This window comes from Flavobacterium sp. RSSA_27 (genome assembly GCF_051547125.1).
GTDB lineage: Bacteria > Bacteroidota > Bacteroidia > Flavobacteriales > Flavobacteriaceae > Flavobacterium.
Map to the genome: position 1 here is coordinate 57672 of NZ_JBPTTN010000009.1, position 57671 is coordinate 115342.

The following is a 57671-nucleotide window of genomic DNA, read 5'->3' on the forward strand; positions in this document are numbered from 1 at the left end:
TATTACGTTCGTAATAAGTTGCATCAATATTCAATCGATTATTAAAAAAGGCCATTTCAGTTCCAAAAGCAATCTCTTTTGTAAACTCAGGCGTAAGCGCTGCATTACCTGCTGTGTTAGAAAGAGAAAAACCAGCATTCCCATTAAAAGGGAAAACAATTTGTGGACCAAAACCATCAGAAGCATTAGCTTGTGCGAAGTATGTATCTGTCGCATAAGCAGGAGCACCTTTTCCTACCTCACCTGCACTAGCTCTAAATTTAATTAAGCTAATTTTATCACCAAATTTAAGAGAAGGAAATGCCTCCGTCAAAACAAAACTTCCAGAGATCCCTCCATAAGGAATCGAATTGTTTTCCGCCGACAAAGTAGAAGACCAGTCATTTCTGCCTTTAACATTGACAGACAAGAAATTTTTATACTCCAATGTAACATCTGCAAAAACTCCAAACAATTTTGTATTGACAACAGAAGATGAAGGAGCATAAGTCACAGCATTAGATAAATTTGCAAATCCAGGAATCACTAAATTAAGACCTGTAACTTGCGAAGCAAAACTATAGTTGTTATTGAATTCATTACCAACAGACGCTGACAAAGTGAAATCGCTAAACTTTTTAGTAGCATTTAATGTTAAATACTGGTTCAAGTTATGAACGTTAGTTGCATTCTCTACTAAACCACCAATTAAAGTTGAACCTTGAACAAAACCAGCACCTCTGTTTCCAACCTCGTCAAAACCAACACTATTCAAGTTATAAAAATCTGAACCAATTTTAAAGTCAGCATTCAACCAAGAAGTAAAATCATACCTTGCATTAAAATTAGCCAAAATTCTATTTACTCTATCATTGTAAAGATTGTTCTTAATAGTCCAATAAGGGTTATCCTCTCCACCAGCATATAACTGCTGACCTTGAGCATTTTCAAATGGTAAACCACTTAAATTATATGATCTTGGCGTAAAATATCCTCTAAATAAAGGATTCGATAAATTGTTACCTTGCAAAGTTCTTTGTGAAGAAGTATTGGTGTACGTAATATTTGCACCTACATTCAACTTATCTGATACTTGAGTATTCCCAGAAAAAGTAATGTTATTACGAGATAACTTATTATTATCTAACACATACGTTTCCTCCGTATTACCAAGTGCAAGTCTAAAACTTGACTTCTCAGAACCTCCAGAAAAACTTAAGTTATTTTGGACATTATAGGCAGATTTAAAAATATCTTTAACATTATTTTTATAAGCCTTCAATACCTCAGGTTGACCAAATGAATTGATAATTGTTTGACCAGCAATTTTTGGACCCCATGAAGCTGCAACCATAGCGCCAGGTCTATTAGGAATAACTACACCTATTTGAGCTGGTGTTAATGTACCATTTAAACCTTGAGCATACTCATTTTGATAATCTGGTAAACGATTCACTGTTCCTACATTGTAACTTGAATTAAATGTTATAGTCGATCTCTCCCCTTTTTTACCTTTTTTAGTCGTAATTAGGATAACTCCTGAAGCACCTCGTGAACCATAAAGTGCTGTAGAAGCTGCATCCTTTAACACAACAAGACTTTCAATATCTTCAGGATTGATATCGATCGCACGATTTGATGGTGATGCACCTCTTTGCAATGCAGCACCTCCACCGCTGTTATCAATTGGCACACCATCTACAACATATAAAGGCTGGTTACTTCCTGTAAAAGTTGAAAAACCTCTTATGATGATACTTGATCCAGTAAATGCTCCTCCAGATCCTGATACACGTAAACCAGCAACTTTACCAGCAATCTGATTTGTTACGTTTGTAGCCCTTGCTGCAGTAAGTTCAGTTGCTTCGATTTTTGGTGTAGAGTACCCCAAAGATTTTTTATCTCTCTTAATTCCAAAAGAGGTCACAACAACTTCTTCCAGTTTTTGTCCACCACCACTTTTCATTACAGCATTAACCACTGATGAAGCACCAACAGTCATCTTAACAGTATTCATTCCTAAAAAAGAAAACACAAGCACATCACCTTGTTTTGCTTTAATAGAATAAGTACCATCAAAACCAGTTTGTGTTCCAGTTTTAGTACCACTGATCACCACATTAACACCTGGAACAGCACCTGTTTCGTCTGTAACAGTACCTGAAACTGTTTTCTCTTGCGCGAAAACAAATTGCATTGACAGCGCCAATAGCAAAGAAAAAATCCATTTGAATTTTGATCTCATATTATTATTGTTTGATTTAGTTATGCCACAAAAATCATAATAAAAGCTTAATAAAAAAAAGTATTTTGTTAAAAATTAAATTTATATCAATAATTTTATGCAGATACAAAAAAGTCTTGTATGAATTATAAACAAAAAGATAACTATTTTAAAGATATATATACGCTAATTTCACAAAACAAAAACAATAAATATAATAATGTCTTAATATTTTTAAAAAATTAAAACCAAACAAATAAATGATTTTTTAACACATTTAACACATATACTAAAGTAAGCTTCTTGTATATTCAATTAGAAAAAAGGGAAAAAAACGAAAAGACCATTTCTTAACGAAATGGTCTTTAAAAATTAAAATAAAAAGAAATTTTTATTTTACTTCTTTTATCGCACTAGCATTCAACCAACCCTCAGTACCATCGGTAAGTTGCACTTTTCGCCATTGCTCTAAATTTTCCAATACATAAACTTTGGCGCCTTCGTGAAGCATTATAACAGCTGGGCTGGAATTCTGCGGCTCGCTTTTGACTTCTGTCATAGCTGCGAAAAGGATGGCTGGTCGATCATTTTTAAAATGACTTTGCTCAAAATAACCTGCAAAAACACTTATCAAAACGAAAAGTAGTCCAAAAAACATCCCAAAGAAAAAAACACGTTTCGCAACTGAAGATGGTGTAAAATAGTACCCTAAAAAAAGGAATAGCACAACAACAGCAAAACCAATCGAAATCCAGGCCCAAGTATCGTAATGAAAGAAAGAAGTAAAATCGTGTACCAGTTTCTCGAAACCTACTTTGGGAACGACTTTAATCTCGTCTATGGTTCTTTTTTGGGCAAACTTCAGATTGTTTAGAATTTCTGAATCATTGGGCTTTAAAACCAAAGCTTTTTCATAATTATAAATCGCTGGCGCTACCTGATTGAGTTTGTAATAACAATTACCCAAATTGAAATACAAATCGGCCGATTCTTTTTTCTCTGTTTGCACCACCGATTCATAGGCCTGAATGGCTTGCTCGTATTGCCCTTTTTTATACAATGCATTTCCCGCTTCAAAACCATTTTGAGCAGTTACAACACTGGTTATAAATAATAATAAATAAACTATATTTTTCATATGTTGCTTTAATTTTAAACACAAAGATCACAAAAGAAGCGCTAAGAACACTATTATAAAGTGCACATTCAATTATTCTTGTTTACACTTCTATGCTTTGTGGTTTAGACAATTTGTTTTTCTAATCCCGAAATAATTTCGACGGCTTTATCAAAATCTTGCTGAATCGAGGCGCTAGAAGAAGGCGCATAACGCGCAATCTCACAATTTTCTGTTAAGGCAATAAAATCGTTTACAGCTTCAGGATTGGCTTTTCTTGACAACAACAATTCTTGAATGTTATCCTTACTCATTTCTGAGGTTTCGATGTGCAATTTTGCTTTTAAGAAATTATGCATCGCTTTTTCGAGTGCCACATAGAACAATTCTTTGTTCGCAATTTGTTTTTTGGCCTCCGATAAATATTTCTTGGCCAACTTATTGTTCATTTTGATTCGGTTACCAAAGACATCGCTATCTATGGCTTCTTTTTTCTTTTTGAAAATCACAATCAAAGGGATTAATCCAAAAGGTAGCAATAACAATGCATAAAAACTATTAGATCCTAAGAAATCCTTTGCATGAACCTCTTCAAAATCTGTTTTAAGTTTGATGAATTTGAATTGCTCCACATTACTGATTTTATTTTTATCCGTACTTGCTACTGCAGTACTATCTGTAGCCGTCGGACCATCCAAAACAGTCACTACAATTTCTGGTGAAGTAATCGTTTTATAGCTGCCCGAATTCAAATCAAAATAAGAGAACTGCATTGGTTTAATAGGATAGGTTCCTTTGAACTGCGGAATAATGGTATAACTGTCTGAAATCTTACCTGCCATTCCAGAAAGTGGCGTATTTACGGATTCCGTATGAACTGGGTCATACATTTCTAAGGCGTTTGGAACCACAGGTTTAGGCAAGGTAAATAATTTAAGATTTCCTTTTCCAGCGGCGCTAACTACCAATTCTAAACTTTCGCCATTGTGAAGCGTTGTTTTGCTTGGTGTAACTTTAAAATCAAAACTTCCCACAGCACCTGAAAAATCTCCTGGTTTACCCGATTCTGGCAATCCTTTTACCGCAATAGTTTTTGATCCTGCAGAAACTCTTTTACTAGTTTCTCGAATCATCATTTGACCAAAAATATCTCTTCTGTTGGTCGGCAACTGTACATCTATATCGAGTGATAGCGGTTCGATTTCGAGTTTTCCTGATTTTTGAGGATATAAAACGGTTTTCCTTAGCACTACATAACGGAAACGCTCTCCTTTGAACATTCCCTCTTCGGCTACCAATTGTTTGATATCAATATTTTGACTCCAAAAATCATTGTATTTTGGCTTACTTAGCTCCCGCCAATTTGAAATTCCAATATTGTAGCTGAAATACAATTTATAAACCACAGTAATGGGCTCATTGATGTAGGGATTGGTTTTAGAAACATCGGCTACCAAATACAAATTATTATCTGTAGAAATTGGGCTGTCATTTTCCTCTTGATTTTGCTGCACTGCATTGGTTACCGTAATCTTTACAGGAGACGTTTTGTATACCTGCCCATTGAACTCAATGGCAGCTTGCTTAATCACCAAAGCTCCTTTTCGAGTAGGTAACAAAAAATAAGAATACACTTTTTCAAAAGAACTTCTTCCGTTGACCCACGATTGACTTACTTGTTGGCTAGGTCCGGCAATAATTCGGAAGCCATCGAACGAAGGTTGAATAAAATTATCACCATCTACATTCATAATAAAATCAACACGAAGGCGTTCGTTTAGTGCCAAAGTGTTTTTACTCACTCGTGTCTCGAACTGAACTTGAGCCAGAAGTGGGTTAGCAATTATAAAAAGTGCAACTGCAATAAATTTTTTCATTTTAAAATGCGGTTTTTGAATTACCAATCTTTTTCGGTTTGAACTGGTTTTCCTTGGCCTTGTTTGGCCTTTACTTTATCTTGAATTTTCTTTTCTTCGTTGTTTACAGCATCCAAAAGATTTTCTAAACGATCTTTCGAAATTCCACCAGGTTTGGGTTTGGGTTGCCCTTGTTGGTCTTGATTTTTGCTGTTTTTCTGCTCGTTTTGTTTAGGATCTTGTTTTTTGTCCTGATCGCCTTTATCGTCTTTTTTGTCTTTGTCCTTATCTCCGTCTTTCTTGTCGTCCTTCTTATCTTTATCTTTGTCCTTGTCTTTTTTATTATCCTTATCGTTTTTCGGCGGATTGTCTTTTAGCATTTTTTTGGCCAAGGCATAATTGTAACGCGTTTCCTCGTCTTCAGGATTGCAGCGCAAGGCATTTTTGTAGGCTTCAACGGCTTCGGCATAATTTTTATCTTTCATAAAAGTATTCCCCAAGTTGTGCAATATCTTGTGCTTTTGCGATTTTACTTTGGCTTTGCGTAGTGCTTCGACATAAGCATACATGGCTTCAGTATTTTGATTTTGCTTGTAAATGGCATTACCTAAATTGTAGGGAGCCACCGTTCGGTTAGGGAATTTAGATTGTGAAATTCTATAATTTGCCTCCGCTTCTACAAACTTTTTTTCTGAAAACTCTTCATTGGCTTTTGGCAAAGCTTTGTCTTTTTGCTGAGCAAATAAGCCCCCTAGCCCCAAAAGGGAAAACAAGAAAAGGAATAGGATATATTTTTTAATCATTTGTAATTTTGTATTTTATCACTTTCAAGTACATTTAACAACTTCACATTGAGAGGTTAAAAAATTTATTTCTCGTTAAACAAATTCAATTTTTTTACCCAACTTGTTTTGCGCTCTAATAGAAATACATCTACCAAAAGCAACAGAAAACCAATGGCTAAAAACCATTGAAATTGAGATTGATACTCTGCCATTTCAGTTGCTTCAAATTCAGTTTTTTGGATTTTATCCAAAGTGTTTTTTACGAATTCTAATACTTCTTTGGTATTCGCGCCGTTTACATAATTACCATTCGTCGCTTTTGCGATGCTTTTCAAGCTTTCTGGATTCAATTTTGTGATTACGACTTGATTGTCTTTGTCTCTTTTGTAACTTTCAATCACACCGTTACGACGCAAAGGAATCGTACCACCCTTCTCCGTACCAACACCAATCGTGATGATTTTCATACCCATTTTATTGGCTTCTTCGGCGGCGCTTTCGGCTCCTTCTGAATGGTCTTCTCCATCCGAAATCATAATCATCAACTTGCTAGTTTTGCTTTTCTCGTCAAAATAAGTAGCCGATAATTGAATCGCTTCGTCTAAAGAAGTTCCTTGAGATGAAACAATGTCGGTATTCATACTTTGCAAAAACATCTTCGCCACACCGTAATCTGAGGTGATTGGCAATACTGGAAAAGCACTTCCTGCATAAGCCACAATGCCAATGCGGTCACTGCCGAGTTGGTTGATGATTTGAGAGACGATTTGCTTGCTTTTTTCTAAACGACTGGGCGCGATATCCTCTGCCAGCATACTTTTAGAAACATCGACCGCGAAAACAATATCAATACCTTCGCGCTTCACCGTTTCCATTTTGGTTCCAATTTTAGGATTTACCAAACCTAAAATCAAGGATGCAAAAGCCAATACTAAAACAATTAGTTTCAATACCGATTTAAAACTAGAGCTATCTGGACTCAACTTTTGCACCATTTCAACCGAACCAAATTCGCGTTGTTTTTTTCTTTTCCAATACAAATTGTACAAGAAAACCACTACCAAAAGAGGCAATAAGATGAGTAGGTATAAATATTTTTTTTCGTCTAATTCCATTTTTATTTAACCACTAAGGGCACTAAGTTTTCACTAAGCTCACAAGTTAAATTGCAAACTGATATATTATTTTCTTTGTTTTAACTTTAAATAAAACTTCTGTATACTGTATTTCTCAAACCAACTTCAATGAGGAGCAATAGTCCCGCTAACAAAACAAATGGTCTAAACTTTTCGTCATAATCATAGAACTTCAACTCTTCTATTTCTGTCGTTTCGAGTTTATTGATTTCGTTATAAATCTGTGCTAATTTGTCGTTGCTCGTCGCTCTAAAATATTTACCATCCGTTTTTCGGGCAATATTTTTCATCAATTGCTCGTCAATTTCTACTTTCATCATTTGGAACAAAAAGCCTCCGTTCGGTGCGATAGCATAAGGAAACATTGCCATTCCATTTGTTCCAATTCCGATAGTGTAGACTTTGATTCCGTATTGTCTGGCAATATCTGAAGCGGTTTCTGGCTCAATAAAACCAGCATTATTTACTCCGTCTGTCAATAGAATAATGACTTTACTTTTGGCTTTGCTGTCTTTCAAACGGTTTACGGCTGTCGCCAATCCCATACCTATTCCAGTTCCGTCTTGCAAAACGTTGTCGTATTTTATGCTTTTGATGGCTTCTTGAACAATCGCTTTATCACTAGTCACAGGAGTTTTAGTATACGATTCGGCAGCATACACTACCAATCCAATTCGGTCATTGGGTCTTTCGTCTACGAAACTCGCCGCCACACGTTTTAAAGCTTCCATACGGTTGGGCTTTAAATCTTTGGCCAACATACTTCCTGAAACGTCAATTGCCATAACAATATCAATTCCTTTGGTGGTTTTGGTTCTATTGCTTACATCGACTGTTCTTGGTCTAGCCAATGCAATAATCAACAAGGCCAAGGCCAAAATTCTAAACACGCTCAAATACGGTTTCAACAACACCCAAAATGATTTTTTGCCTTGAAAACCGGCTGTAGAACTCACTTTAAGCGAGGCTACTTGCTGGTTCTTTTTCCAAAACAACCAAGCAATAACCACTGGTAGTAACAAGAACAACCAAAAAAACTCAGGATTTAAAAAAGTGATTTTTTCCATTAATTTCTTGTTAGTTTTAATTCAACAGAATTCAAAATACGTTCTGCTATTTTTATAGCGTACTCATCTCCTTCTTCGTGTAAAATCATAATTTGTTGCAATCCGCCATTTTGACTAAACAATAATATCTCATAATACAATTTCGTACTGCTATTGGATTGATCATCAACTTTAGAGAATGTTCCGTAACCTTTAATACCTTTTAGTCCTTCAGGAGTTTCAAAATCCTCTTGTTTAACAAGCATATTTTGAGCGCCTTGTAATTCCATCATTTTTATAGAACTTTCGAGGGCTTTTGACAAATCGAGGGCATTTTCTTGTTTGAAACTATAAGTAGACACCATCAAATAAAAATCTCCTAAAAAGCTTCCATAACCAAAGGATTGCATATCTTTAATTAATGCCAAACCTTCTTTTGGTAATGCTTTTTTCAAATCGACACGCGTTAATACTTCTGGAGTTTCAATGATTACACCTGGATTTCCGTATTGACTTTTCACCCATTCGCCTTCCAATAATTCTTTGGTTTGATGTCCAATAATAGAGTGTACGGTGTACATAAATCCTTTGGTCACTACAAAAAACAAGAATACTCCAACTACAATTCCTACCCCCACACCAACATAAGTTCTGATTTTGGCTCTGCGTTCTTTTTCTAATTGCAGTTGCAACTGTTTTTGTTTTTGAGCTTCGTTCAACACATTTTCCTCTTCCGATTCTACTATAACAGGTATTGCATTATCAAGGGTTAAAATCGCTTTTTGAATTTTGTTTCTATCCTCGGTAATTTCGAAATCTAGAGGTTTTGATTTAGCAAATTTTACCAAATCCGCTTGTTTCAAAACACGTTCTAAGTTGTCTATTGTTTCTTGTGACAACTTCATTTTCTTTTTCTGAGAAGCCGCTTTTAATCCCGCAACTAATTCCGCTGTGGTGCTTTCCATCGCTGGAATGGCTATGGCTTCTTCGATATAATTTCTAGCAATATCGGTCAATTCACTATAATATGCTTTCACATCGCCTTTTTGCCAAAGCTCTTTTTGCTCCAAGGTATTCAATAAACTGGTGGCTTTTTCAATAGGCGTTTTGTAAACAACAACTTCTGGTGCCACTGGTTTTTTACGAATTTTGAAATACCAATAGGCTACTGCCCCAATGATAACAAGAGCTATCAAGAGGTACAACCACCAATTGCCCCAAGAATTTTGTGCTTTGATAATACCTTTGATATCGTACATTTTTTGTTTCAAAGTATCGACAGCAACATCGGCTACTTCGACTTTAATAGAATCCGAGAAAAAGGGCTTTTTATCGATTAAAATTTTAACCGAAGGAATAGTATATTTTCCAGAATCAAACTGAGTCAAACCGTATTTTTTAATCAACTCCAATTGGTCATTATTTTTAACGGTGTCAATTGGATAAGATTCTATTACTTCTAATGGCCCTACATTTTTTAGGTTAGGAAAAGTAACCTTAGAAGTGGCCTTTACGGTGGTTTTCAGTGTCAATTTAAACTCGGCACCAATTTTATTTTTGGTGGTGTCTATAGACGTCAGTACTTGTTTTTGCTGAGCAAAAAGAGAAGTCGATAGAACAATAAATAATAGGTAAAGTTTAATTTTCATTGGTTTTTAACTTTAACCCTTTCAGAGTTTAAAACTCTGAAAGGGTTAGTTTAACGAGATTTAAAGTAACTTAATAATTTGGTCACATAACTTTCATCGACTCTTGTATTAACTACTCCTGAGCCTGACTTACGAAAAGATTCTTTGAAATAATTTACTTTATCTTGATAATATTTTTCATAATTCATTCGTACCGTTTTAGAACTCGTATCAATCAATTGAGTTCGTCCTGTTTCGGCATCGAGCATCGTCACCATTCCTAAATTGGGCATTTTTTCTTCTCGAATATCGTACACTCGTATTCCAGTAATATCGTGCTTTTTGGAAGCAATCTTCAGGGTTTGCTCGTAGTTTTCACACATAAAATCAGAAATCATAAACACAATCGCTTTCTTTTTTTGAGTGCTTGATAGAAATTTCAAGGCTTGAGCGATATCCGTTTTATGGCTTTTAGGCTCAAATTCGATGAGTTCACGTATCAGACGCAAAACGTGAGAACGTCCTTTTTTGGGTGGAATGTACAATTCTATTTCGTCAGAAAACAAAATCAAACCTATTTTGTCATTGTTTTGAGTAGCCGAAAAAGCCATAGTTGCGGCAATTTCAATCACAATTTCTTTTTTGAACTGAGTGGTAGAACCAAAATTTTCAGAGCCCGAAATATCGACCATTAACATCATGGTCAATTCGCGTTCTTCTTCAAAAACTTTTACGTGGGCTTCGTTGTAACGTGCTGTTACATTCCAATCGATTGCGCGAATATCGTCACCATATTGGTATTGACGCACTTCGCTAAACGTCATTCCGCGGCCTTTGAAAGAGGTATGATACTCACCAGAGAAGATATGATCACTCAATCGTCTGGTTTTGATTTCTATTTTTCGTACTTTTTTTAAAAGCTCTTTTGTATCCATTTCTTATTAGTGTTCAGTAATCAGTTAGAAAGTGAACAGTAAAAGTTCAAATTCTAAAAGCCTTTCTGCATTTATAAGTGTTCCATTAAAAGTATTGATTGTAAAGTGAATACTAAAAACCTGAACACTGAGCACTTATTTTAAGGTACTTCGATTTCGTTTACGATTTTGTTGATGATGTCTACCGAAGTTACGTTTTCTGCTTCGGCTTCGTAGGTTACACCGATACGGTGACGCAATACATCGTGAACCACTGCACGAACATCTTCTGGAATTACATAACCACGACGTTTGATAAACGCATAACATTTAGCAGCATTGGCCAAGTTAATACTTCCACGAGGGGAAGCTCCAAAACCAATCAAAGGTTTTAAGTCAGCTAGTTTATATTTCTCAGGGTAACGCGTTGCGAAAATAATATCCAAAATATATTTTTCTATTTTTTCGTCCATATACACTTCGCGAACTGCTTCTTGCGCACGCAAAATTTGTTCTACTGAGACTACTGGATTTACTTTTTCGTAGCTTCCTTTTAAATTTTGACGAATTACATAACGTTCGTCTTCCATTTTAGGATAATCAATTACTGTTTTAAGCATAAAACGGTCCACTTGAGCTTCTGGTAACTGATACGTTCCTTCTTGCTCAATTGGGTTTTGTGTGGCTAACACCAAAAAGGGTTTGTCTAATTTGAAGGTAGTATCACCAATGGTTACTTGCTTTTCCTGCATCGCTTCTAGCAAAGCTGATTGTACTTTGGCAGGCGCACGGTTGATCTCATCGGCAAGCACAAAATTGGCAAAAATAGGTCCTTTTTTGATAGAGAATTCATTTTGCTTGATGTTATAAATCATTGTTCCAATAACATCGGCAGGCAATAAATCTGGGGTAAATTGTATTCTGCTAAAAGAACCTTGAACGGCTTGTGATAGGGTGTTGATGGCTAATGTTTTGGCTAATCCTGGCACTCCTTCTAATAGTATGTGTCCTTGACCTAAAAGCCCGATTAGCAATCGCTCTACCATATGTTTTTGTCCCACAATAACTTTGTTCATTTCCATTGTAAGCAAATCTATAAAAGCACTCTCCCTTTCTATTTTCTCATTAATTGCTCTAATGTCTAAAGTTGTTGTATTTTCTTCCATTGTTTTGTTTTTATACTCTTTGATATTTGTCGGTTGTTTTGATGGTGCAAATTGAATTTTTTTTTAGACGTTTGGTGTTAAAAAATGGTTAAAAGTTCGACAGATTCTAGAATTTTAAGTAAGTATTATGATGCTATCTATTAAATTTTAAGAACTTTGGAAAAATTACTTTATTTAAAAAGTTAAATTACACTTTAATCACATTTTAAGCATGACAAAATCTTCATTATCCCCTATTATTGCTGGTGCGATGAATTGGGGCGTTTGGGACAAAAATCTCAAAACAAAAGAGATGGAAAATCTGATTCACATCTGTTTTGAAAACAAAATAACCACTTTTGATCACGCCGATATTTACGGTGGTTATACCACCGAAGCACAGTTTGGAAAAGCACTTTCGAATTCAAAAATTAAAAGAGAGCAATTGCAATTGATTTCGAAATGTGGCATTCAAATGCTGGCTGAAAAAAGAAACAACACCATTAAGCATTATGATTATTCGAAAGACTATATTATTTGGTCTGTAGAAAACTCTTTGAAAAACCTAAAGACAGACTATCTTGATGTCCTTTTATTGCACCGCCCAAGTCCGTTGATGCAAGCCGACGAAATAGCTGAAGCTGTTGTAAAGTTAAAATCTGAGGGAAAAATTATTGATTTTGGGGTGTCGAATTTTACGAGTTCACAAACCGAGTTGATTCGACAAAAAACTCCGATTTCGTTTAATCAAATCCATTTTTCGGCTACAGATTATCAACCGATGCTTGACGGCAGCTTGGATTATATGCAATTGCACCAAATTCGTCCGTTGTCTTGGAATCCGCTAGGAAGTGTTTTTCGTCAAGAAAATATGCAAACTTTCCGCTTGCGTAAATTATTGGCGACGCTGGTTTCTAAATATGAAATTGGTGCCGACACGATTTTATTGGCTTGGATTTTAAAACACCCTGCTCATATTATTCCGATTGCTGGAACGGTAAATGTGGCTCGTATTCAAGCGTTGATGAAAGCTACTGAATTACAATTGTCGCAGGAAGATTGGTTTGCGATTTGGACAGAAAGTATGGGTAACGAAGTTCCTTAATTGTAACTATTGAAAATGTCTCCAAAAAGGTAATTTGTTGCCTTTTAACCCCGATAGGAGCGGCATCCTTTTTTTATAAACCTGACAGGTGTTAAAAACCTGTCAGGTTTATAAAAAAAGATATAGCGGATAGCGGGACTTTGCCTCCTGATAATTCCCTATGTTTCTGTTCCTAAAAATTTTTAAACCCTTATCCAATTACATTTTATGATAAAAACTGCCTTAATCACTGGTGCTACCAGCGGTATCGGAAAAGCAACCGCAACATTACTGGCTCAAAACAACTTTAAAATTGTGCTTTGTGGCCGAAGAAAAGACCGATTAGAAGCCTTGGAAAAAGAACTGAGTGCCTATACTGCTGTTCACCATTTGTGTTTTGATGTTCGCGATAAAAAAGCGGTTTTTGAAAGCATTGCGTCTTTGCCCGAAGCCTTTGCAGACATTGACATTTTGGTAAATAATGCTGGAAATGCGCACGGTCTTGATTCCATACAAAATGGTGACATAGACGATTGGGACGCTATGATCGATATCAATGTCAAAGGATTGCTGTATGTTTCTAAGGCGATTATTCCAAAAATGATTGCTAAAGAATCCGGACATATCATTAACATTGGTTCGATTGCGGGGAAGGAAGTGTACCCGAATGGCAATGTGTATTGCGCTTCAAAATATGCGGTAGATGCGCTCAATCAGAGTATGCGAATCGATTTGAATCCTTACGGAATCCGCGTGGGTGGCATTCATCCCGGAATGGTTGAAACGGAGTTTAGCGAAGTGCGTTTTAAAGGCGATAGCGAACGCGCTGCCAATGTTTACAAAGGTTTAACACCTTTACGACCTGAAGATATTGCGGATATTATTCACTTTGTGGTGACACGACCTTATCACGTCAACATCGCTGACTTGATTGTGTATCCAACGGCTCAGGCTTCGCCAACTATTGTAAAAAGGAAGTAACCTTTTATCACCACATAGAAACATAGAATTCATAGTTTTAAAAAGTAAGCAATAGCCGTTTTATTGGTCACATATAGAGTTTAAAACTATGCACTTTCAGTGCATCTCGCTTTAGCTTTAAAAAAATTATACACCGCAGATTCCCAAATTTTAAAAGATTACTACTAATTGTAATAATTTGCGAATCTGCGGTAAATTATATTCCAACCTTGAATACTTTATAGTCTATCAAAAGAAATCTATGGAATTTCAGCCTATAGTGGTTTAGTTTTCACATAGCGCTTCTATTGTGAGAAATAGTGCTATTTCTTTTTTTCTATGTGGTTTGGTTTTTTATTTTTTTTAGAAGCTAGATAGTTCTTTTTCTTTATTTTACTGTCAAAAAAGTGTACTTTTAGGAACCCAAAGTCCATAAAAGACAACCTTAGTTATGATTAATAAACGCTTGCTTATTAAGAATCTATTGGCTCATAATGATGAGAGCAGTTTTTATGACAAAAAAAGACAATTGAATTTGCATTCTAGGGAAGGGAAAGCGAAATTTTTAAAACACATTTGCGCGTTGTCCAACTCCAATCCTACCAACAATTCATACATAGTCGTAGGTGTTGAAGACCAAGACAATGCCATCGTAGGCGATGATTTTTTTGACGATAGTAGGATTCAGAATTTGGTGAATGCCTTTCTCGAAAATCCGCCTCAGATTCAGTATGAAAATGTACCATTCCCTAATTTACCCAAAGACAAAGTAATAGGATTAGTAACCATTAAACCCAATCCGAAGACCTCATTCTTCAAAAAAGGAATTCATACGATACTTGCCAATACGGTTTTTATAAGAAGAGGCAGCAACACCCTCCCGGTAGAAGGCGAAATAGAACGCAATTATCAAAATACCGCAACAGTCATTGGAATAGAAAACAATTCTCGCAATAGTATTGCCTATACCTTAGATGGTGTGATTGATTTCATGAATTTTCGGCACAAAGACATGTCGCCCAAATATAAAGTTTTCAAGGAATTGTTCGTGATATGTTGGGCGGGAATAGCCAAACATTACAAAGGCAAAACCTATTTATCTCGAGTAGATATTGAACTTATTAACGAGCAAATCAAACTCTTTTATTCGGCTCAAGATGTGGTAGAAATTACTTATAACGAGGATTCGTTTACTATAACTGAATATGTTCCTTTAGGATTGAATGACAAAACGAGTTACTATCCTTTAGAACAGCAAACCATTGTATTTCATGACAACGGGTACTACAAAATAGACCGAAAATTTTTGTTTGAACCACCCGAATTCAATACCAAAATGTTGTATCACATCTACAATGCCAACGGCGCTTTACTTAACAAACTCGAAAAAGGGCAATTACTTAACGACAGGGAATTAAAAGACTTAGAAAATCTACCTTCTACTTTGATGATTTGCTTCCTCAACGGATTTGAGGAAGCCAAACAAAAATTAATTGATGCCAAAACGGTGCTTAAACCTTTTCCACATGTCTATTTATCATTCAAAGAAGCGCTAAGAATTTTGAGGAAAATGAAGTATGATGGTCCTTTGGCTGCTGAATAAAATCTTTTGTATAAACTAGAAGAATAAGCAAAAATTAGCGTGTCACTTCTTCAATCAAATAAAAAATAGATGAAAACGACATTCCGCTGGATTTTTCTAAACCAATTTCACAAGTTCTACTAGTTGAATAGCCACTGTTACAATTACTTGGAATTTGATTTTTAATATCTCTCAATCCGTGTTCATTCAATTCTGGAATTAAAAACCCTCTATCTCCAGCAAAGCCACAACAATTGCTATCGATCATCGTCACTTGATCTGCACAATACTGCGCCAAAGCCAATAATTGCTCCATTTTTCCAATTTTTTTAACGGAACAAACAGGGAAAATAGCTACTGATTCTTTTTTCTTTTTAACGGTCAATTTTGGCATCACATAGTCCAACATAAATTCAATTGGGTCAACAATTTTCAAATTGCTGGTGAACTCTTCTTTTGAATGATAAAAACAAGGACTCATGTCGTACAAAATAGGGTATTTTCCTTGTGCTGAAGCTTGAAGTAATTCGGCCTCTAAAAGTGTCGATTGCTGATGATTGGCCTCGGCAAATCCTTTACTAGAGAAAGGCATTCCGCAACATTGGTCATTGATATTGTTTGGGTATATGATTGAATAACCGGCACGCACTAATAATTGATGCGTTAGCTCGGTTAGTTGTAAATCATCTTTACTTTGAAATTCGTTTTTTCCCATTCCTCTATTAATACAAGAAGGAAAATAAACCACTTTTAAATCTGAAATTGCTTCCATATTATTTCGCTTGATTAACATTAATTTTTTTAGCTCCTTTTGGCATTTGTGGCATCCATTTAGGCACTGCTCCACCTGAAATTTTATGAATTCCACTAGATAAAGCTAACATGATTTTGGTTCCAAAAATGGCATGGAAAAAAGAAACTACTTTTAATCCACCACGCATCATTGCTGTAGTTCCAGCCATGTGTGAACCAATATAAGCGGCTACTTTTTTATTAGAATCTGTCACTTCATTGGCACGCCATGTTTTAACAAATTTACCTGTATCAATATGAACAGGACAGGCCAATGCACAAAGTCCATCTGTAGCACAAGTTTCGTCTAATTGATACGAAACATCTTTTCGAATTGCTGCTAAACGAGCTGGATCTTCATTGGTAGCTTCCAATCGACTAATTTCTCTAGCAATAACGATACGTTGTCTGGGTGATATGGTCAAACCTTCAGCCACACAATGGGGTTCACAAAACCCACATTCCATACATTTATCTACAATTTCATGAGCTTCTGGTAAGGGTTTTAAATTTTTAAGGTGAGCTTTAGGATCGGGATTAATTAACACATCGGGATTGATCTTATTATTTGGATCAAAAATGTTTTTAATGCGCTTCATAATCGTATAGGCATCTTTCCCCCATTCTTTCTCTACAAATGGTGCCATGTTTCTACCCGTACCATGCTCTGCTTTTAAAGAACCACCATATTGATCTACTACTAAAGTGGCCAATTCGTCCATTAATTTTTCATAACGATCGAGTTCAGCTTGATTGGAAAAATCTTGTGAAAACACGAAGTGTAAATTCCCTTCTAATGCATGTCCAAACAAAACTGCGTCATGGTATTCGTATTTTTTAAACAACTCTTTCAAAGCGATACAAGCATCGGCCAATTGGGGCAAAGGAAAGGATACATCTTCAATAATCACCGTTGTACCTGTTTTTCTTAAACCACCAACAGTAGGCAACAATCCTTTTCTTGCTTTCCAATTGAAATAATATTTTTTTGGATCTGAAGTAAATTCATAATCGGTATAAGTCGGAATTGAAATAATTTGATCTTTTATTTGTTGTTGTTTTTGCAACAATTGCTCTCGATCATTATCTCTACATTCAACTAACAGGGCACAAGCCTCTTCGTGTAACGTCTTAAAATAATCCGGTGCTTCGGGATCGTTTTCAACCGAACGAATGGAATCGCGATCGAGTAATTCGACAGCGGCAACAGGGCTTGATTTTAACAATATAGTAGCGTTACAAGCATCTTTTATTGAGTTGAAAATCAACAAAGAACATGATTTGTATTTTTCATCAATAACTGTCTTAAAGGTAACATTTGAGATAAAAGCCAAAGTCCCTTCAGATCCCACCATTAAATGCTTGATAATATCGATTGGGTTCTCATAATCAACCAAGGCATTAATACTATAACCTGTAGTGTTTTTAATTTTAAACTTATGATGAATACGATCGTGTAAGGTTGGATCTGCTTTAATTGTATCTCGTAATTGCTCAATTTCTTGAATTAAATGAGCGTGAGTGGTATAAAAGGAGGCCACGCTATCAGGATCTGCTGTGTCTAAAATTGTACCATCAGAAAGTACAATTCTAATATCGGCTATAGTTTGATAGGAATTTTGAGCCGTTCCACAACACATACCGCTCGCATTATTAGCTACAATACCGCCAATCATGGCTGCTCCTATTGAAGCGGGATCTGGTCCAATTTTTAAACCATGAGGTGCTAAAAAGTTATTGGCTTTGGCACCCACAATTCCGGGTTCCAGTCTAATTTTGGTTTGGTTGTCTAATATTTCATAGTTTTTCCAACCGTGTGTTGCAACAACTAAAACAGAATCTGTTATAGCTTGACCAGACAAACTAGTTCCGGCCGCTCTAAAAGTTAGAGCAATATCTAAAGATTTGGCATGTTTAATAATAGCAACCACTTCGGCTTCAGAATGGGCCAAAATCACAATTTTTGGAATTAATCTGTAAAAACTTGCATCAGTACCATAGGCTAACGTTTGCAAAGGGTTGGTAATAATACGTTTAGGATCTATAGTAGAGGAAACTAAATCAATTAATTTTTGATAAGAAGAACTAAGCATAATGATTTCTTTAAATTCTTATTTATTTTTTATTTGCCAAAAAAGTAGACCATTAAACCTGCTATAATAATATAAAATAGAGCATAAGGTAATGCTTTTTTCAAAATATCCCCTTCTTGTCCTTGTTGATTACAAGCAGAAGTGGCAATTGCGATACTTTGAGGAGAGATTATTTTTCCACCAGTAGCTCCAACAGTATTGGCGGCTGCAAACCAACTTGGTTCAGAGCCTATTTGTGTGGCTACATGCGCTTGTAATTTTCCAAATAAGATATTAGAGGAGGTATCACTTCCGGTTAAGAAAGCTCCCAAACATCCAATTGCTGGTGCAAATAATGGGTAAAGAGTTCCTGTTGCAGCGGCCAATGCCAATCCTAGAACAGGAATCATTCCAGATAAATCCATAATGGTTGACATGACAATCAAACTTATTACGGTAATATAGGTTTTTTTCAATTGTAGTATCGATTTCCATAATACCGACAATAATTCATTAACTTTTGCTCCCTGAATTAGTCCTCCTATAAATGAACCCAATAGCAACAAAACTCCTGCATCTGTCAACCAAAAAATGGCCACTTTTTTGGTTTGCCCAGCAATTTCCATTGCAATTGGAGTGCTGCTTATGGATTGTAAAAATTCACGAACACTACTAAACAATTGACTAGTACCAATAATAAAAAAAAGGATTAATCCATAAACCGACCATGATTTAAGTATTTCTGAAGTTGATAGTGTAGATTCCTCTTCCGTCTCTTTCTTTTTAGCAACTTTAGCCCAAAGAATAATGACTACAATTGAAGCAATACTTCCTAAAATTGCAGGTGTTTCAACACCAATATAAAGAACCGAGGTATATTGCACAATACTTGAAACTAATCCAACTACCAAACTTAAAAGTATGTTTTTCACTAATGCTTTGCGAGATCCGTCTGCCAAGGTTACAATGATAAATGGAATGATCACCATTAATGGAAAAAGCTGAAATACCGTTTGACCTCCTAAATGCACCAAATCGGTAGCGCCAATTTCAATGGCAACTGCTTTTACAGGAACACCAACCGCTCCAAAAGCAGTAGGTACACTATTGGCCAATAAACTCACTAATGCTGAAAACATGGGTTTGTATCCTAAGCCAATTAAAATTGCTGCAGGGATGGCTACAGCGGTACCAAATCCAGCCATACCTTCTAAAAGACCACCAAATCCCCAAGTCAATAATAGCACCTGAATACTTTTATCGGATGAAATATTTGAAAATTGTTGTTTGATAACCTCCATTTTCTTAGTATAAACCAAGACATTATAACTATAAATAGCCATAATAATAATTAAGATAATCGGAAAAATAGCTTTTAATGTGCCGTAAATAGTTGACATCCCAATGTTGGGCAAAGTAAAATCAAATCCAAAATAAGCTATTAAAATGGTAGCACACAAGGTAATTAATGCACTTTTATCACCTGAAATTTTGAGAACACCAAGTAATAATATAAGTAGTAAAACAGGAGTTAGGGCTAAAAACGTCTGAAGATAATCCATACAATTGAAAAATTTAAGTTAAAAACTAAATAATAAATAATTTAGGACTGCAAAATTACAGTTTAACTACTAAGTCAAAGTTAAAAATAAACTAATTAAATCGATTTCGTATTGTGAAATTAATATTAAAAATCTTAAAATTAGTTAAAAAAATTAATTTTTCAAATCTTTAATCACTTTAAAGGCTACATCTACTTCATCTTCGCTCACCAAAATGGTAAACTCATTCGAAGTTGAAATCACCTCATTGATGATGATCCCTTCCCAAGCCAATCGCTGAAAAATGAAGTAATAAATACCGGGAACCACAATGTTTTCTTTGGGTAATTTAACGGTTATCGAAGCTAAGTTTTCGAGTTTCTGAATTAATTTCTCATTCGAAAAATGTTTATCTACCAAGTGATTTACGCTATTACTCACTACAATATTAATCTCATTGACACCACGAGAAGAGGTGTAAAAAATATCTGAAAAGCTATTGATGTCCGAGATTAAATCGGCTTGTTTATTCAAAACAGAATCCGAAACGGCAAAAGTATAATCGGTCAACTCGGATCGAACGGTAATCTCGCCAATGTTTTTAATGACTTTATTGATTTTATGATTCAGCTTGAAATCCAATTCCTCGGTCAACCGTTTCAAAGCCATCACTACAGCGCCTTGTTTTACTTCTTTACCAAATTCACTTTCTAATTCGGACATAATATTCCGAGACAAAGAAGTCAAATTGATAATTCCCAAGGAAAGAGCATTCAATAAAAAGGGTTTGGTTTTGATGTAATTTTCGACAATTGAAGAAACGGTTTTCATAACTAATTCATTTTTTAAATTTTTAGATAAAGAATAAAATTAACAGACAAAATGTGTTAAAATTCTTTACAAATATAATTAAAAAACAATTTGTTACAAATATAACATTGAGAAGTTTGAATTAAAAATGAAAAAAGGCATCAGTAAGATGCTCAATTACAAAGGAATCCTTTTCTTTTTGAATCGCAATGATGTCAAATCGTACATTTACATCGATTTCGTTTAGGGTCACATAAGCATCTACCGCTTTTACCAATAATTGGATTTTTTTGGGTTTTACGAAGTCTTGTGGCAATCCAAACTCGATAGAAGACCGTGTTTTGACCTCAACCACGGCCAAAACAGCCTCTTTTTGAGCCAAAATATCAATCTCCGCCTTCTGAAAAATCCAGTTCGTTGCTAAAATCGTGTACCCTTCTTTTTTCAGAAAATCAACCGCTAGCTCCTCACCTAGTTTTCCTAATTCGTTATGTGCTGCCATATTTTAATTCAAAATCCTTTTGAAATTTTAAACATATAAGTCATATTAGTTTTTTAAATTCACCATATAATAATTGTAAACTTATATGACTCCTATGTTTCAACCCAAAAACTATTCAAAAACCACAGTAGTCCCTGTAGCCGTGACTTCAAGTGTGATGGTGTTTCCCAAAATCAACGCGCGATTGTCCTTGATATGCCCCGCCGGAAAATTATACACCACAGGAATGTTATAGGATTTGGTTACATCTTCAATAATTTCAAGCGCATTTTTGCCCCAAGGGATATCGTTGTCCTTCATTTTGGTCATACCACCTACGATAATTCCCTTTATGCTTTCCAAACAACCGTTGCGTTTCAAATTCATCATCATACGGTCGATGTGGTACAAATACTCATCTAAATCTTCGATAAAAAGAATTTTATCCGAACAATCAATAGCAGAAGGCGAACCAAACAAACTATACAAAATCGATAAATTCCCTCCTACCAGTTCTCCTTTGGCTTTGCCGAAACGATTCATGGGAGTAGGTTCAATAGTGTAGGCTAAAGGTTGTCCAAACAAGGCTTTGTACAAAGTAGCAATCGATTCAGGAGCGGTTCTAGGAATACTCACAGGCATTGTTCCGTGTATGGTTTTGTAGCCCAACGTATTCAAATGATTGTGCAAAACCGTAACATCGCTAAAGCCTACAATCCATTTAGGATGCTTTTTGAAAGTTGAAAAATCCAATAAATCAATCATTCTCACCGTTCCGTAGCCGCCACGCGCACACCAAATCGCTTTAATATTAGGATTGTCCATTTGCTTTTGAAAATCGGCAGCACGTTGCGCATCGGTTCCCGCCAATTGATTTAGGTCTAAACCAATGGTGCTTCCAATCACCACTTCGAGTCCCCAACTGTGTAGCAAATCGATAGTAGGTTGTAAATTATCCTCGATATTTTTTCGAGCGGTAGCCACTATGGCAACGGTATCTCCTTTTTGAAGTACGGGTGGTGTAATCATCTTTTTTTGAGCTTGACTGTTAGTAATCGAGCATACAAAAACAAAAAACAAAGCTAGCCATAAAAAATGACCTTTGCTATTGGCTTTTGCTTGTCGATTGGTAATACTGTTTAAGTTGGATTTCAATAGTTTCAAAACTAAGTTATAAAAACAAATATAGGCAAATCCTAAAATATGCAGCGGTTTCTAACGGAAATACCTTAACTTTACTTGTAGCGATTTTAGTATAATAAATATGAGATATAAATGGTTGATTTTTGGTCTCTTGCTTGTTTTGGGGACATCTCCTCTATTTTCCCAAACCAAAAAATTCAAAATACATACGGTTGCGTTTTACAATTTTGAGAACCTTTTTGACACCATCAACGACCCCGATACTTTTGACGAAGAATGGACACCCGATGGTTTGCAACGCTGGACGAAAGCAAAATACCAAACCAAGCTCCAGCATTTGGCACAAGTCCTTTCAGAAATTGGTACGCCCGAAAACAAAGAATTGCCCACTTTTATCGGTGGTTGTGAAATCGAAAACCGAGCCGTACTCGAAGATTTGATTCAACAATCTCAACTACAAGAGGCCGAATATGGTATCATTCACTTTGATTCGCCCGACAAGCGCGGCATTGATGTGGCTTTGTTATACCGAAAAAAATGGTTTAGACCAACAAACTTCAGTGCGATTCCCTTGTATTTGAATGCTACTCCTGAGTCTGAAAAAACCAATACTGCTGCATCATTGGCTGAAAAAACAGAAGATGATGTTCCCGTTCTAGCACCAACCAAAAGAATTTACACTCGAGACCAATTGCTCGTTAGTGGCTATTTGGAAGGAGAAGAAATCCATCTCCTTATCAATCACTGGCCTTCTCGTTCGGGTGGCGAGCAAAAAACAAGCGCCTACCGAGAAGCCGCAGGAAAACTGAACAAGAAAATTATCGATTCGCTACAACAGCTCAATGTTAATGCAAAAATCATTACGATGGGTGACCTAAACGATGGCCCTCATAACAAGAGCATAAAAGTGGCTTTGGGTGCCAAAGGAAAGAAAACAGCGGTAGCTCCATACGAAATCTTCAATCCTTTTGAAGCTTTGTTGAGCAAAGGATTCGGAACCATCGCACACCAAGATGCTTGGGATGTTTTTGACCAAATTATGCTTACAGGCACTTGGCTCAGTTCGGATTATTCGACTTGGCAGTATTGGAAAGCAGGCATTTTCCAGCGGAATTACCTAATTCAAACTCAAGGAAAATTCAAAGGCTATCCACTCAGGCATTCCCTAACCGAAGTTGGGTACAGCGACCATTTTCCTGTGTATGTCTATTTGATTAGAGAAGGGAAATAGAGACTCGATAATTTTCGCCACGAATTCACTAATAATAACGAATAACAATGTGTTTTAATGGCACAAATTATTAAGATTGATGAAATTCGAGACATTCGGTTTCAATTTCGATTTGCATTTGTGACAATTGGTGCAATTGGTGGCTAACTTTTTTATAAGCGCATTCCGTTAAGTAGGAGGAGAAACCGTTTTTGATAGTATCATTTGATAGTATCATTTTCCTTATCTTAGCCTTTCCAATTTTAGTACAAAAACAATGGCCATAGCAAAACCCTTCAACCTCAACCAATGGATTCAAGTTAACCGTGAGTTATTAAAACCACCCGTTGGCAACAAGAATCTTTATGTTGATTCTGGCGATTATATCGTGATGATTGTGGCGGGTCCGAATGCCCGAAAAGATTACCACTACAACGAAACGGAAGAGCTTTTTTACCAACTCGAAGGCAGTATAAAAGTCATCATTCAAGAAGAAGGACAGCGCAAAGAAATGGAACTGCACGCAGGAGATCTATATTTGCATCCCGCTAAAATTCCGCACTCGCCTGTACGTTCCGAAGGTTCTATTGGACTAGTGATTGAACGCAAAAGAGCCGGTTTGGGCTTTACCGATGGTTTGCTTTGGCATTGTGAGTCTTGTAATCATAAACTGTACGAAGTCTATTTTGAACTCCACAACATTGAAAAAGATTTTCTGCCTCATTTTCAACATTTCTATAGTTCTGAAGCGTTGCGTACTTGTCAAAATTGTGGCACCCTGATGGATACCGACCCAAGATTTATGGGAAAGAAATAAGCATTGAACTAAATTTTTAAAACATATAAGTCATAGGAGTTTGTTCTTTGTGAGCTTTGCAATTTTTAACCGCAAGGTTCGCAAAGAAAAAACGCAAGGCACACAAGGTTTTGCACTTTTTGGTTAAATTGAAAAGAATTATATAGAATTACACAGACCGACAAAAATTAAAAAAAAAGAAACTTTGCATCCATTGCGATTAATAATTCAAACACAGATTGCACAGATTTCCACAGATTAAAACACAAAATAACTTTGCGTACTTTGCGTAAACCCTTGTGAACTTTGCGGTTAAGCTTTTTTACCAAACAGCACGGATTTAAACGCAACTTAAATGTCCTTTAATGCCTTCTATGGTTCAAAAAAATAGAAACTAAAATGTCTTATATGTTTCATTTTTTTCAATAGTAAACTACAACTCCATACGCACACCTTGTTCAGGAAAAACAAAAGTCAATCCCAAATCGTTTGGAGCCGCTAATTGTTGCTTTATTTTTTGGATGGAAGCAGTAGGAGGTTTCAAATGGGTGATGATGATTTTGCACTTTTGCAAGGCTTCTTTGCCAGTGAGTGCTGCTAAAACCTGCATTTCTTTCATCAAATGTTTTGGTGTTAAATGTCCGAATAGGAACGCATCGTGTTGTTCGTTAGGAAACGAAACTTCTATCAAAATACCTTTCAACTCTTGCTTTTGAATCAATGGCGCGATGGCCTTCCAAAGGTCGGCTAGGTTTGTGGTTTTTTCTACCGCATCAGGTCCTGTGTCGCCTAAATACAAGATTGCATTGTTGTCTTTTTTGATTAAAAATGCTGTGCTTTCGTAAGGATTTACATGACTCAACGGAAACGCTTGCACCGACATCGAAGTATTCGAAATGGGTAGGGTTTTCCCAAAAGAAAGGGTTTCGAAATGGTATTTTTTTAAGGGTTTTCCAATGCCTGAATCCCCAAAATTCGCCCAAGTCTGGTCGTTAAAATAATGGTTTTGCATCATTTTCATAGCCGGAGCTATGGCGTAAACGGTTTTGGTCGAGTCGGCGGGTGAATTGATTATCAAACCCGACACGTGGTCCAAATGCGCGTGTGAAATACAATAGCCTTTGATGTATTGTCGCAAAACAGTACTTGAAGGTACGGAGAAAGTACCTTTTTCAATTGCTTTTTCAATACCGGAATGAATGGTTCCAGCATCTAAACAAACGTATTCCTTTGTTCCGATAGGAGCCACTAAATAGGCAGATAAATTACGCTCATCGATTCCGCCATAAACTCCCAAAGGCACCACTTCAAAAACGGGTTTTGTTTTTTGTCCAAACGAAACTATCGTGGACACTAAAAACAACAGCACCCATCCAAAAATTTTTTTCATCTTTTCTGCATTGAAAATTAATGGTTAAAAGTACAGCTTCTACTGAAAAGGACTGTTTTTTTTAAATCAAATCTGCCTTAATTTTGCGATTTAGGTTACTTTTACGGCAATTCATAAGTTCTCTTATGTAGAGAAAGTATCAGGGCATTCGCTTTTAAAAAAAGTTAGCCACGAATTACACCAATTGACACTAATTGTCATCGAAACTGAAATTGAATGTCACGAATTCCAGCAACATTAATAATTCGTGTCATTAAAACACTTTAATTCGTGATTCATTAGTGAATTCGTGGTGGATATTTTTAAAAGCGAATGCCCTGAGAAAGTCTTGATTTTTTGGTGTTTACTAATTTTACTAAGAAGACTTCTTTGAAATTTGCATCTAAATACTATCTTTACGAAAAAATATAACAATTTTAACTAAAAAAGTTACAATGACAACAATAGCAACTCAATTCGGAATGAACGAAGCCCTAGCGCAACTAGGTATTAAAGCAGTAAATGAAGGAACTTCTACTGGAACGCAGCATTTTGCGAGCGGTTCATTATTAGAAAGTTACTCTCCTGTAGACGGACAATTAATTGCCTCAGTAACTACAAGTTCAGCTGCGGATTATGAAAAAGTGATGCAAACTGCGACAGCTGCTTTCAAAACATTTCGATTGATGCCAGCGCCACAACGTGGAGAAATTGTACGTCAGTTTGGAGAAAAATTACGCAAAAACAAAGAAGCTTTAGGGAAATTAGTTTCTTATGAAATGGGGAAATCGTTGCAAGAAGGCTACGGCGAAGTTCAGGAAATGATTGATATTTGTGACTTTGCAGTAGGATTGTCCCGTCAGTTACACGGATTGACGATGCACTCTGAGCGTCCGGGGCACAGAATGTATGAGCAATACCATTCGCTTGGCGTAGTAGGTATTATTTCTGCCTTCAACTTTCCAGTAGCGGTTTGGGCTTGGAATACGGCTTTGGCTTGGATTTGTGGCGATGTGTGTGTTTGGAAACCTTCTGAGAAAACGCCTCTTTGCGGTGTAGCTTGTCAAAATATTATTGCCGAAGTGTTAAAAGAAAACAACCTTCCAGAAGGAATTTCTTGTTTGATTAACGGCGATTACACTATTGGTGAATTGTTAACCAAAGATACTCGTGTTCCCTTAATTTCGGCTACAGGTTCTACTAGAATGGGAAAAATTGTAGCACAAACGGTTGCTGGTCGTTTAGGAAAATCGCTTTTAGAATTGGGCGGCAACAATGCGATAATTGTGACTCCTGATGCAGATATCAAAATGACGGTAATTGGCGCTGTTTTTGGCGCTGTTGGAACCGCAGGACAACGTTGTACCTCAACCCGTAGATTAATCATCCACGAAAGTATCTATGACAAAGTAAAAGACGCTATTGTGGCTGCTTACGGGCAATTGAGAATTGGAAATCCTTTGGATGAAAAAAACCACGTGGGACCACTTATTGACAAACAAGCTGTTGAGATGTATAATCAAGCGTTGAACAAAGTAGTAGCCGAAGGCGGTAAAATCTTAGTAGAAGGTGGCGTCCTCACGGGTGAAGGCTATGAGAGCGGTTGTTATGTAAAACCAGCTATTGCTGAAGCTCAAAACAATTTCGAAATTGTACAACACGAAACCTTTGCTCCTGTATTGTATTTGATGAAATACAGTGGCGATGTTGAAAATGCAATCGAGTTACAAAATGGTGTGGCACAAGGTTTATCCTCTGCTATTATGACCAATAATTTGCGTGAAGCAGAACGTTTCTTATCTGTAGCAGGATCGGATTGTGGCATTGCCAATGTGAATATTGGAACTTCTGGAGCTGAAATTGGTGGTGCTTTTGGTGGAGAAAAAGAAACTGGTGGCGGAAGAGAATCAGGATCTGACGCTTGGAAAGTGTACATGCGTCGCCAAACGAATACCATCAATTATACGACCAATTTACCTTTGGCACAAGGAATAAAATTTGATTTGTAATACCGGTTTTATATCAATGGAAACCCTTTCAGAGTTTATAATTCTGAAAGGGTTTTTTATGGCTAATTGTTTCCAAAAAATACCTTCTGTAGCTCCCTAGCCCCGATTGTAGTGGAAATCCTTATAGCCCGGGGTTCGGGCTATAAGATTATAACGGAAAGCGGGACTTTGCTTCCAAAAAAGCCTATTACCTACTGCTCCTAAAAACTATAAGTTAAATGATGCCCCAATAGTGAAGGTAAACTGGTTGTTTAACGGATAGAAATTGCGATTACTTTCGTTGTATTTGGCTATGGGAAATCCAGCTTCTGAGAAAACACCAAATCCATCCGTAAAGAAATAACGAGCGCCAACATGGCCTCCAAAATTCTTTAGTCCTAAGCTTAAACCAGGATAAAGATCGAATTTATCATCAATTTTTAGGACACTACTCAAGTTAGCATTAATTCGAAACCGGGCATCAAAGCGATCTTTAAAGTCAGGAGCTCCTCCTCCATCAAGTGCTTCGTAACCTAAAACATAGGAACCCACAAATCCATACGAAAGGTTTTCACCCAATCCGAAGTCTGCAGCAAACTGTATTCCAGTTCCTTCATTTTGAAACTGCATCCCGACATTGAACTTTGTATCGCCTTTTCCTTTAAAGGCTTGTTGCGCATGTATAAAACTAGTACTTAATAGGGTTACTAAAAGGGCTATTTTTTTCATAAAATAAATGGGTTGTTGATTTAATTTCTTCCTTTTTCATCGAAATATAACTGATGCAAGGGTTCGCTTTGCCAGTATTCTTTGGTATCGATATCCATAATAGTTAATGGGCCAGTAAAGGCAGCACCAGTATCAATATTCCAAACGTTAGCCATTTGTACGGGTATGGTTTGCTCTAATCGAGAAACTGGGGTATGGCCAATATAAATTTCGTTATACAGAGTCAATCGTTTGGGATAAAATAAATGGTTTTTTGGTAAGGATTTATCCAAGGCAACAGCCGTTTCCCAAAGGGTTCTGTCCCAATAAAATAAGCGCGGAAAATATTCGTAATTTATTCCGTTCAGATTGGTAAACCCAGCATGAATGAACAATCGATTTTGTTCGTCAAGATGATAATTTTGGAGCTCCTTCAAAAAAATAATGTGCTGTTGAATAGTTTCTGGACTAACTTTTTCATAAGCCAATACGGTTGCTTCTCCACCGTGTTTGTACCACAAGGGGTTGTCTTTTCCGCTATCGAGGTAGTCCAAAAAAAGTTCATCGTGATTCCCTTTAATGCAGATGATATTGTGTGTTTTTTTCATCTGGATGAGCAAATCGATGACTTGTGGGGACTGGCTCCAGCCGTCGACATAATCACCCAAAAAAATCAATTGATCTTTAGGAGTTACTTGTGCCCGTTCCAACACTTGATGTAAGGCACGCAAACCACCATGTATGTCTCCAATGACTAATGTTCTCATGTAGTTTTCTTCATCTAATCTCCCACAAAAATAAGGATTTTCAAATGAAACGTAGGATTTCTTAAAAAGTTCATTGTTACACTCGTAAAACGCCTCTAAATCCACGAACTGCATAATAGGAAGAAGCCCCATTGTGGTATACAAAAACCGTTTTGTAGCGGCAATCACCAAATAAAGCACCACCTAAAGCACGAATCGGAGCAGGTGTCAACAACCAGCTAGAGGTTTTGGTGTCGAATGGTCCCAATTGTTGCAAATAGCGGTATTCGGATTCGTTTAATAGCGTAATTCCCATCGCTTCAGCCGCTGCTACCGCAGAATTTTCGGGTTTGTATTCTTTTCTTTCGGCTAAAGCTTTGGCATCATAACACCAACTGCGACGTCCTTTGGGACTCTCGGCCGAACAATCATAAAAAAGATATTCATTAGTAACCTCATCATACCCCACCACATCTGGTTCACCACCAGTATCTTCCATAGCTTGGAGCGATTGCAACTTCATCGGTTGTTGCTCTAGTTTTGAAACTACCTTCTCCCACAGTATGCCTTGATGCCGATGGCTATTTTGCTCAAAACGTTTTTGTAGCAATTGTAACAATTGCTTTTGTTCTTCGGAAGTAAGGGGTTGTAGAAGGATCATTGGTTTTGAATTAGAAAATTAAAATCGAAATTCCTTTTCGAAATCGAATGTAAAAAGAAGAAAACAGAAATTATCTAACTTTTCGTTTTTCTGAATCTTGTCGATTATCCCAAAAAGCTACAATTTCAATAGTATTCTCTCGTATCTCATAAAAAAATCAAGTACTTTTTTACTGGAATAACACGAGTAAATTTGTTAGAAGTTAGTCTTCCAATAAAAGGTGTTTTGGATAATGTTTCTAATAAATCTTCTACTTCCGATAGAAATTTCATACTATAGTTTGCATTTCCATTTCTGTAGTAATAAAACTCAAGTATCGTTTTGAGCTGAATTTCGGCTAAAGTTGACCAAACTATTTCTTTTGGAGCCATTCTCTCAATTCTGAAATTACTTGGTCGTTTTTACGAAATTTACCTTCTTGTAGTTCTGCTCTCGAAATTTCAATTGAAGCCTCTTGTTCGTTTGTTAACTGATATAGTTCTTGCTCTGAGGAATCAAAAATGGTCTGTAAAGCACTTAAAAAATTTACATCTTTTGACTCTTTTATCCTTGAAATCAAATTTTTCTTTAGTTGTGAAGTACTATCCATTACGCCAATTTTTTAATTACCAAAAATAAACAATTTATTTCTAATTAACAGAAAGTTACAAAACCTTAAAAAGTACAATAGTTATAATACATCAAACAGAATCAATAAATTTAAAGTAAACGATTTTCTCCTTAATACTATTTCTCCCCTCCCAACATTTCCATCAACTCCAAACATCTACGAGTGGTTTTGGCATTATCGAAAGTCAGCAACAAACGCAAGCCTGCTGGGGTTTGCTTTTCTTTCATTTTGCATAGATTAGGATGCTTTTGTACAAAATCCAAGACTTTATTGAAGCGATTCGATTGGTAAAAATCCGATTGTTGGTCGGAAACAAAATAGCCAATCATTTTGCCTTGTTTGAGCACTAGCTTTTCGATACCCACGCGGGTGGCAATCCACTTAATACGAATACTGTTCATTAAGGCATTGGCTCTTGCTGGCAAAGGTCCAAATCGGTCTATTAACTTGTTGATGAAAACAGTAAGTTCTTCTTCGTTTTTGACTTCTCCAAGCTCGTTGTACAACAGCAATCGCTCCGAAACGGTATTGATGTATTCATCTGGGAATAACAATTCAAAATCGGTGTCGAGTTGGAGGTCTTTGACGTATTGTTTGGTTTCGATGTTGTTCTCTTCGGGATACAACTCTTTAAATTCATTTTCCTTAAGCTCCTCGATGGCTTCGTTCATAATTTTTTGATAGGTATCAAAGCCTATCTCATTGATAAAACCACTTTGTTCCCCGCCCAACAAATCGCCTGCGCCACGAATCTCTAAATCCTTCATCGCAATATTGAATCCGCTACCCAACTCGCTAAATTGTTCCAAGGCTTGGATGCGTTTTCGGGCTTCTTCGGTCATCGCAGAATATGGCGGACAAATAAAATAACAAAAGGCTTTTTTGTTGCTTCGTCCCACACGTCCTCGCATTTGGTGCAAATCCGAAAGTCCAAAATTATTCGCATTATTAATGAAAATCGTGTTCGCATTGGGCACATCCAATCCGCTTTCGATGATAGTCGTAGCCACCAAAACATCGAATTCACCGTTCATAAACGCCAACATCAATTCTTCTAGTTTCTTGCCATCCATTTGCCCGTGACCAATCCCTACTCGTGCGTTGGGCACCAAACGCTGAATCATGCCCGCGATTTCTTTAATATTTTCGATGCGGTTATTGATGAAATACACTTGACCATTGCGCTGAATTTCATACGAAATCGCATCTCGAATGGTTTCTTCATTAAACCCAACCACGTGGGTTTCTATCGGATAACGATTGGGCGGTGGCGTGGTAATTACCGATAAATCTCTGGCCGCCATCAACGAAAACTGCAACGTTCTTGGAATAGGCGTTGCGGTAAGAGTCAGCGTATCTACATTCGCGGCTATGGTTTTCAGTTTGTCTTTTACATTTACGCCGAACTTTTGCTCCTCATCGACAATCAACAAACCTAAATCTTTGAAGACCACATTTTTGTTGACCAATTGGTGTGTACCGATGACAATATCTAGTTTCCCTTCGGCGAGTTGCTTTAAGGTTTCTGCTTTTTGCTTGGCAGTTCTAAAACGGTTCAAATAGCCCACCGTTACCGGCATATCTTTCAATCGCTCGCTAAACGTTCGGAAATGTTGGTAGGCCAAAATCGTGGTGGGCACCAAAACCGCCACTTGTTTGCTATTGTCGACAGCTTTGAAAGCGGCACGAATCGCCACTTCGGTTTTACCAAAACCAACGTCACCACAAACCAATCGGTCCATTGGGCGTTCGCTTTCCATATCGGCTTTGACATCCTGAGTCGATTTTATTTGGTCGGGTGTGTCTTCGTAAATAAACGAACTTTCCAACTCGTTTTGCAAATAACTATCAGGGGCAAATTGAAAGCCTTTTTCTAAACGACGTTTGGCGTACAACTGAATCAAATTGAACGCAATATGTTTGACTCTCGCTTTGGTTTTTTGTTTTAACGCTTTCCAAGCATTCGAGCCTAATTTGTAGATTTTAGGTGGCGTTCCGTCTTTACCGTTGTATTTCGAAATTTTGTGTAGCGAATGAATGCTCACATACACAATGTCATTATCGGCATAGACCAACTTAATCGCTTCTTGAGTTTTACCTTCGACTTGTATTTTTTGCAAACCTCCGAATTTCCCAATTCCGTGGTCAATATGCGTCACATAATCGCCTACCGAGAGCGAAGTCAGTTCTTTGAGCGTAATGTTTTGCTTTTTCGAATAGCCGTTTTTGATGCTGAATTTGTGATAGCGTTCAAAAATCTGGTGGTCGGTGTAACAAGCAATTTGGTTTTCATCGTCGATAAAGCCTTGATACATAGGCAACACGATAGTGTGGTATTGCTTTCGAATATTTTCGGCATTGGCTTCGTCTAATGACTCAAAAATATCGTGAAAGCGTTTCACTTGTCCGTCATTGGAACAAAACAAATAATTTTTGTAGCCGTTAAAATGATTGTCGCTGAGGTTGTTCAGTAACAAATCGAATTGTTTGTTGAATGACGGTTGTGGCTGAAAATGAAAAGGAAACGTTTTGGTGGTTTTAAAAACCGCTTTACTTCCCCATTCTACTACTGAAAAATCTACAGCACGCTGGATGAAACTCGCTTGATTTAAAAACAATTGCTCGGGTGTGGCCCGTTTGATTTCTTGTGATAATTTAGCGAAAGCTTCTTCGGCTTTGCCAAATTGTTTGTCTAAATCAGCCAACAATAGCTCGGTATTTTGAATAAAAATCACCGTTTGTGGCGAGATATAATCTAGAAAAGATTCCCTATTTTCCTGAAAAAAGGAGTTTTCTACATTGGGAATAATCGTGATTTTTTTCTTGGTCTCAATCGACAGTTGCGTGGCGACATCAAAGGTTCGAATGCTTTCGACTTCGTTGCCGAAAAATTCGATACGGTACGGATTGTCATTCGAAAACGAAAAGACGTCTACAATTCCACCACGAACGGAAAATTCTCCGGGTTCGGTAATAAAATCGACTCTTTTGAACTCGTATTCAAACAACACCTCATTGATAAAATCGATAGAAATCTTATCCCCGACTGCCACTTTCAAGGTGTTTTTGTCCAATTCCTTTCGGGTGACTACTTTTTCAAAAAGTGCTTCAGGATAAGTGACAATTACGGCGGGTTTTTTACGCGAATTGATGCGGTTCAATACCTCGGCTCGCAACAAGACATTGGCGTTGTCCGTTTCTTCAATTTGATAGGGTCTTCGGAAAGAAGCGGGAAAAAACAGTACGTCTTTTTCGCCCAGCAATTGTTCCATATCGTTCAAGTAATACGCTGCTTCCTCTTTGTTATTGAATACCAATAAAAAAGGCAATTCGGTTTGCGTAAACAACGAACGACTAATGAATGAAAAAGCAGAACCTAGCAAACCCGTCAAATGCAATTTGCTGGCAGGTTGCGCGGTCAAACTTGCGCTTATTTGGTTACACTTAGGTGACTTTTCGTAGGTACTGTATAGAATAGGCTTACTCAATGCGGGAAGTGTTGGGTGCTGGTGGCATATTCGAAGGAATCGCTCTAGCGGTATCTCTAATCATTTGTAACATTTCGGACTCTCCTGCTTCAACTGGTATCTTACTTTTTACATCTATTTTGTCCATTTCGCGTTGTAAAGCAATCAATTCCAAGTTAATTTCAGCTACTTGTTTGACTACTTTTTTATCTGGAATTTGGGTCAAATGCAAATACATATCCAACAAACTTACATTGGTTATCAAAATCGAAATCCTGCTTTTGATGGCGGGATTGTTGTATTGTCCTGGAATATTATCTTTTAATTCCAATGCTTTTTTAGTCAAAGCTTTGGATTTCTTTTGAAAAGCACTGATGGAACTTTTCGGTTTTTGAGCCAATTCGTCCATAAATGTTCGCCATTGTGGCCAGAAAGACATACTGTTTTCTGCAACGACATTTATAGGCTCGTTTTGAAAAACCCACCCTTTGTTGATGTTGGCAAATATGATTTCGTTTTTTTGGGCTTCTTTTTTTTGGGCTTCCATTCGAAGTTTGTTGTCTTCGTTGCAAGAAGACAAAAAAAGTACAACTACAAAAAGGAACCTGAATTGGTGTTTCATCTGAAAAATAAATTAAAGGCTCAAAGTTACAAAGTAAATTTAAGTTAACCGTTTCTCCTTGGTTAGTTTTAGCTTGGAAGATCGCCTTTATCTCGAATTTAGATTTTTTTAAATTCTATTAAAATTTACATACTTTATAATTTAGCAAAGCCATAACAATGTTCAATTACATTTTTTTTCTAATTTTATAGTCAATATTACGAAATCGATATTTTTAAGATTAATTCTTATCTTTGTTCTTTTAAAACGGCAACTTATGAATCCAAAAATATTAATCATTGGCGCGTGTGGTCAAATCGGAACAGAACTGACCCAAAAATTGAGAAAAATTTACGGTACTGAGAACGTCATCGCTTCCGATATTCGAAAACTGAATGTTGAGGTGGTCAATTCGGGTCCTTTTGAAGTCATCAATGCGCTCGATTTTAACCAAATAGAACATTTGGTCGAAGTACACCAAATCACAGATGTTTATTTGATGGCCGCTTTACTCTCGGCTACTGCTGAAAAAAACCCCGCCTTTGCTTGGGATTTGAATATGAATTCTTTGTTTCATGTACTGAATTTGGCCAAAGCCGGAAAAATCAAAAAAATATTTTGGCCTTCGAGTATTGCGGTTTTCGGACCTACTACTCCCAAAGAAAACACGCCTCAATTCACCGTAATGGAACCTTCGACCGTGTATGGCATCAGCAAACAAGCAGGCGAAAGATGGTGCGAATACTACCATAACATTTTTGGTGTAGACGTGCGCAGCATCCGTTATCCGGGCTTGATTAGCTGGTCTTCACCTCCGGGCGGCGGTACTACGGATTATGCGGTAGATATTTACCACAAAGCCCTCGAAAACCAATCCTACGAATGTTTCTTGTCCGCCGAAACCAAAATGCCAATGATGTATATGGACGACGCCATTGCGGCTACCATCCAAATCATGCAGGCGCCAGCGGAGCAAATCAAAATTCGTTCGTCGTACAACTTGGCCGCTATGAGTTTTACACCCACCGAAATCGCTGCCGAAATCCAAAAGCACATTCCAGATTTCACCATCAGTTATGCACCCGATTTCCGTCAAAAAATTGCCGACAGTTGGCCTGCCAGCATCGACGACAGCCGTGCGCGCGAAGATTGGGGTTGGAACCACCATTTTGCCCTCGAAAATATGACGGTTGATATGCTCGAACATTTGAAATAAAACGGCAACTGGCTGATGTTTTCGAACATTTAAGTCATTGAAGTTTTTCTTGTAATAGTAAGCAGAAAGTAGCCCATAGAAGTTGAATTCGTGGTTGCTTTATAAATCCTATAAGGCACATAAGGACATTTAAGTTATTCCTTTTCTTAACTTAATAATCTTTATGTGCCTTAGTTTTTTGGGCAATTTATTAGGAGCACACGAACAGATTGTACCACACATCCCCTCCCGTGATCCGCTATATCTTTGCTGCCGAACCCCGTCAGCAAAGGATGCCACTCCTCCCGGGGCTAGAAGAGACGTATCGTTTTCATAACGCATAGTGTTATAAACAAAACCCTTTCAGAGTTTTGAACTCTGAAACGGTTACCTACTCGATTCTGTATAAAAAACAATATGACTGTCCGTAACTCATACCAACAGTCTAAATAATGACAATATACTTTGCGTCTCTGCGCCTTTGCGTGAAATTGGGCTTGCAAAGTCGCGAAGACGCAAAGATCAGAAAGGAATATATTTGTGAAAAACATTCAACAACTAATTTATTCTGTGAAATGGTACTAGTCACGGATAGTCATAAAAAACTATTCTAAAAACCAGTATTCCATTTAGAAAAAATGTTCTAAATTTGAATCCAACTTAAATCAGTAAAGATTAATGATTTGATAATTAGCAACATAAAAATGAGAAAATGGAAACGACAGCTATTGATTTACTGACCAAAAAACTTAAAAATGCGCCTCAAAGCGTTTTAGAACGTGTCATTGGCTATGTTGATGCCCTTTTGGAACCTACGGAAGCTACTAAAACCTACCGCTTATCCGAAGAACAACAACAACTATTAGACAGCCAAATTAACTCCGACAAAACTACTTATACTGAGGCTGAAACACTTTATATGGACTTAAAAAAGAAGTATGAATTATAAGGTTATTGTTTCTCCAATTGCTTCTAAAAATATCGAAGATGCCGTTGCCTATTATATTGAAAAAGCCACTAAAAAAGTGGCTTTTGATTTTTTGAAAGAGTACAAAAAAATCTATAAAGCTTTAAAAATCAACCCTTTTTACCAATTTCACGATAACAATTATAGGTTTATACCTTTTGATAAATTTCCTTATATCGCCTTTTTTATTGTGGATGAAGCCAGTAAAAGTGTTTACATCAACGCGGTATTTCATACTTCACAAAATCCTGATAAGTATCCTATTCTTTAACTCAAAACCCTTCCATCGCTTAGAAGGCTGAAAGCGTTACTAAAATCCACGCTACTCCTGCAAGGTTTTAAAAACCTTGTAGGTGTTTTAGTGTAACATTTTAAACGGCTATAAAATTGCAAAGATGAACGAAAAAACTTATTTTTGAATAAAGTTATCTTTCAACTTTCTTTATTTCTGATACAAATGATTGATAAATACAAAAAAATCACAATCTATATTCTGCTTTTTATTCCGTTAGTTTTTGGACTGTTTTTTATTGATTCCTACATTTTACCAAACAAAACAATTACTGATGAAATCATTTCTTACAGTGAGATTTACCAAACCAATTCTAGCAATAGATTTAACAAAAGCAAAGTTCTAGTAGGGTATGTTTTTTACACGAAAAAAGGTAAAAATTTTTCTATGCAAGAAACCTATATTACTGAGAGCAAAGTAACACTCAAAGAGAGTTATATTTTTAAAAACATTACCGAAGTAACATCAAAAGTAAATGATTATACTCATAAACTGATGTCAGGATTAAGTGGCGCAACTTTATACTTTTCTGTTGGATTAATAATTTCGGTTATAGTTAGCTTATTGTATCTCTATTTCGATAAAAAATTAACCGAAAACGGGTTTCAGAATATCATCTTATTTAATGGGTTCCTAATCATTTGCATCCTTTACATTCTTGTATTGCACAATTAATCAAGGTGTAATGAATAAATTCTTGATACACAGCAACACCTGACAGGTTTTAAAAACCTGTCAGGTGTAAGTTCACTGTATTTACAATCTCATTTTTAATATAAAAACCAAAAGTCCTCACTTAGCCCCGATGGCAGTGGCATCCTTGCTTGGCGGGGTTCGCCAAGCAAGATATAACGAACAGCGGGACAACTCGTGAGGTGTTCAAAGAAGTGCTGCTCCTAAAAAACAAACACAAATTACACGAATGAGCACGAATGCATTCCTTCGAATTCCCATTTGCGACCGCGATAGTTTTCCATTAAGCCGTTACTTCCAGCTTGTATCCTTTGCCGCGTACCACTACGATGTTAGTCTTTGGGTCCAGCTCTAGTTTTTTTCTAAGTTTTGAGATGAACATATCTAGACTACGGCCTACGATGACGCCTTCGTCTTCCCAAATTTCTTTTTGCAAGCGGCTTCGGGCTATGGTTTCGTTGGGAGCTGAAGCAAAAATGCGCAGCAGACGCGTTTCAGTTGCGGTCAAAACTTCGATTGTTTCGTTGATTTGCAGTTGACGATGTTGCGCATCAAATACTACCGAACCAAAAGTAAATAGCTTGTCATTCTCCGTTTTAGCTACCGTATTTTTCGGCTTAGCTGGCTTCAAAAAAACAAAACCAAGCAAGGCAAAAAAGGACAAACCTCCCAAAACATAAGCATAATTTGTTGCGAAGCCATTGGGTTTAAAGGTTATATTGATGGTATAACAAGCCACGGGTTGCTTTCTTCCAAGACAGGCTACAATATCGTCTTTTTTGTTTTTGGAAATAGCGTATCCATAAGTGACAGTCGCGTTGGCACAGTTAAGCACACTAACAACATAATCGTTGGCGAGCGGGTCTTTGGCTAACCAACGCTGCGTTGTTTTCACCAGAGCATCGGGTTGAAAGCTAAACGCACTCTCAAAAGTGATTTGATACTCGTTTTCAGCTATCTTTTTTATGGGAAGCACTCTTGAAGTACTATCGCCAGACTGCAGGAGTATGTCGTGTCCAATACGGCGCAGTAACACTTCTCTTTTGGCGCTAGCATAGTTGTCCTTATCCCCAAAACTGAATCCAACGCAGATTACCACAATGAATAAGATGCCCATCCAGCCGAAGAGGTAGTTGCGTTGTCTGGAAAGGAGATGTTGACTAAATTGCATAGTGTCAAGTTTATATTTACAAAGTTTACATTTTTATTTACAATCCCAATTGCTTCAGTCGAAAAATATCAGTGTACATTCGCAGTAATAATCTGAAAAAACAGCAATTCCATGAAAAAAACCATCTATTTATTGACCCTAGCCCTGACTTTACTAAGCGGAGTAGTATTGGCTAATTGTGAAATGAAAAATGAAAACAATTCACCCAAGAAACCAAGCTCGATTGCTGACAAAAAAGCCAATGAAAAAGCAAGAAAAAAATGGGAGGCTTCTCCTGACGGCAAACGGTATATGGCTTGGAAAGTTTCTCCATTGGGGAAAAAAGTGCAGGCTAATTATGAAAAAATAAAGCCTTCTTTAAAAGCTTTCAGCAAAATGGAAGCCGTGGTTACTTGTATGAATTATCAGCGTCCAAGTACCAATAATTCGGGACCCAAATGGCTTATTGTGGATATTAAGGGTGAACGATACATGATGCAATTCATTCCTAAAGAATTCGAGCTATTAAAAGACTTAAAAGTTAACGACACAATAACTATCAAAAGCCGCAGCGCCGGACTTTCTCCCAATCATCCCCATTTGATTTTATCAAGTGACTATATCGAGTACGACAACAAGGTGCTTTTTGAACGTGATTTGAGCAAAAATAATGGGTGTTGAGGATTATACTCTCGATTTCATAAAAGGGGCTTAAACGTCTCAAAAGTTAAAACCACAAAAAAAGCCCAACGTTTGTTGGGCTTTTTGCTTTTTTGATTCTTTCGATTACCAAATTTTAACACGCTTTTCTGGTGCTAAATACAAGGAATCTTTAGGTTGTACTTTAAACGCTTCGTAGAATTCGGGTATGTTGCGAACCACACCGTTTACTCTGAATTTAGCTGGTGAATGTGGATCCGTGGCGATTTGGTTACGTAAAGAAGCTTCACGAGATTTTTCCAACCACACTTGTCCCCAACCCAAAAATACGCGTTGCACCCCTGTAAAACCATCCATCACTGGAGCTTCCTTGCCGTTTAGCGACATTTTGTAAGCTTTTAAGGCAATGGTTAATCCACCCAAATCTCCAATATTTTCACCCAAAGTAAACGCTCCGTTGACATTCAAATCTGGAAAAACTTTGAAGGTATTGTATTGTGCTACTAAAGCATTGGTTTTGGCTTTGAATGCGGCCAAATCTGCTGGGGTCCACCAATTTTTCATTACGCCATCTCCGTCGAAAGTGCTTCCTTGATCGTCAAATCCGTGACCAATTTCGTGACCGATTACAGCCCCAATTCCACCATAATTTACTGCATCGTCTGCTTCTAAATTAAAGAAAGGTGCTTGCAAAATAGCTGCTGGAAATACAATCTCGTTCAGCGTTGGATTGTAGTAAGCGTTTACCGTTTGTGGTGTCATTCCCCACTCGGTTCTGTCTACAGGCTTGCCTAATTTGGCAATCATTCTGTTGTATTCAAAAGCTTTTGCGCGGGCACGGTTGCCGTACAAATCATTCTTCACTACTTTCATAGAAGAATAATCTTTCCATTGGTCTGGATAACCAATTTTGATCATAAATTTATCCACTTTGGCCAAGGCTTCTTTTTTGGTTTTAGCACTCATCCAATCCAAATTTTTAATGCTTTCGGCATAGGCTTTCAACAAGTTTTTCACCAATTGAGTCATACGCTCTTTGGCTTCAGGTGTAAAATGTTTTTTCACGTACACTTTCCCGATGATTTCACCCAAACCACCATTTACAGCATTCACAGCTCTTTTCCAATCCTCTTCTTGTTCTGGTGTGCCGTATAAAACTTTGTCATAAAACTCAAAATCCTCTTTATCCAAAGCTGTGGTCAAACTTGTAGCTGCTTTATTGATTAAGCCCCATTTCAGATAAGTTTTCCAAGTATCTAGTGGTGTGTTTTTGATCAAGCCGTTCAAGTTTTTAGTATAAGCCACCTGCGATAAAACAAGGCTTTTTTCTTTATCCATTCCCGCTTTTTTGAGCATCGCCGCCCAATCAAAATCTGGCATCACCGTTTTCAAGTCTTTGATGGCGTATTTGTTGTACAAAGCTGCGGTATTTCTTGTTTCTTCTTTGGTCATTTGGATCTTCGCGATAGCCGTTTCCAATGCCATAATTTTTGCTGCATTTTCTTTTGGATTGGCAATACCTCCTAATTGAAGTTTTTTCTCAATATGCGCCACATACTTATTACGAATATCTGCTGTTTTGGCATCGCTTTGAAGATAATATTCGCGTTCTGGTAAGCCCAAACCACCTTGCCAAGTCATCAAAGTGTATTGTTTGGGATTCTTAAAATCCTCGGTCACTACAATCGAAAACGGCACAGAAAGCCCCGTTCTATTGGCTTCGCCAAAATAAGCCGCCAAATCCGAATAGGTAGCAATCGCGTCTATGGCTTTTAATTCGGGTTGAAGTGGAGTAATTCCTTTGGCGTCTCGGTCTTTTCGGTTCAAAAATGAATTGTAGAAGTCACCGATTTTTTGCTCATCCGAACCTTCAGAAAAATTCCCTTTCGAAGCTTCTTCGATAATCGCTTTTACGTCTTTTTGAGCTTGTTCGTAAAGCATATAACCCGCACCATAACTGGATTTATCGGCAGGGATTTTGGTGTTTTTGACCCAAGTTCCGTTAACATAAGCCGCAAAATTGTCTCCCGGTTTCACTAAAGTATCCATATTTTTTTGGATTATTCCCGAAACCAGCTCTGGTTTTTTATCGCAAGAAGCCAAAATCAATGTGGCCGCCAAAAGCGATAGTTTGATGTTTTTCATAAAGTGCTTTTTTTGAGTAAGGCTAATCTAATGGCTATTTAATTATTGGTATTGGTATGTTTTCCTAACGATTTGTTACATTATTTTGAAAATGAAAGCTTTGAATTGATTATTGTAACAATAAGGAGCACACGAAAGGTCTTTACCATACGACTCCTCCCGTGATCCACTATATCTTTGCTGCCGAACCCCGTCAGCAAAGGATGCCGCTCCTCCCGGGGCTAGTAGAGACGTATTGTTTTCATAACACCTAGCCTTATAAACAACCCTGTCAAAGTTTTGAACTCTGACAGGGTTACAAAACGGTGTAGGTGTTTTAGTCTTTGCATTTAAACAGCTAGAAAATAAATAGTTAAATTATGATTTGTAGGAATAATTGAATATATTTGAGAAACCACAAAATTAAACCAACCTTCGCTAACCAGCTCAATTGTGGCCGTATAGGTTGAATATTTATCTTGCATCTATTCAAATTTGATGTTATGATACCACTCGAAACTCCAAAAACAACTCGGAAAATTTTATTATTGTTAACTTTTAAGATAACTTTGCCAAATGAGTAGAGAAATCATTTTCTATGAAAATCACTTTATTGAATTTTACCAACAACAAGATGAGAAGGTAAAAGAGAAAATAAAATATGTTCTTGAATTAATAAAACAAGTTGAAAAAGTTCCAGAAAAGTTTCTTAAACATTTAACTGGAACAAATGGACTTTATGAAATACGAATCGAATATCAGTCCAATATTTACAGGATATTTTGCTGTTTTGATAAAGGAAAGTTGGTTGTTCTTTTTAATGGATTCCAAAAAAAGACACAGAAAACACCAAAAAATGAATTGGAAAAAGCCTTGAGTATAATGAATGACTATTTTCAACAGAAAAACGAATAACTATGAAAGAGTATAAAAACATTCAAACTTTTGATCAACTTATTGAAGTTGAACACGGAAAAATTGGTACAGAAAGCAGAAACGCTTACGAAGAAAAATCTCAGATGTTTATCATTAGTGAAATGCTCAAAGAAGCCAGAAGAGAAGCCAAAATCACACAAGAAGAGCTTGCTGCAAAAACAGGCACCAAGAAAAGCTATATTTCAAGAATTGAAAACGGAAAAGGAAACATTCAGCTCTCCACACTAATCAGAATTTTCGAAATTGGGTTGAATAAACGAATTGGGTTCACTTTTTTATAAAAAAACTTTAAGACAAAGACAACGCGCTAGCGAATGAGAACAGCAATAGTATCAAAACGATTTTGCTGTTTTATTATGAAAACAAAAAGCTCTCGTCTAGACCCGATTGTAGTGGAAATCCTTATGGCCCGGGGTTCGGGGCATAAGATTATAACGGAAAGCGGGACAACTCGTGTGGTACGCAAAGAAGTGCTGCTCCTAAAAAAAACAAAAACCAATGAAACGAATGGGCTCGAATTCAAAGTCAAATGCTAGTTCCCTTAGCTACCCTGTCAGCGTTTAAAACTCTGACAGGGTTAAAAAAAAAGTCTAGCTTTCACTAGACTTTTAAGGTATTTCGAAAAAATTATTTCACTTCCAAAATGTTGTTGGCGGGTTTTACATCGGCTAGTAAACCACTAGGGTCGATGGTGATTTTTTTGATGGCTGATTTGGGTTTGCCAATCGTCAACTCATAAGTGGGATACGCCCAAGCCCAATCTTTGGCCACCGTTCTTTTGATGGCTGGCGTTGGATTTTCTTTTTCAAAACTCATCATTCGCAACGGAATATAGAAGCTTTCGGTAGTGCCATCAGTGTATTCTACATACAAATCGATAGGCATAGGCATACGCCCGATACGTTCTAAAGTCACCACGGTTTTGTCGGCTGCTTCTTTGGCGTCTTTTACGGCGTAATCAATCGTGTTGGTGGTTTGGGTCCAATCGGTCAAATACCAGTCCAAATTAGCGCCAGAAATGCGTTCTGCGCTTCTTTTGATGTCATTTGGCGTTGGATGTTTGAATTGAAAGTCTTGATAGTACTTTTTCAAGGTTTTCAATAGGTTGTCTTTCCCAATCAAATAACTCAATTGCGTTAAGAAAACTTCGCCTTTGCTGTAAGAGGTGATGCTGTACCAACGGTTTTTGTCAAATCTATCGGCGTGCGTGCTTTGTGGCTGCTCTTCGCCAGAATTGGCCATAGCAAGGTAACCTTTGTAAGCATTGATAAAAGGATTTTCAACGGGTTTCTCGGAAATGGCATTCAGACCAAAATCTTCTAAAAACGAGGTAAAACCTTCGTCCATCCATCCGTGTTTGGATTCGTTGGACGCCAAAACGTGTTGGAACCAAGAGTGCGCCATTTCGTGAGCGGTAACTCCCAATAAACCTTCGAAAGTTCCTTCGCCTAAAATCAAAGTACACATGGCGTACTCCATTCCGCCATCGCCACCCTGAATTACAGAATATTGCTTGTAAGGATAGTTGCCAACGGTTTCATTATAGATTTCCATAAGCTTTGCGGTTTTGGGTTGCAAGGCTTTCCAATTGGCAATAATCTTTGGATTGTTTTTGTATAAAAAGTGTAAATCTACGTTGTTCGGTCCTTTTATCACATCGTGCAAATAGTCTTTGTCTGCAGCCCAAGTGAAATCGTGCACGTCTGGAGCATAAAAATGCCAAGTCAGCGTTTTCGATTTTTTGTTGACTGGCACCGTAACGCCAGCATCTTGGTAGCCATAACCAATGTTGTTTTTGTTTTGCAAGTAACCCGATCCGCCCAAAACGTAGGCTTTGTCAATCGTAATTTTCACATCAAAATTACCCCAAACACCGTGAAATTCACGAGCGATATAAGGATCTGCGTGCCAACCTTCAAAATCGAATTCGGCCATTTTTGGGTACCATTGCGTCATCGATAATTCAACACCTTCTTTGTTATTGCGCCCAGAACGACGAATTTGAACGGGAACTTGTCCTTCAAAATCAAGTGTGAAAATGGTTTTTGCGCCTGGTAATAAAGGCTTAGCCAAAGTAACTTCGAGTATCGTTCCAACTTCTTTCGCCGAAGCCGCTACTCCATCTTGTTTAAAATTAGCAATATGCAAAAACCCAATTTCGTTGGGTTTCAAATCTTTGATGCGGCTTTGTTTGGTTTCTACTCCATTTACCGTGGCTTTGTGCACCATACGTGCATCAGGATCTTTGATACTTTGGATTCTCGCATCCATTTCGCTTCCTGGTGAAAAAGCATTGGGATACAAATGATAGAAAACTCTAGTCAAGGTCTCAGGCGAATTATTGGTATACACCAATTCTTGTTTCCCTTTGTATTGATAGGTTTTCACATCCATCGACACATCCATTTTGTAATCGACGTGTTGTTGCCAATAGCTAGTGTTTTGAGCCGAAAGCCATCCAAAAGCGGATAATAAAAAGGAGACTAAAACTATTTTTTTCATTCGAATAACTTTATGATTAGTATGTTCAAGGTTTTATCCTTGGATTTTCAATTTTGCTTTTGGGTTTTTACTCAATTGCTCTGCCATTTTAAAAGCATTATAAGCATTGACCATCGAAGCCGATTTGCCTACTTCAGCAGCGTTTTTCAATTCCTTCTTTTCGCCAACAACTACTTTTGATGGTAATGGTGTTCCAGAACTCATCAAGATTTGTTTTACTTGCTTGGCGGATAATTTTGGAAAATAAGAACGAATCATTGCCGCTACACCCGCTACATTTGGAGAAGCCATTGAGGTTCCTTGCAAATATTTGAATTTGTTATTCGGGATGGTTGCATAGATTTCTTCACCTGGAGCAAAAACATCTACATTGAAAGCGCCATAATTAGAAAAACCAGCAATTACTCCTTCGCCATAGTTATAGTTTAAAGCACCTACTGTGATTACATTCGAAGCAAATTCTATTTTGTTATCGTCTGAATCGTTCGGGAAATTAGCATTTTCGGCTAAATCTATATTAAGTCCATCATTGCCCGCTGCGTGTACAAAAAGCACATCCTTTTTCTCAGCGTATTTGATAGCGTCATACACCCATTGCTTGTGTGGTGAAAAACTTTTTCCAAAACTTCCGTTGATGACTTTAGCGCCATTGTCTACCGCATAACGAATAGCCAAAGCAATATCTTTATCATATTCATCTCCGTCTGGAACGGCACGAATGGTCATAATTTCAACATTGTTAGCAATTCCATCTCCGCCTAAATTGTTGTTTCGTGTTTGTGCAACAATCCCCGCAACGTGAGTTCCGTGTAAGGCCTCTTCTTTGTCTGGACCAAAAACAATATTGTTTCCGTATTTGGTGTTTTTGATGTCGTCTGGATTGTCTCCAACCGCTTTACGTCCGTCCAACTCCAAATTCAAATTGTAGTTCAATTGATCGTACACGTACTTTCGGTATTCTTCGATTTCTTCAAAATAATTGCTTCCGGCGTTTGTTAAGATTTGCGACATTACCGCTTTGGCATTCATTAAATCAGCGGCAACGGTTTCGATGGCTTTTACTTCTTCTAAAGAGTATTGTTTTTTTTGCAAATGCTTTTGCACTTCCAAATCATTTTTTAAAATAAAATCAACTTGTTGCTTGCCTTGCATTGCCTCTGCATATTTTTTGTCATAGGCTGCTTTGGCTTGCTTGTAAGTAGCTGAACCATCATCGCCTTTTTTGACAATACGCGTCATTTCTAAAGTTTCGTGCAAATCGTTGCCCAAGAAATTCCAACCGTGCACATCGTCGATAAACCCATTCTTATCATCGTCAATACCGTTACCTGCAATTTCATTTTTGTTGGTCCAAAGCACTGATTTTAAGTCTTCGTGCTCAATATCCACTCCAGAATCGATGATTCCCACAATGACTTTTTTTCCTTTTTTATCTTTGATTAACTCCGCATACATTTTGTCGACGCTCATCCCAGGAATGCTGTCCTTCGCCAAATCTAAATGCGACCAACGTTGCAATTGTTGCTCAGTTAATTTTCCTTTTTTAGCCGTAAAGGTTTTAGCTGTTTGGGCATTAGCCGATAAACAAAAGGCTAAAGCTAGTGCCAAAGCCCATTGGGTATATTTTATTTTTTTCATGAATACTTTGATTATTTATTAGGCCCTAAAATTAATAGAAGCATTTAATAAAACACGCTTTAATTAACTGTTTTTTGTGATTCTTAAAAAAAGTCCCTACTAATTTTATAAAAACGATATAACAAAACAAGTATCCATTTGAAAACAAGGGTTAATTTTAAGTAAAAATGGAATACAAGCAAGTTGAAAATTGTAGTTTTGTAAAACCGTATTCAATTATTTACACTATGATTATGAATAAATTAGATCACTTTTTTAAACTTAAAGAAAGAAATACTTCCGTACAACAAGAATTTATGGGGGGCCTGGTTACTTTTTTGGCTATGGCTTATATCATATTTGTGAATCCAAATATTCTTGCTTTAACGGGTATGCCTAAAGAAGCATTAATAACAGTAACCTGCATTGCCGCTATTTTCGGTACATTGTTAGTTGGTTTATGGGCCAATGTTCCCTTTGCTATGGCACCAGGCATGGGTTTGAATGCGATGTTTGCTTTTACTTTGGTTTTGGGGCAAGGCATGGCATGGCAAGACGCTTTAGGAGTAGTGTTCTTATCTGGTGTGTTTTTTACCATTATTTCGCTTTTTGGTATACGGCACAAAATAGTTGATGCCATTCCAGCATCTTTACAAATTGCTATTGGATGCGGAGTTGGTTTTTTTATAGCTTTTATCGGATTAAAGCAAATTGGTTTGGTGGTTTCACATCCCGAAACATTAGTTACTATTGGTTCTTTTTCACCGGCTTTACTCATCGGATTGGCCACCTTATTATTGACCGTTATTCTTGAAATATACCACATAAAAGGATCTATTTTAATTGGAATTATTTTTGGATCGGTTTTGGGCTTTTGGTTTGATCCTGCTATGGGAGAATTGCCGACTTCAATTGTAGCCTTGCCACCTTCAATAGAACCTATTTTTGGACAATTAAACATAATTAATGTATTGAAGTTCAGTTTTGCATCAGCCATTTTTTCGTTTCTTTTTGTGAGTTTGTTTGATTCCATTGGAACGGCAATTGCTTGCTCCTATGAAGCCAATTTGGTCAACAAAAATGGAAAAATGCCACATCTCAAAAAAGTACTCGAAGCCGATGGAATTGCCGCCATGGCCAGTGGAATTTTAGGAACCAGTAATACTGTGACTTTCATAGAATCGGCTGCAGGAATTGCCAATGGTGCCAAAACCGGATTAACCGCTGTATTTGTGGCGCTTTTTTTTGCATTAGCCTTGTTTTTTTCTCCTATTATTGCTTTAGTACCAGTATACGCCACTGCCCCTGCCTTGATCTTAGTTGGGATTTTTATGGCCAAACATTTATCTAAAATTGATTTTTCAGACTTACATATCGCAGTTCCGGCTTTTCTAACCATCATTTTAATGCCATTAACGTACAGCATCAGTAATGGAATCGCATATGGCTTTTCAAGTTACGTAATAATAGCCTTACTTACGAACAAAACCAAAGAAATATCGCCATTTATGTGGGGTGTTGGGATTTTTTCAGTGGTGAGTTTGTGCATTGAGCAAATGGGTTAAAATCATTTCAATTGAAATTTAAAAAGGCTATTTCAAAATTGAAATAGCCTTTTTTTTGTATCCAAATAATCGTTTACAACACTTCTTCACATTTAAAAATTTCTTTTAATCGAACGCCCTTTTCGGTGTGCTGCACCGTGATGATTTCGTTATGGGCATCGTGTTCTAAGAACAAAAAGTGGTTATGATCGGCAGCGGCGGTGAGTACTTTGTTTTTTTCGGGCATCGTGAGCAATGGGCGAGTGTCGTAGCCCATCACATAAGGCAAAGGAATATGACCAGCAGTTGCTAACAAATCGGCACAAAAAACGATGGTTTTTCCGTTGTATGAAATGTGGGGCAGCATTTGTTTTTCGGTGTGGCCGTCGGCGTAGAAAATGTCAAAACCCATTTCGGATGCTGCACCAAAATCACCTTCGGGACGCTGGATAAAATTCAATTGCCCACTTTCTTGCATGGGCAAAATGTTTTCAGACAGAAAGGACGCTTTTTCGCGCGCATTGGGTTGTGTGGCCCATTGCCAATGGTTTTCGTTGGTCCAAAATTTGGCGTTCTTGAAAGCGGGTTCATAGCCTGTTCTGTCTTTATTCCACTGAATGCTTCCTCCGCAATGGTCGAAATGTAAATGGGTCATAAAAACATCAGTTATATCGTCGCGATGAAAACCGTGCTTTGCCAAGGAAGCGTCCATAGAATGACTACCCCAAAGCGAATAGTATCCAAAAAACTTGTCGGATTGTTTGTTGCCCATTCCTGTATCAATCAAAATCAAGCGATTGCCGTCTTCGATTAACAAACAACGCGCAGCAATGTCTATCAAATTATTTGCATCGGCGGGATTGGTTTTGTTCCAAATGGTTTTGGGCACCACGCCAAACATGGCACCTCCGTCGAGCTTAAAATTTCCGGTTTCTATAGCATATAACTTCATATTTGATTTTTATTTCAAAAGTATGATTTATTGTGAAGAAAAATGAAAATTATAAGTTAAGATCGGGATTTGCGTGAAGTCAATGTCATTAAGTTAAGGGTTAAATGATAAAATGATTGCTGATTTTTGATTAACGATTTTTGATTGCTGATGTTTAAGATGCTGAAAATCATTTAATTTTTACTCACTTGCTCCAAAATCTAAAATCAAGAATCGTTAATCTTCAATCTAAAATCTCTTAACTTAATGACATTGGGATGGCAGTGGAGCTCTCCCGATTTTTCATCGGGAAGCGGGAACGTACAGCCCGACCCGAAGTTTTTACGTCGGGGCACGCCCAAATAAAAAATCATAACTAAATTGCCTCAAATAATTTCCCTGGTAAAGGACGAATGACGCCTTTGAGTTCCATATTCAAGAGTAAACTCGAAAGTTTGAAGGTAGGCAATTGACAATCTATGGCAATGCTATCGAGCATTTCTTTACCGGATTGCAAAAGATAATCGTAGATTTTTTGCTCTTCGGGCTCTAAAGAAACAAACAATTGTTTTTGAACCGATTTGGTTTCAATTTTCAAGTCCCAATTAAGGTGGTACACTAAATCAGCTGCGCTGGTGAGGAGTTGGGCTTTTTGGGTTTTGATTAAGGTGTTGCATCCTTGACTGTATTTATCAGAAACACGACCCGGTACGGCAAAAACATCACGGTTATAATCGTTGGCCATAGTGGCGGTGATCAACGAACCCCCTTTTTCTGCCGATTCTATGACTATGGTGGCCTCACTCATTCCAGCAACAATGCGATTACGGCGCACGAAATTCTCTTTATCAGGATTGGAACTGCTCCAAAACTCGGTCAAAAAACCACCATTTTGCTCCATTTTGGCCATGTATTTTTTATGGGTTTTGGGATAGATTTGATTCAAGCCATGCGCCAAAACACCAATGGTTTGTAAGCCAAAATCCATAGCCACTTGATGGGCTACAATATCTACTCCATAAGCAAAACCACTTACAATTAGAGGGTTAAGAGGCGCTAAATCTTCAATGAATTTCTTGCAAAACTCTGTTCCGTTGGAAGTGATTTGTCGTGTTCCTACTATGCTAATGATTTTCTGCTGATTTACATTGAGGTTACCTGCAGAAAACAACAACAACGGACTATCAAAGCAATGTTTCAACCGTTCTGGATAGTTCTCCTCTTGAAAATAGGCCACCGAGATCCCGTTATTTTGAATAAAATTGAGTTCGCTTTCCGCTTTTTGATAAATGCTTCGGTTTTTCATATTCTTGAGCAAAATGGCTCCTATCCCGTCAATCGCTGCCAATTGATGGGATTTGGCTTTGAGAACCGACTCGGCATCGCCAAAATGATGGATTAATTTTTTGGCGAGAATATCGCCTACTCCTTCTATGCTTTGAAGGGCTAAAAGTGACAATAATGAGGTTTCGGTCATGCGTATAGTTTTGATTTTGGCATATAAATATTAAAAAAACTTGTCCTTTTATGGGATGTTGAAATTTTACTTTTTGAAATGTGTATCTATAAGTAATTGAAAGTGAAAAGTATAAAATTTTATCGAATTTGTTAATAAAAATTGTGAATAAAATTTTGATAACTATTTTGGATGGCTAACTTTGTTAACATGAAAATCGAACAATACATCTCTCAGCTTTTATACCGTTACCAATGTGTAGCCGTACCAGGGTTTGGTGCTTTTTTAACCGAAACTCAATCCGCACAATTGCAAGAAAGTACCACTTCTTTTTTTCCACCCAAAAAAATGATTTCGTTTAATGCGAATTTAAAAAACAATGATGGTTTATTAGCAAATCATATTGCCCTTGCGGAAAAAACTTCTTATGATTATGCCGTAAGTGCCATTCAATTTGAAGTTTTTAATTGGAAGAAAAGATTGGAAACACAGGGTGTACTTTCCTTTAAAAACATTGGTACGTTTCGATTAAATGCCGATGCTAACTTGGTGTTCACTGCTGAAGACAGCAACAATTACTTGACTAGTTCTTTTGGACTAAGTCCGTTTGTTTCTCCTAAGGTTAAAAGAGAACTCTTCGAAAAAGCAGTGGAGGCGAAAACTTTGGTAGTAGAACCCGTTATTCAACATTCCCTTACTTTAGCTTCAGAAGAAGAAGAGGAAGCAACTAGAAGTCATCGCTATCCATTTTTACGTTATGCAGCCATTTTTGTATTAGGTTTAGGGATTACCTCTAGTGTAGGGTATAGTATTTATCAAAAACAAATTGAAAACGAGACCCTTTTAGTGGAAACTTCGGTTCAGAAAAAAGTGCAAAACAAAATTCAAGAAGCTACTTTTTTTATTGAGAGTCCTATACCAACAGTAACACTTGCTGTAAACACCGCTACCAAAAAAGAAGTAAGTTCGCTTAAATATCATATTATGGCAGGTGCTTACAGAAGTGAAGAAAACGCCAATAAAGAGCTTAGAACTTTAAAAAAACTTGGTTACGAAGCCAAAAGAATCCCTGAAAACAAAAGCGGACTATTCCCCGTAATTTATGGAAGTTTCGCTACTTTTGCTGAAGCACAAAAAGCACAAAAACAAATTATAGAAGAACACAATCCTGATGCTTGGATTTTGATTCAAAGTTTATAAAATCAAAAAAACCTATTCCACAAACGAATAGGTTTTTTTTTCAATCAACGATCTACTAATGGTATTTATAATCGAAGTTTCTTCATTATATCCATAAAAATCTCAGAGAGTACTTAGAATTTATACTCTTGTAAAACTATTCCCGCTTTATTTTTTTTTATGGCTGATAAACTTATTTATGTGCGATAAAATAGTTTCTTTTGTCAACTTTCGAAGTAATGCAATTTCAGTTATGCTTTTATTTTCTAACCACAAAGCATGCGTTGCTTCAACCGAATTTTTCTTTTGTGTATTGCTTCCTTTTTTCTTTGTTGTATTACCTCTAGTAGAAGTCTCCTGTTTCATTAAATGGGCATAATGTTCATTAAAAGCGCTTTTTACTTTATCATTTTTGTGGGAAACGTAATTTTTAATTTCAGGAGAAGATAGCTTTTCCTTTGAAATTGGTTCTCCAGCAACCACAGTGGCAACCAAAAGTTGTGCTTTCATAAGCTTTAAAAGCGCTTTAGATTGTAAGTCTTCTAAATGAGTTAATTCCTCGCAAATACCTTTAGTTTTTTTACTGTGTCGGGCTTCTTCTAATTTCCAAAGCAACTCCTCTAGCAATATATCCATTGGTTTCCAAAAATAAGTATACGCAGCATTAACCCTTTCCAAAATATGATTCAAATCAACGGTTTCAGCAGCAAATAAATTTCTCAAATGAAAAATAAATTTTGATGCAGGCACTACTAGCTGTTCCATCATCTCCGTTTGTTGCTTTGCCCAAATTGCATTTTTAGATTTTAGAGAAACTTTTGTATTCTCACCATAACTGAAATAATGATTGCGCCAATCTTGAGCCAAATCCTTCCAATCGAATGCAGTACACAAATACTCAAGTATAAAATTCTTAGTTTCTAATTGCAAAGCGGATTGCAAATACGTTTCGTTGGCCTTATTTTGGGCATAGTCCATTACATCTTGATTGTTCGAAATACCATTCATTCGTAGCGGAGAAAGCAAAATAAGCCCTTCTAACGAACGTAAACGCGAAAGAGCAACATAGGCTTGCCCTGGCAAAAAAACTTGCGATACATCAAGTGCAGCTTTGTCAAACGTCAATCCTTGACTTTTATGAACCGTAATCGCCCATGCCAATTTGATAGGATACTGTACATAGGTACCCAAAACTTCTTCTTCTATTTCTTTGGTTAAAGGATCAACTTTATAACGAATATTTTGCCATTGATACTTTTCAACTTCGATAGTTTTATTTTCTTCAGGAAAATGCACCCTAATTTCTTTATCGGTTAATGAAGAAATAATACCCATCTTTCCGTTAAAATAGTGTTTATCAAATGACAAATCATTTTTGACAAACATGATTTGGGCACCCTCTTTTAATTCTAATTGAGATTCTAAAGGATAAATTTTCTCAGGAAAATCTCCAGTAATTTCTGGATAAAAGTGAAATAGTTTGCCCTTCAATTCTTTCAAAGAATCTGTATTTATGCAATCTGCTTTACTATTGTGTGTTGTTATACAGATGTAGCCTTTATTGGCTTTAAAATCAAAATTAGGTTGCACATATTGATTTAAAATTTGAATATCTTCTTTCGTAATTTCATTATTGCGCAAATGATTTAAAACCGAAATAAAACGATCATCTGTCTGACGATATATATGAGAGAGCTCAATATACAAGGGAGGATTTTGAAGCAATACTTGCGAATGAAAAAAGAATTTTCCTTGATAATAAGAACTCAAAATACGCCATTCTTCATCTTTAACAACAGGAGGTAATTGTAGTAAATCTCCTATAAATAAAATTTGAACCCCTCCAAAGGGTTTAGAATTTTTACGAACGTTTTGCAACATGAAATCTATGGCGTCTAACAAATCAGCACGCAGCATACTGACTTCATCAATGATAAGCAGCTCCATATTTCGAATCACAGCTTGTTTAAGTCCGCCCATCTTAAAATGGCGTTTTAAAGTAGCTTTAGTTTCAAATTTAGAGTTTTCCAAAAACTGTGGTTCAGAATAATCAGGAATAAAAGCTCCAAAAGGTAATTGAAACATTGAATGTATGGTAACACCATTAGCATTTAGGGCTGCTATTCCTGTAGGTGCTACTACTACAGTATTTTTGTGTGTAGTGTTGATAATTTCTCGTAGTAAAGTGGTTTTCCCAGTACCGGCTTTTCCCGTGAGAAAAACAGATCGATTGGTTTGATTGATAAATTGTAGCGTAAAATTGGCGGCTTGAGATAAAGATTGCATATGGCGTATAAATAAAAAATTAAAATATCAAAAAAAACGAAATCGTAAAAAATAATTTAACAAAAGTAGCAATTATATCCAAAAAAAAACCTTCAATCGCAAGAATGAAGGTTTTTAGAATGCTTAACAGGTATTATTTTTTAGGGGCCGGCTTTTCTTCTTTGGAACCAGCAGCTTTGTATTTTTCATTCAATGCTTTGATAATATCTTTGGTGATATCAAATTTATCTTCTGCATACAAAATTGAAGCAGCATCACCAGTTCCATAAATATAAGCATATCCTTTTTCTTTACCATAGGCTTTAATAAATTTTTTCACACCGCTTACTAAAGAGTCCATCTCTTTACCGCTTTCCATTTGTAATTGCTGCGTTAAAGCTTGTTGAGCATAACCTAATTGTTGCTCTCTTCGTTGCAATTCAGCACCTTTTTTCTGAGCCCATTCTTGACCATTAGCTTGAGCTTGGGCTTGAAAATTAGCTGCCTCTTGTTTGAAACGATTAATCTCAGCTTCTAATTGACGGCCTTTTTCTTGAGCTTGGGCTTTGTATTTGGCTTCAAGATCTTTTGCTTCGGTATATTCTTTCATTAATTCAGAAGTGTCCACATATGCCGTTTTTACTTCTTTTACTTCTGCTTTTTTATCACAAGACACAAACGCAATAGCGATGGCAAGGATAAGTAATGATTTTTTCATTGGTGTTACTTTTATTTTTTATGATTTGAGACAAAAATATAAAAAAATAGTTAGCATCAACAGAAAGTTTCCAAAATGCCCTAATTTTAATTATATCAATTTTTATTATTAAAGGATATTATTCTATAAGAATACTTGATTAAAATTGAATTCAATAGCTTCAAAATGCGAAAACATTTTAAAAAAGACATCTTCTTGGTTGGTCTTGTTCAAAATTAACGCTTAAAACGGCTAAAAATCGTTTTTAAGCGTTTTGGAGTACATAAATGTGTGAGGAATACTCCTTGTTTTGTCTTCCTTTCCAATTTGAACGTAAACCAATAAAAAAAGCTCTTATAAAATTCATTTTTCCTGTTTTGTACTTTTCAGATAATAAACTCACATAGAAAGAATCAAATTTCATTGGTAGAATTTTCTTTAGCGACATGTTTTCTTTTTGAAAAAGCATTTGAATTGATTGTTTAGAAAAATGCCAAAAATGAATGGGTACATCATAAGCTGCCCAAAAATTTTGATAATAAGTAGCGTCAAAAGATTTAAAATTGGGTACTGCAACAATTAATGTCCCTGTTGGCTTTAATAATCGCTTTAATTCTTTAATTTGAAAATCTAAATCAGGTACGTGTTCTAATACATGCCACATCGTGATACAATCAAAACTTTCTGAAGCCAATTGGGTCGTGTCATGTACAAAAGAAATACCCTTACCTTCTGCAATGGTTTTGGCTTTTTGATTGGGTTCAATTCCAATAGTTTTCCAACCATCTTTTTGAGCCACTAACAAAAAATCTCCAGTCCCAGCACCAATATCCAAAAGTTGCCCTTTTGAAGATTGTTCGGTATTGATCAATTGCAATTTATTTTTTAAAGCAATTCCTTTTACGAAATGATAGGCTCTTTCAAACAAACTCCTTTTCGAATCTGTATGAGAAATATAATCTACACTTTCATAATACTTCCCTAAATTTTCTAAACTAGGCTGTGGCTGTGTGATCAACATGTCCAAAGCTTCGTCGTGATACAAATCGAATACTTCTTGAGAAACGGAATAATCTTTTACGGTAAGAAAATGTTTTTTTGATACTATAGTCATGAGTAGGTGGGTTTAATAAAAAACTATTGCTCTTTAAGAGCAATAGTGATATACTATAAAATTTGGTTTCACGTGGAACAAAACACACATCGATTAAAGGCAATACAGGTTTAACGTCCCATATAAATCAAAAGTACTGAAATATCACTTGGCGACACACCACTAATACGTGAAGCTTGCGAAATAGTAACTGGACGTATTTTTTCTAATTTCTGCCTTGCTTCAATAGACATGGATTTAATCTTCGAATAATCGAAATTTTCAGGAATCTTTACTTCTTCTAGACGAGAAAGTTTATCTGCGTTATTTCTTTCCTTCTCTATATATCCAGAATACTTAACCTGAATTTCTGCTTGTTCTAAAATTTCTTGATCTAAATTATTGTGTTCAATATAGGATTTAACTTTTTCAAATTTCAAAATATCTTCTAACTCTATTTGGGGGCGAGAGAAAATTTTAAACATTTTATCTCCTTGAGAAATCAATGCGGATTCTTTAGCTTCTAAAATTGGGTTAGTTTCTGCAACGGTTACGCTTGTTTCTTTAAAAAAAGCAACCATTTTTTCAGATTCATTTAATTTATGTTCCATTCGACGCAAACGCTTTTCTGAAGCCAAACCAATTTCAAACGACAAAGGTGTCAACCTAAAATCTGCATTATCTTGACGAAGTAACGTTCTGTACTCCGCACGAGACGTAAACATACGATAAGGTTCCTCAGTACCTTTGGTAATTAAGTCGTCAATAAGCACCCCAATATAGGCTTCATCACGTTTCAAAATTAAAGGCGCTTTTTCATTAATTTTCAAATGCGCATTGATACCAGCCATCAATCCTTGCGAAGCAGCTTCTTCATAACCAGTAGTACCATTAATTTGACCTGCGAAATACAAACCGTCAATTAATTTTGTTTCTAAAGTATGTTTTAATTGCGTGGGTGGAAAATAATCATACTCGATAGCATAACCTGGTCTAAAGAATTTCACATTTTCAAAACCAGCAACAGAACGTAAGGCTTTAAATTGGATGTCTTCTGGTAAAGAGGTAGAAAAACCATTAACATATACTTCACAAGTATGCCACCCTTCTGGTTCAATGAAAAGTTGGTGTCTCTCTTTATCAGCAAAGCGATTGATTTTGTCTTCAATGGATGGACAATAACGTGGACCTAAACTTTTAATTCTTCCATTAAACATAGGAGAACGATCAAATCCTTCTCTTAAAATAGCATGCACCTCATTTGAGGTATACGTCATATAACAAGAGCGTTGGTTTACAAGAGGCGCAGTTTCGTCTGAATAAGAAAATTTATCTGGACGCGCATCACCTTTCTCTTCATTCATCTTGGAATAGTTCAAAGAACGACCATCTACTCTTGGCGGTGTTCCTGTTTTCATACGCCCAGACTCAAAACCTACTTTAACTAAATCCTCAGTGATTCCATAAGCAGCACTCTCCCCTGCTCTACCTCCGCCAAATTGTTTTTCACCAATATGAATCAATCCGTTCAAAAAAGTGCCATTGGTTAAAACCACAGCTTTAGAACGAATTTCAACACCTAATGAAGTTTTAATCCCTTTAATCTTACCCGCTTCAATTATTAATCCACTAACCATTTCTTGATAAAAATCAAGATTAGGAGTACGCTCCAACATCAATCGCCATTCTTCTGCAAAACGCATACGATCACTTTGAACTCGTGGCGACCACATAGCTGGACCTTTTGATTTATTCAACATTTTGAACTGAATTGCTGTCTTGTCAGAAACAATACCAGAGTAGCCTCCCAACGCATCTATCTCCCGGACAATTTGTCCTTTGGCAATTCCACCCATAGCAGGATTACAAGACATTTGGGCAATATTTTGAAGACTCATGGTCACCAAAAGCGTTTTGGA

Annotated in this window: 48 protein-coding genes (2 of these 48 cut by a window edge); 15 read left to right on the forward strand and 33 right to left on the reverse strand. The window is 36.8% G+C overall.

Going from position 1 to position 57671, the window contains the following annotated elements:
- From ACSVH5_RS12800 to ACSVH5_RS12840, 9 genes are all read right to left on the reverse strand, one after another.
- On the reverse strand, positions 1-2224 hold the 5' portion of the coding sequence (locus tag ACSVH5_RS12800) for a SusC/RagA family TonB-linked outer membrane protein (RefSeq protein ID WP_438061805.1). It extends 938 nt beyond the left edge of the window; the window shows 2224 of its 3162 coding nt (coding positions 1-2224); it begins with the start codon at positions 2222-2224; its stop codon lies off the left edge, out of view.
- Positions 2225-2594: 370 nt separating this feature from the next.
- On the reverse strand, positions 2595-3341 hold the full coding sequence (locus ACSVH5_RS12805; RefSeq protein WP_438061806.1) for a tetratricopeptide repeat protein: 747 nt from the start codon (positions 3339-3341) through the stop codon (positions 2595-2597).
- Positions 3342-3445: 104 nt separating this feature from the next.
- Entirely contained in the window at positions 3446-5197 is a 1752-nt protein-coding gene (locus ACSVH5_RS12810; RefSeq protein WP_438061807.1) for a BatD family protein, read from the reverse strand.
- Positions 5198-5217: 20 nt separating this feature from the next.
- Entirely contained in the window at positions 5218-5979 is a 762-nt protein-coding gene (locus ACSVH5_RS12815; RefSeq protein WP_438061808.1) for a tetratricopeptide repeat protein, read from the reverse strand.
- A 65-nt stretch (positions 5980-6044) separates the two neighbouring features.
- Positions 6045-7076, reverse strand: coding sequence for a VWA domain-containing protein (locus tag ACSVH5_RS12820; RefSeq protein ID WP_438061809.1), 1032 nt, complete (start codon positions 7074-7076; stop codon positions 6045-6047).
- Between the two features lie 86 nt (positions 7077-7162).
- A complete protein-coding gene (locus ACSVH5_RS12825) occupies positions 7163-8164 on the reverse strand; it encodes a vWA domain-containing protein (RefSeq protein ID WP_438061810.1) in 1002 nt (333 codons plus the stop codon).
- Positions 8164-9792 (reverse strand): hypothetical protein, encoded by a 1629-nt coding sequence (locus tag ACSVH5_RS12830; protein WP_438061811.1) that lies wholly within the window; start codon positions 9790-9792, stop codon positions 8164-8166. Before ACSVH5_RS12830 ends, ACSVH5_RS12825 begins: the two co-directional genes overlap by 1 nt.
- Before the next feature lie 50 nt (positions 9793-9842).
- Positions 9843-10706, reverse strand: a complete 864-nt coding sequence (locus ACSVH5_RS12835) for a DUF58 domain-containing protein (protein ID WP_438061812.1) — start codon at positions 10704-10706, stop codon at positions 9843-9845.
- Positions 10707-10846: 140 nt separating this feature from the next.
- Positions 10847-11851, reverse strand: coding sequence for an AAA family ATPase (locus ACSVH5_RS12840; protein ID WP_159688622.1), 1005 nt, complete (start codon positions 11849-11851; stop codon positions 10847-10849).
- A gap of 211 nt (positions 11852-12062) precedes the next feature.
- Between ACSVH5_RS12840 and ACSVH5_RS12845 the strand changes: the two genes are divergently transcribed.
- From ACSVH5_RS12845 to ACSVH5_RS12855, 3 genes are all read left to right on the forward strand, one after another.
- A complete protein-coding gene (locus tag ACSVH5_RS12845) occupies positions 12063-12935 on the forward strand; it encodes an aldo/keto reductase (protein WP_438061813.1) in 873 nt (290 codons plus the stop codon).
- A gap of 207 nt (positions 12936-13142) precedes the next feature.
- A complete protein-coding gene (locus ACSVH5_RS12850) occupies positions 13143-13895 on the forward strand; it encodes an SDR family NAD(P)-dependent oxidoreductase (RefSeq protein ID WP_438061814.1) in 753 nt (250 codons plus the stop codon).
- Between the two features lie 430 nt (positions 13896-14325).
- Positions 14326-15477 carry an ATP-binding protein gene (locus tag ACSVH5_RS12855; protein WP_438061815.1) on the forward strand — a complete coding sequence of 384 codons (1152 nt, stop codon included), beginning with the start codon at positions 14326-14328 and terminating at the stop codon, positions 15475-15477.
- Positions 15478-15511: 34 nt separating this feature from the next.
- Here the strand turns inward: ACSVH5_RS12855 and ACSVH5_RS12860 are convergent, their stop codons facing one another.
- The 6 genes from ACSVH5_RS12860 to ACSVH5_RS12885 all read right to left on the reverse strand — a co-directional run bounded on the left by ACSVH5_RS12860 (position 15512) and on the right by ACSVH5_RS12885 (position 22181).
- The gene (locus ACSVH5_RS12860) at positions 15512-16228 is read right to left on the reverse strand and encodes a heterodisulfide reductase-related iron-sulfur binding cluster (protein ID WP_438061816.1); all 717 of its coding nucleotides are present in this window, start codon (positions 16226-16228) and stop codon (positions 15512-15514) included.
- A gap of 1 nt (position 16229) precedes the next feature.
- Positions 16230-18341 (reverse strand): FAD-binding and (Fe-S)-binding domain-containing protein, encoded by a 2112-nt coding sequence (locus ACSVH5_RS12865; RefSeq protein WP_438061817.1) that lies wholly within the window; start codon positions 18339-18341, stop codon positions 16230-16232.
- A gap of 29 nt (positions 18342-18370) precedes the next feature.
- Positions 18371-19882: an L-lactate permease gene (locus ACSVH5_RS12870; protein ID WP_438061818.1), complete on the reverse strand. Its 1512-nt coding sequence runs from the start codon at positions 19880-19882 to the stop codon at positions 18371-18373.
- A gap of 153 nt (positions 19883-20035) precedes the next feature.
- Positions 20036-20692 (reverse strand): aspartate kinase, encoded by a 657-nt coding sequence (locus ACSVH5_RS12875; RefSeq protein ID WP_438061819.1) that lies wholly within the window; start codon positions 20690-20692, stop codon positions 20036-20038.
- A 121-nt stretch (positions 20693-20813) separates the two neighbouring features.
- Positions 20814-21173: a YraN family protein gene (locus tag ACSVH5_RS12880; RefSeq protein WP_438061820.1), complete on the reverse strand. Its 360-nt coding sequence runs from the start codon at positions 21171-21173 to the stop codon at positions 20814-20816.
- 111 nt (positions 21174-21284) lie between these two features.
- Entirely contained in the window at positions 21285-22181 is an 897-nt protein-coding gene (locus ACSVH5_RS12885; RefSeq protein WP_438061892.1) for a S66 peptidase family protein, read from the reverse strand.
- 235 nt (positions 22182-22416) lie between these two features.
- Here ACSVH5_RS12885 and ACSVH5_RS12890 point away from each other — a divergent pair, with 235 nt between their 5' ends.
- Positions 22417-23526 (forward strand): endonuclease/exonuclease/phosphatase family protein, encoded by a 1110-nt coding sequence (locus tag ACSVH5_RS12890; RefSeq protein WP_438061821.1) that lies wholly within the window; start codon positions 22417-22419, stop codon positions 23524-23526.
- 256 nt (positions 23527-23782) lie between these two features.
- Positions 23783-24322 (forward strand): 3-hydroxyanthranilate 3,4-dioxygenase, encoded by a 540-nt coding sequence (locus tag ACSVH5_RS12895; protein ID WP_438061822.1) that lies wholly within the window; start codon positions 23783-23785, stop codon positions 24320-24322.
- A 412-nt stretch (positions 24323-24734) separates the two neighbouring features.
- Here ACSVH5_RS12895 and ACSVH5_RS12900 read toward each other — a convergent pair whose 3' ends face one another.
- Positions 24735-25691, reverse strand: a complete 957-nt coding sequence (locus ACSVH5_RS12900) for an MBL fold metallo-hydrolase (protein WP_438061823.1) — start codon at positions 25689-25691, stop codon at positions 24735-24737.
- 434 nt (positions 25692-26125) lie between these two features.
- Here ACSVH5_RS12900 and amaB point away from each other — a divergent pair, with 434 nt between their 5' ends.
- Positions 26126-27679, forward strand: a complete 1554-nt coding sequence (gene amaB / locus ACSVH5_RS12905; protein WP_438061824.1) for an L-piperidine-6-carboxylate dehydrogenase — start codon at positions 26126-26128, stop codon at positions 27677-27679.
- Between the two features lie 207 nt (positions 27680-27886).
- Here the strand turns inward: amaB and ACSVH5_RS12910 are convergent, their stop codons facing one another.
- From ACSVH5_RS12910 to ACSVH5_RS12940, 7 genes are all read right to left on the reverse strand, one after another.
- Positions 27887-28387, reverse strand: coding sequence for a DUF6646 family protein (locus ACSVH5_RS12910; protein WP_438061825.1), 501 nt, complete (start codon positions 28385-28387; stop codon positions 27887-27889).
- Positions 28388-28407: 20 nt separating this feature from the next.
- A complete protein-coding gene (locus tag ACSVH5_RS12915) occupies positions 28408-29133 on the reverse strand; it encodes a metallophosphoesterase family protein (RefSeq protein ID WP_438061826.1) in 726 nt (241 codons plus the stop codon).
- 76 nt (positions 29134-29209) lie between these two features.
- The gene (locus ACSVH5_RS12920) at positions 29210-29773 is read right to left on the reverse strand and encodes a DUF4256 domain-containing protein (RefSeq protein ID WP_438061827.1); all 564 of its coding nucleotides are present in this window, start codon (positions 29771-29773) and stop codon (positions 29210-29212) included.
- Positions 29774-29919: 146 nt separating this feature from the next.
- Entirely contained in the window at positions 29920-30144 is a 225-nt protein-coding gene (locus ACSVH5_RS12925; protein WP_438061828.1) for a type II toxin-antitoxin system RelE/ParE family toxin, read from the reverse strand.
- Positions 30126-30362 (reverse strand): hypothetical protein, encoded by a 237-nt coding sequence (locus ACSVH5_RS12930; RefSeq protein WP_438061829.1) that lies wholly within the window; start codon positions 30360-30362, stop codon positions 30126-30128. The genes ACSVH5_RS12925 and ACSVH5_RS12930 overlap by 19 nt, the downstream gene beginning before the upstream one ends.
- Positions 30363-30499: 137 nt before the next feature.
- Positions 30500-33817 (reverse strand): transcription-repair coupling factor, encoded by a 3318-nt coding sequence (gene mfd, locus ACSVH5_RS12935; RefSeq protein WP_438061893.1) that lies wholly within the window; start codon positions 33815-33817, stop codon positions 30500-30502.
- A 46-nt stretch (positions 33818-33863) separates the two neighbouring features.
- Complete coding sequence (locus ACSVH5_RS12940) at positions 33864-34472, reverse strand: hypothetical protein (protein WP_438061830.1); 609 nt, start codon at positions 34470-34472, stop codon at positions 33864-33866.
- 256 nt (positions 34473-34728) lie between these two features.
- On the opposite strand from ACSVH5_RS12940, the gene ACSVH5_RS12945 reads away from it, so the two are divergent.
- From ACSVH5_RS12945 to ACSVH5_RS12960, 4 genes are all read left to right on the forward strand, one after another.
- A complete protein-coding gene (locus ACSVH5_RS12945) occupies positions 34729-35667 on the forward strand; it encodes an L-threonine 3-dehydrogenase (RefSeq protein ID WP_438061831.1) in 939 nt (312 codons plus the stop codon).
- A 691-nt stretch (positions 35668-36358) separates the two neighbouring features.
- Positions 36359-36595: a hypothetical protein gene (locus ACSVH5_RS12950; RefSeq protein ID WP_438061832.1), complete on the forward strand. Its 237-nt coding sequence runs from the start codon at positions 36359-36361 to the stop codon at positions 36593-36595.
- Positions 36585-36884 carry a type II toxin-antitoxin system RelE/ParE family toxin gene (locus ACSVH5_RS12955; RefSeq protein ID WP_438061833.1) on the forward strand — a complete coding sequence of 100 codons (300 nt, stop codon included), beginning with the start codon at positions 36585-36587 and terminating at the stop codon, positions 36882-36884. Before ACSVH5_RS12950 ends, ACSVH5_RS12955 begins: the two co-directional genes overlap by 11 nt.
- Before the next feature lie 144 nt (positions 36885-37028).
- Positions 37029-37580, forward strand: a complete 552-nt coding sequence (locus ACSVH5_RS12960) for a hypothetical protein (protein WP_438061834.1) — start codon at positions 37029-37031, stop codon at positions 37578-37580.
- 301 nt (positions 37581-37881) lie between these two features.
- Here the strand turns inward: ACSVH5_RS12960 and ACSVH5_RS12965 are convergent, their stop codons facing one another.
- On the reverse strand, positions 37882-38715 hold the full coding sequence (locus tag ACSVH5_RS12965) for a winged helix-turn-helix domain-containing protein (RefSeq protein WP_438061835.1): 834 nt from the start codon (positions 38713-38715) through the stop codon (positions 37882-37884).
- Positions 38716-38880: 165 nt separating this feature from the next.
- Here ACSVH5_RS12965 and ACSVH5_RS12970 point away from each other — a divergent pair, with 165 nt between their 5' ends.
- Positions 38881-39429 (forward strand): hypothetical protein, encoded by a 549-nt coding sequence (locus ACSVH5_RS12970; RefSeq protein ID WP_438061836.1) that lies wholly within the window; start codon positions 38881-38883, stop codon positions 39427-39429.
- 105 nt (positions 39430-39534) lie between these two features.
- On the opposite strand, the gene ACSVH5_RS12975 is transcribed toward ACSVH5_RS12970, so the two are convergent.
- Positions 39535-41553 carry a M13 family metallopeptidase gene (locus tag ACSVH5_RS12975; RefSeq protein ID WP_438061837.1) on the reverse strand — a complete coding sequence of 673 codons (2019 nt, stop codon included), beginning with the start codon at positions 41551-41553 and terminating at the stop codon, positions 39535-39537.
- Between the two features lie 555 nt (positions 41554-42108).
- Between ACSVH5_RS12975 and ACSVH5_RS12980 the strand changes: the two genes are divergently transcribed.
- Both ACSVH5_RS12980 and ACSVH5_RS12985 read left to right on the forward strand, forming a co-directional pair.
- Positions 42109-42447: a type II toxin-antitoxin system RelE/ParE family toxin gene (locus tag ACSVH5_RS12980; protein WP_315170498.1), complete on the forward strand. Its 339-nt coding sequence runs from the start codon at positions 42109-42111 to the stop codon at positions 42445-42447.
- Between the two features lie 2 nt (positions 42448-42449).
- Positions 42450-42749 carry a helix-turn-helix domain-containing protein gene (locus tag ACSVH5_RS12985; RefSeq protein WP_438061838.1) on the forward strand — a complete coding sequence of 100 codons (300 nt, stop codon included), beginning with the start codon at positions 42450-42452 and terminating at the stop codon, positions 42747-42749.
- Positions 42750-43095: 346 nt separating this feature from the next.
- Here the strand turns inward: ACSVH5_RS12985 and ACSVH5_RS12990 are convergent, their stop codons facing one another.
- Positions 43096-44970: a M1 family metallopeptidase gene (locus tag ACSVH5_RS12990; RefSeq protein ID WP_438061839.1), complete on the reverse strand. Its 1875-nt coding sequence runs from the start codon at positions 44968-44970 to the stop codon at positions 43096-43098.
- A gap of 33 nt (positions 44971-45003) precedes the next feature.
- Positions 45004-46608 carry a S8 family peptidase gene (locus tag ACSVH5_RS12995; RefSeq protein ID WP_438061840.1) on the reverse strand — a complete coding sequence of 535 codons (1605 nt, stop codon included), beginning with the start codon at positions 46606-46608 and terminating at the stop codon, positions 45004-45006.
- Positions 46609-46775: 167 nt separating this feature from the next.
- On the opposite strand from ACSVH5_RS12995, the gene ACSVH5_RS13000 reads away from it, so the two are divergent.
- The gene (locus ACSVH5_RS13000) at positions 46776-48152 is read left to right on the forward strand and encodes an NCS2 family permease (RefSeq protein ID WP_438061841.1); all 1377 of its coding nucleotides are present in this window, start codon (positions 46776-46778) and stop codon (positions 48150-48152) included.
- Positions 48153-48225: 73 nt separating this feature from the next.
- Here the strand turns inward: ACSVH5_RS13000 and ACSVH5_RS13005 are convergent, their stop codons facing one another.
- Both ACSVH5_RS13005 and dprA read right to left on the reverse strand, forming a co-directional pair.
- Positions 48226-49083, reverse strand: coding sequence for an MBL fold metallo-hydrolase (locus ACSVH5_RS13005; protein ID WP_438061842.1), 858 nt, complete (start codon positions 49081-49083; stop codon positions 48226-48228).
- A gap of 355 nt (positions 49084-49438) precedes the next feature.
- Positions 49439-50539, reverse strand: a complete 1101-nt coding sequence (gene dprA / locus ACSVH5_RS13010; protein WP_438061843.1) for a DNA-processing protein DprA — start codon at positions 50537-50539, stop codon at positions 49439-49441.
- Between the two features lie 189 nt (positions 50540-50728).
- Here dprA and ACSVH5_RS13015 point away from each other — a divergent pair, with 189 nt between their 5' ends.
- Entirely contained in the window at positions 50729-51718 is a 990-nt protein-coding gene (locus tag ACSVH5_RS13015; protein WP_438061844.1) for an SPOR domain-containing protein, read from the forward strand.
- Between the two features lie 147 nt (positions 51719-51865).
- Here ACSVH5_RS13015 and ACSVH5_RS13020 read toward each other — a convergent pair whose 3' ends face one another.
- From ACSVH5_RS13020 to mnmG, 4 genes are all read right to left on the reverse strand, one after another.
- Entirely contained in the window at positions 51866-53983 is a 2118-nt protein-coding gene (locus ACSVH5_RS13020) for an AAA family ATPase (RefSeq protein WP_438061845.1), read from the reverse strand.
- A 133-nt stretch (positions 53984-54116) separates the two neighbouring features.
- The gene (locus ACSVH5_RS13025) at positions 54117-54680 is read right to left on the reverse strand and encodes an OmpH family outer membrane protein (RefSeq protein WP_438061846.1); all 564 of its coding nucleotides are present in this window, start codon (positions 54678-54680) and stop codon (positions 54117-54119) included.
- A gap of 244 nt (positions 54681-54924) precedes the next feature.
- Entirely contained in the window at positions 54925-55773 is an 849-nt protein-coding gene (locus tag ACSVH5_RS13030) for a class I SAM-dependent methyltransferase (protein WP_438061847.1), read from the reverse strand.
- A 110-nt stretch (positions 55774-55883) separates the two neighbouring features.
- On the reverse strand, positions 55884-57671 hold the 3' portion of the coding sequence (gene mnmG / locus ACSVH5_RS13035; protein ID WP_438061848.1) for a tRNA uridine-5-carboxymethylaminomethyl(34) synthesis enzyme MnmG. 84 nt of this gene lie beyond the right edge of the window; only the last 1788 of its 1872 coding nucleotides appear in the window; the start codon falls outside the window, past its right edge — the gene reads right to left on this strand; the stop codon is at positions 55884-55886.

What these genes read in the sequence shown, in the direction of transcription:
- ACSVH5_RS12805 (WP_438061806.1), bottom strand. Translation starts at nt 3,341, where the DNA reads ATGAAAAATATAGTTTATTTATTATTATTTATAACCAGTGTTGTAACT.
- ACSVH5_RS12810 (WP_438061807.1), bottom strand. Translation starts at nt 5,197, where the DNA reads ATGAAAAAATTTATTGCAGTTGCACTTTTTATAATTGCTAACCCACTT.
- ACSVH5_RS12815 (WP_438061808.1), bottom strand. Translation starts at nt 5,979, where the DNA reads ATGATTAAAAAATATATCCTATTCCTTTTCTTGTTTTCCCTTTTGGGG.
- ACSVH5_RS12820 (WP_438061809.1), bottom strand. Translation starts at nt 7,076, where the DNA reads ATGGAATTAGACGAAAAAAAATATTTATACCTACTCATCTTATTGCCT.
- ACSVH5_RS12825 (WP_438061810.1), bottom strand. Translation starts at nt 8,164, where the DNA reads ATGGAAAAAATCACTTTTTTAAATCCTGAGTTTTTTTGGTTGTTCTTG.
- ACSVH5_RS12830 (WP_438061811.1), bottom strand. Translation starts at nt 9,792, where the DNA reads ATGAAAATTAAACTTTACCTATTATTTATTGTTCTATCGACTTCTCTT.
- ACSVH5_RS12835 (WP_438061812.1), bottom strand. Translation starts at nt 10,706, where the DNA reads ATGGATACAAAAGAGCTTTTAAAAAAAGTACGAAAAATAGAAATCAAA.
- ACSVH5_RS12840 (WP_159688622.1), bottom strand. Translation starts at nt 11,851, where the DNA reads ATGGAAGAAAATACAACAACTTTAGACATTAGAGCAATTAATGAGAAA.
- ACSVH5_RS12845 (WP_438061813.1), top strand. Translation starts at nt 12,063, where the DNA reads ATGACAAAATCTTCATTATCCCCTATTATTGCTGGTGCGATGAATTGG.
- ACSVH5_RS12850 (WP_438061814.1), top strand. Translation starts at nt 13,143, where the DNA reads ATGATAAAAACTGCCTTAATCACTGGTGCTACCAGCGGTATCGGAAAA.
- ACSVH5_RS12855 (WP_438061815.1), top strand. Translation starts at nt 14,326, where the DNA reads ATGATTAATAAACGCTTGCTTATTAAGAATCTATTGGCTCATAATGAT.
- ACSVH5_RS12860 (WP_438061816.1), bottom strand. Translation starts at nt 16,228, where the DNA reads ATGGAAGCAATTTCAGATTTAAAAGTGGTTTATTTTCCTTCTTGTATT.
- ACSVH5_RS12865 (WP_438061817.1), bottom strand. Translation starts at nt 18,341, where the DNA reads ATGCTTAGTTCTTCTTATCAAAAATTAATTGATTTAGTTTCCTCTACT.
- ACSVH5_RS12870 (WP_438061818.1), bottom strand. Translation starts at nt 19,882, where the DNA reads ATGGATTATCTTCAGACGTTTTTAGCCCTAACTCCTGTTTTACTACTT.
- ACSVH5_RS12875 (WP_438061819.1), bottom strand. Translation starts at nt 20,692, where the DNA reads ATGAAAACCGTTTCTTCAATTGTCGAAAATTACATCAAAACCAAACCC.
- ACSVH5_RS12880 (WP_438061820.1), bottom strand. Translation starts at nt 21,173, where the DNA reads ATGGCAGCACATAACGAATTAGGAAAACTAGGTGAGGAGCTAGCGGTT.
- ACSVH5_RS12885 (WP_438061892.1), bottom strand. Translation starts at nt 22,181, where the DNA reads ATGATTACACCACCCGTACTTCAAAAAGGAGATACCGTTGCCATAGTG.
- ACSVH5_RS12890 (WP_438061821.1), top strand. Translation starts at nt 22,417, where the DNA reads ATGAGATATAAATGGTTGATTTTTGGTCTCTTGCTTGTTTTGGGGACA.
- ACSVH5_RS12895 (WP_438061822.1), top strand. Translation starts at nt 23,783, where the DNA reads ATGGCCATAGCAAAACCCTTCAACCTCAACCAATGGATTCAAGTTAAC.
- ACSVH5_RS12900 (WP_438061823.1), bottom strand. Translation starts at nt 25,691, where the DNA reads ATGAAAAAAATTTTTGGATGGGTGCTGTTGTTTTTAGTGTCCACGATA.
- amaB (WP_438061824.1), top strand. Translation starts at nt 26,126, where the DNA reads ATGACAACAATAGCAACTCAATTCGGAATGAACGAAGCCCTAGCGCAA.
- ACSVH5_RS12910 (WP_438061825.1), bottom strand. Translation starts at nt 28,387, where the DNA reads ATGAAAAAAATAGCCCTTTTAGTAACCCTATTAAGTACTAGTTTTATA.
- ACSVH5_RS12915 (WP_438061826.1), bottom strand. Translation starts at nt 29,133, where the DNA reads ATGAGAACATTAGTCATTGGAGACATACATGGTGGTTTGCGTGCCTTA.
- ACSVH5_RS12920 (WP_438061827.1), bottom strand. Translation starts at nt 29,773, where the DNA reads ATGATCCTTCTACAACCCCTTACTTCCGAAGAACAAAAGCAATTGTTA.
- ACSVH5_RS12925 (WP_438061828.1), bottom strand. Translation starts at nt 30,144, where the DNA reads ATGGCTCCAAAAGAAATAGTTTGGTCAACTTTAGCCGAAATTCAGCTC.
- ACSVH5_RS12930 (WP_438061829.1), bottom strand. Translation starts at nt 30,362, where the DNA reads ATGGATAGTACTTCACAACTAAAGAAAAATTTGATTTCAAGGATAAAA.
- ACSVH5_RS12940 (WP_438061830.1), bottom strand. Translation starts at nt 34,472, where the DNA reads ATGAAACACCAATTCAGGTTCCTTTTTGTAGTTGTACTTTTTTTGTCT.
- ACSVH5_RS12945 (WP_438061831.1), top strand. Translation starts at nt 34,729, where the DNA reads ATGAATCCAAAAATATTAATCATTGGCGCGTGTGGTCAAATCGGAACA.
- ACSVH5_RS12950 (WP_438061832.1), top strand. Translation starts at nt 36,359, where the DNA reads ATGGAAACGACAGCTATTGATTTACTGACCAAAAAACTTAAAAATGCG.
- ACSVH5_RS12955 (WP_438061833.1), top strand. Translation starts at nt 36,585, where the DNA reads ATGAATTATAAGGTTATTGTTTCTCCAATTGCTTCTAAAAATATCGAA.
- ACSVH5_RS12965 (WP_438061835.1), bottom strand. Translation starts at nt 38,715, where the DNA reads ATGGGCATCTTATTCATTGTGGTAATCTGCGTTGGATTCAGTTTTGGG.
- ACSVH5_RS12970 (WP_438061836.1), top strand. Translation starts at nt 38,881, where the DNA reads ATGAAAAAAACCATCTATTTATTGACCCTAGCCCTGACTTTACTAAGC.
- ACSVH5_RS12975 (WP_438061837.1), bottom strand. Translation starts at nt 41,553, where the DNA reads ATGAAAAACATCAAACTATCGCTTTTGGCGGCCACATTGATTTTGGCT.
- ACSVH5_RS12980 (WP_315170498.1), top strand. Translation starts at nt 42,109, where the DNA reads ATGAGTAGAGAAATCATTTTCTATGAAAATCACTTTATTGAATTTTAC.
- ACSVH5_RS12985 (WP_438061838.1), top strand. Translation starts at nt 42,450, where the DNA reads ATGAAAGAGTATAAAAACATTCAAACTTTTGATCAACTTATTGAAGTT.
- ACSVH5_RS12990 (WP_438061839.1), bottom strand. Translation starts at nt 44,970, where the DNA reads ATGAAAAAAATAGTTTTAGTCTCCTTTTTATTATCCGCTTTTGGATGG.
- ACSVH5_RS12995 (WP_438061840.1), bottom strand. Translation starts at nt 46,608, where the DNA reads ATGAAAAAAATAAAATATACCCAATGGGCTTTGGCACTAGCTTTAGCC.
- ACSVH5_RS13000 (WP_438061841.1), top strand. Translation starts at nt 46,776, where the DNA reads ATGGAATACAAGCAAGTTGAAAATTGTAGTTTTGTAAAACCGTATTCA.
- ACSVH5_RS13005 (WP_438061842.1), bottom strand. Translation starts at nt 49,083, where the DNA reads ATGAAGTTATATGCTATAGAAACCGGAAATTTTAAGCTCGACGGAGGT.
- dprA (WP_438061843.1), bottom strand. Translation starts at nt 50,539, where the DNA reads ATGACCGAAACCTCATTATTGTCACTTTTAGCCCTTCAAAGCATAGAA.
- ACSVH5_RS13015 (WP_438061844.1), top strand. Translation starts at nt 50,729, where the DNA reads ATGAAAATCGAACAATACATCTCTCAGCTTTTATACCGTTACCAATGT.
- ACSVH5_RS13020 (WP_438061845.1), bottom strand. Translation starts at nt 53,983, where the DNA reads ATGCAATCTTTATCTCAAGCCGCCAATTTTACGCTACAATTTATCAAT.
- ACSVH5_RS13025 (WP_438061846.1), bottom strand. Translation starts at nt 54,680, where the DNA reads ATGAAAAAATCATTACTTATCCTTGCCATCGCTATTGCGTTTGTGTCT.
- ACSVH5_RS13030 (WP_438061847.1), bottom strand. Translation starts at nt 55,773, where the DNA reads ATGACTATAGTATCAAAAAAACATTTTCTTACCGTAAAAGATTATTCC.